Annotated in this window: 49 protein-coding genes, 1 tRNA gene, 1 other RNA gene and 3 pseudogenes (1 of these 54 only partly in view); 15 read left to right on the forward strand and 39 right to left on the reverse strand. The window is 57.7% G+C overall.

Annotated features, from left to right (window positions below; all coding sequences use genetic code 11):
- The 21 genes from DWQ09_17000 to DWQ09_17100 all read right to left on the reverse strand — a co-directional run.
- On the reverse strand, nucleotides 1–108 hold the 5' portion of the coding sequence (locus DWQ09_17000) for an NADH-quinone oxidoreductase subunit M (GenBank protein ID KAA3626379.1). Its footprint begins 1,404 nt before the window's first position; only the first 108 of its 1,512 coding nucleotides appear in the window; its start codon is at nucleotides 106–108; its stop codon lies off the left edge, out of view.
- A gap of 13 nt (nucleotides 109–121) precedes the next feature.
- A complete protein-coding gene (locus DWQ09_17005) occupies nucleotides 122–2,104 on the reverse strand; it encodes an NADH-quinone oxidoreductase subunit L (protein ID KAA3626380.1) in 1,983 nt (660 codons plus the stop codon).
- A gap of 4 nt (nucleotides 2,105–2,108) precedes the next feature.
- Nucleotides 2,109–2,414 carry an NADH-quinone oxidoreductase subunit NuoK gene (locus DWQ09_17010; protein KAA3626381.1) on the reverse strand — a complete coding sequence of 102 codons (306 nt, stop codon included), beginning with the start codon at nucleotides 2,412–2,414 and terminating at the stop codon, nucleotides 2,109–2,111.
- 77 nt (nucleotides 2,415–2,491) lie between these two features.
- Nucleotides 2,492–3,103 carry an NADH-quinone oxidoreductase subunit J gene (locus tag DWQ09_17015; protein KAA3626382.1) on the reverse strand — a complete coding sequence of 204 codons (612 nt, stop codon included), beginning with the start codon at nucleotides 3,101–3,103 and terminating at the stop codon, nucleotides 2,492–2,494.
- A 44-nt stretch (nucleotides 3,104–3,147) separates the two neighbouring features.
- Nucleotides 3,148–3,636 carry an NADH-quinone oxidoreductase subunit NuoI gene (locus tag DWQ09_17020; protein ID KAA3626383.1) on the reverse strand — a complete coding sequence of 163 codons (489 nt, stop codon included), beginning with the start codon at nucleotides 3,634–3,636 and terminating at the stop codon, nucleotides 3,148–3,150.
- Between the two features lie 10 nt (nucleotides 3,637–3,646).
- The gene (locus DWQ09_17025) at nucleotides 3,647–4,675 is read right to left on the reverse strand and encodes an NADH-quinone oxidoreductase subunit NuoH (protein KAA3626384.1); all 1,029 of its coding nucleotides are present in this window, start codon (nucleotides 4,673–4,675) and stop codon (nucleotides 3,647–3,649) included.
- Nucleotides 4,676–4,699: 24 nt separating this feature from the next.
- Nucleotides 4,700–7,063 carry an NADH-quinone oxidoreductase subunit G gene (locus DWQ09_17030; GenBank protein KAA3626385.1) on the reverse strand — a complete coding sequence of 788 codons (2,364 nt, stop codon included), beginning with the start codon at nucleotides 7,061–7,063 and terminating at the stop codon, nucleotides 4,700–4,702.
- A gap of 48 nt (nucleotides 7,064–7,111) precedes the next feature.
- On the reverse strand, nucleotides 7,112–8,386 hold the full coding sequence (nuoF, locus tag DWQ09_17035) for an NADH oxidoreductase (quinone) subunit F (GenBank protein KAA3626386.1): 1,275 nt from the start codon (nucleotides 8,384–8,386) through the stop codon (nucleotides 7,112–7,114).
- A gap of 4 nt (nucleotides 8,387–8,390) precedes the next feature.
- Entirely contained in the window at nucleotides 8,391–8,870 is a 480-nt protein-coding gene (locus DWQ09_17040; protein KAA3626434.1) for an NADH-quinone oxidoreductase subunit NuoE, read from the reverse strand.
- Nucleotides 8,871–8,899: 29 nt separating this feature from the next.
- Entirely contained in the window at nucleotides 8,900–10,153 is a 1,254-nt protein-coding gene (locus DWQ09_17045; GenBank protein ID KAA3626387.1) for an NADH-quinone oxidoreductase subunit D, read from the reverse strand.
- An 18-nt stretch (nucleotides 10,154–10,171) separates the two neighbouring features.
- Nucleotides 10,172–10,879, reverse strand: coding sequence for an NADH-quinone oxidoreductase subunit C (locus DWQ09_17050; GenBank protein ID KAA3626388.1), 708 nt, complete (start codon nucleotides 10,877–10,879; stop codon nucleotides 10,172–10,174).
- Nucleotides 10,880–10,891: 12 nt separating this feature from the next.
- Complete coding sequence (locus DWQ09_17055) at nucleotides 10,892–11,368, reverse strand: NADH-quinone oxidoreductase subunit B (protein ID KAA3626389.1); 477 nt, start codon at nucleotides 11,366–11,368, stop codon at nucleotides 10,892–10,894.
- 102 nt (nucleotides 11,369–11,470) lie between these two features.
- Nucleotides 11,471–11,827 (reverse strand): NADH-quinone oxidoreductase subunit A, encoded by a 357-nt coding sequence (locus tag DWQ09_17060; GenBank protein KAA3626390.1) that lies wholly within the window; start codon nucleotides 11,825–11,827, stop codon nucleotides 11,471–11,473.
- A 428-nt stretch (nucleotides 11,828–12,255) separates the two neighbouring features.
- Nucleotides 12,256–12,340: transfer RNA gene (locus DWQ09_17065), tRNA-Leu, on the reverse strand.
- Between the two features lie 6 nt (nucleotides 12,341–12,346).
- Nucleotides 12,347–12,730: a preprotein translocase subunit SecG gene (locus tag DWQ09_17070; GenBank protein KAA3626391.1), complete on the reverse strand. Its 384-nt coding sequence runs from the start codon at nucleotides 12,728–12,730 to the stop codon at nucleotides 12,347–12,349.
- A gap of 26 nt (nucleotides 12,731–12,756) precedes the next feature.
- Entirely contained in the window at nucleotides 12,757–13,509 is a 753-nt protein-coding gene (locus DWQ09_17075; GenBank protein KAA3626392.1) for a triose-phosphate isomerase, read from the reverse strand.
- 87 nt (nucleotides 13,510–13,596) lie between these two features.
- Entirely contained in the window at nucleotides 13,597–14,955 is a 1,359-nt protein-coding gene (locus DWQ09_17080) for a phosphoglucosamine mutase (GenBank protein ID KAA3626393.1), read from the reverse strand.
- Nucleotides 14,956–14,967: 12 nt separating this feature from the next.
- Complete coding sequence (folP, locus tag DWQ09_17085) at nucleotides 14,968–15,840, reverse strand: dihydropteroate synthase (GenBank protein KAA3626394.1); 873 nt, start codon at nucleotides 15,838–15,840, stop codon at nucleotides 14,968–14,970.
- Nucleotides 15,840–17,750 (reverse strand): ATP-dependent zinc metalloprotease FtsH, encoded by a 1,911-nt coding sequence (locus DWQ09_17090; GenBank protein KAA3626395.1) that lies wholly within the window; start codon nucleotides 17,748–17,750, stop codon nucleotides 15,840–15,842. Before DWQ09_17090 ends, folP begins: the two co-directional genes overlap by 1 nt.
- A gap of 172 nt (nucleotides 17,751–17,922) precedes the next feature.
- Nucleotides 17,923–18,549: a 23S rRNA (uridine(2552)-2'-O)-methyltransferase RlmE gene (locus DWQ09_17095; GenBank protein ID KAA3626396.1), complete on the reverse strand. Its 627-nt coding sequence runs from the start codon at nucleotides 18,547–18,549 to the stop codon at nucleotides 17,923–17,925.
- A gap of 5 nt (nucleotides 18,550–18,554) precedes the next feature.
- Nucleotides 18,555–18,833 (reverse strand): hypothetical protein, encoded by a 279-nt coding sequence (locus DWQ09_17100; GenBank protein ID KAA3626397.1) that lies wholly within the window; start codon nucleotides 18,831–18,833, stop codon nucleotides 18,555–18,557.
- Between DWQ09_17100 and yhbY the strand changes: the two genes are divergently transcribed.
- On the forward strand, nucleotides 18,832–19,146 hold the full coding sequence (gene yhbY, locus DWQ09_17105; GenBank protein KAA3626398.1) for a ribosome assembly RNA-binding protein YhbY: 315 nt from the start codon (nucleotides 18,832–18,834) through the stop codon (nucleotides 19,144–19,146). The two genes, DWQ09_17100 and yhbY, sit on opposite strands and share 2 nt — an antisense overlap.
- 10 nt (nucleotides 19,147–19,156) lie before the next feature.
- Here yhbY and DWQ09_17110 read toward each other — a convergent pair whose 3' ends face one another.
- From DWQ09_17110 to DWQ09_17145, 8 genes are all read right to left on the reverse strand, one after another.
- Nucleotides 19,157–19,633 carry a transcription elongation factor GreA gene (locus DWQ09_17110; GenBank protein KAA3626399.1) on the reverse strand — a complete coding sequence of 159 codons (477 nt, stop codon included), beginning with the start codon at nucleotides 19,631–19,633 and terminating at the stop codon, nucleotides 19,157–19,159.
- Entirely contained in the window at nucleotides 19,630–22,851 is a 3,222-nt protein-coding gene (locus DWQ09_17115) for a carbamoyl-phosphate synthase large subunit (GenBank protein ID KAA3626400.1), read from the reverse strand. The genes DWQ09_17110 and DWQ09_17115 overlap by 4 nt, the downstream gene beginning before the upstream one ends.
- 60 nt (nucleotides 22,852–22,911) lie before the next feature.
- Nucleotides 22,912–24,063, reverse strand: coding sequence for a carbamoyl-phosphate synthase small subunit (locus DWQ09_17120; GenBank protein ID KAA3626401.1), 1,152 nt, complete (start codon nucleotides 24,061–24,063; stop codon nucleotides 22,912–22,914).
- Between the two features lie 166 nt (nucleotides 24,064–24,229).
- Nucleotides 24,230–25,036: a 4-hydroxy-tetrahydrodipicolinate reductase gene (locus DWQ09_17125; protein KAA3626402.1), complete on the reverse strand. Its 807-nt coding sequence runs from the start codon at nucleotides 25,034–25,036 to the stop codon at nucleotides 24,230–24,232.
- Nucleotides 25,037–25,091: 55 nt separating this feature from the next.
- Entirely contained in the window at nucleotides 25,092–26,219 is a 1,128-nt protein-coding gene (gene dnaJ / locus DWQ09_17130) for a molecular chaperone DnaJ (GenBank protein ID KAA3626403.1), read from the reverse strand.
- A 129-nt stretch (nucleotides 26,220–26,348) separates the two neighbouring features.
- Complete coding sequence (locus tag DWQ09_17135) at nucleotides 26,349–28,277, reverse strand: molecular chaperone DnaK (protein KAA3626404.1); 1,929 nt, start codon at nucleotides 28,275–28,277, stop codon at nucleotides 26,349–26,351.
- Nucleotides 28,278–28,379: 102 nt separating this feature from the next.
- Entirely contained in the window at nucleotides 28,380–29,015 is a 636-nt protein-coding gene (locus DWQ09_17140) for a nucleotide exchange factor GrpE (protein ID KAA3626405.1), read from the reverse strand.
- 144 nt (nucleotides 29,016–29,159) lie between these two features.
- Nucleotides 29,160–30,212: a heat-inducible transcriptional repressor HrcA gene (locus tag DWQ09_17145; protein KAA3626406.1), complete on the reverse strand. Its 1,053-nt coding sequence runs from the start codon at nucleotides 30,210–30,212 to the stop codon at nucleotides 29,160–29,162.
- Between the two features lie 284 nt (nucleotides 30,213–30,496).
- Between DWQ09_17145 and DWQ09_17150 the strand changes: the two genes are divergently transcribed.
- Nucleotides 30,497–32,167, forward strand: a complete 1,671-nt coding sequence (locus DWQ09_17150; protein KAA3626407.1) for a DNA repair protein RecN — start codon at nucleotides 30,497–30,499, stop codon at nucleotides 32,165–32,167.
- A 38-nt stretch (nucleotides 32,168–32,205) separates the two neighbouring features.
- On the opposite strand, the gene DWQ09_17155 is transcribed toward DWQ09_17150, so the two are convergent.
- Nucleotides 32,206–32,634: a ferric iron uptake transcriptional regulator gene (locus DWQ09_17155; GenBank protein ID KAA3626408.1), complete on the reverse strand. Its 429-nt coding sequence runs from the start codon at nucleotides 32,632–32,634 to the stop codon at nucleotides 32,206–32,208.
- A 95-nt stretch (nucleotides 32,635–32,729) separates the two neighbouring features.
- On the opposite strand from DWQ09_17155, the gene DWQ09_17160 reads away from it, so the two are divergent.
- Nucleotides 32,730–33,071 carry an outer membrane protein assembly factor BamE gene (locus tag DWQ09_17160; protein KAA3626409.1) on the forward strand — a complete coding sequence of 114 codons (342 nt, stop codon included), beginning with the start codon at nucleotides 32,730–32,732 and terminating at the stop codon, nucleotides 33,069–33,071.
- 16 nt (nucleotides 33,072–33,087) lie between these two features.
- Here DWQ09_17160 and DWQ09_17165 read toward each other — a convergent pair whose 3' ends face one another.
- Nucleotides 33,088–33,381, reverse strand: coding sequence for an RnfH family protein (locus DWQ09_17165; GenBank protein KAA3626410.1), 294 nt, complete (start codon nucleotides 33,379–33,381; stop codon nucleotides 33,088–33,090).
- On the reverse strand, nucleotides 33,368–33,805 hold the full coding sequence (locus DWQ09_17170; GenBank protein ID KAA3626411.1) for a type II toxin-antitoxin system RatA family toxin: 438 nt from the start codon (nucleotides 33,803–33,805) through the stop codon (nucleotides 33,368–33,370). The genes DWQ09_17165 and DWQ09_17170 overlap by 14 nt, the downstream gene beginning before the upstream one ends.
- A gap of 268 nt (nucleotides 33,806–34,073) precedes the next feature.
- On the opposite strand from DWQ09_17170, the gene DWQ09_17175 reads away from it, so the two are divergent.
- The 3 genes and pseudogenes from DWQ09_17175 (at nucleotide 34,074) to DWQ09_17185 (ending at nucleotide 35,543) form a co-directional block, all read left to right on the forward strand.
- Entirely contained in the window at nucleotides 34,074–34,550 is a 477-nt protein-coding gene (locus tag DWQ09_17175; GenBank protein ID KAA3626412.1) for an SsrA-binding protein SmpB, read from the forward strand.
- A gap of 170 nt (nucleotides 34,551–34,720) precedes the next feature.
- Nucleotides 34,721–35,095, forward strand: a transfer-messenger RNA (tmRNA) gene (gene ssrA / locus DWQ09_17180).
- Between the two features lie 73 nt (nucleotides 35,096–35,168).
- Nucleotides 35,169–35,543: pseudogene (locus DWQ09_17185) on the forward strand (hypothetical protein).
- Nucleotides 35,544–35,779: 236 nt separating this feature from the next.
- On the opposite strand, the gene DWQ09_17190 reads toward DWQ09_17185, so the two are convergent.
- Both DWQ09_17190 and DWQ09_17195 read right to left on the reverse strand, forming a co-directional pair.
- Nucleotides 35,780–35,992, reverse strand: a complete 213-nt coding sequence (locus DWQ09_17190) for a hypothetical protein (protein ID KAA3626413.1) — start codon at nucleotides 35,990–35,992, stop codon at nucleotides 35,780–35,782.
- 108 nt (nucleotides 35,993–36,100) lie between these two features.
- A complete protein-coding gene (locus DWQ09_17195; GenBank protein KAA3626435.1) occupies nucleotides 36,101–36,325 on the reverse strand; it encodes a glycine zipper 2TM domain-containing protein in 225 nt (74 codons plus the stop codon).
- A 504-nt stretch (nucleotides 36,326–36,829) separates the two neighbouring features.
- Between DWQ09_17195 and DWQ09_17200 the strand changes: the two are divergent.
- Together DWQ09_17200 and DWQ09_17205 are read left to right on the forward strand one after the other, a co-directional pair.
- A pseudogene (locus tag DWQ09_17200) lies at nucleotides 36,830–37,481 on the forward strand (Crp/Fnr family transcriptional regulator).
- A gap of 46 nt (nucleotides 37,482–37,527) precedes the next feature.
- Complete coding sequence (locus tag DWQ09_17205; GenBank protein KAA3626414.1) at nucleotides 37,528–37,893, forward strand: hypothetical protein; 366 nt, start codon at nucleotides 37,528–37,530, stop codon at nucleotides 37,891–37,893.
- Here DWQ09_17205 and DWQ09_17210 read toward each other — a convergent pair.
- The 3 genes from DWQ09_17210 to DWQ09_17220 form a co-directional block, all read right to left on the reverse strand.
- Complete coding sequence (locus tag DWQ09_17210) at nucleotides 37,890–38,177, reverse strand: coiled coil domain-containing protein (GenBank protein KAA3626415.1); 288 nt, start codon at nucleotides 38,175–38,177, stop codon at nucleotides 37,890–37,892. The genes DWQ09_17205 and DWQ09_17210 overlap by 4 nt on opposite strands.
- Before the next feature lie 81 nt (nucleotides 38,178–38,258).
- Entirely contained in the window at nucleotides 38,259–38,558 is a 300-nt protein-coding gene (locus tag DWQ09_17215) for a DUF1840 domain-containing protein (GenBank protein KAA3626416.1), read from the reverse strand.
- 264 nt (nucleotides 38,559–38,822) lie between these two features.
- Entirely contained in the window at nucleotides 38,823–38,972 is a 150-nt protein-coding gene (locus tag DWQ09_17220; protein KAA3626417.1) for a lmo0937 family membrane protein, read from the reverse strand.
- A 723-nt stretch (nucleotides 38,973–39,695) separates the two neighbouring features.
- On the opposite strand from DWQ09_17220, the gene DWQ09_17225 reads away from it, so the two are divergent.
- The 6 genes and pseudogenes from DWQ09_17225 (at nucleotide 39,696) to DWQ09_17250 (ending at nucleotide 46,409) form a co-directional block, all read left to right on the forward strand.
- Nucleotides 39,696–40,256 carry a twin-arginine translocation pathway signal protein gene (locus tag DWQ09_17225; GenBank protein ID KAA3626418.1) on the forward strand — a complete coding sequence of 187 codons (561 nt, stop codon included), beginning with the start codon at nucleotides 39,696–39,698 and terminating at the stop codon, nucleotides 40,254–40,256.
- Nucleotides 40,257–40,421: 165 nt separating this feature from the next.
- On the forward strand, nucleotides 40,422–40,613 hold the full coding sequence (locus DWQ09_17230; protein ID KAA3626419.1) for a hypothetical protein: 192 nt from the start codon (nucleotides 40,422–40,424) through the stop codon (nucleotides 40,611–40,613).
- A 1,045-nt stretch (nucleotides 40,614–41,658) separates the two neighbouring features.
- On the forward strand, nucleotides 41,659–43,086 hold the full coding sequence (locus DWQ09_17235) for an AsmA family protein (protein ID KAA3626420.1): 1,428 nt from the start codon (nucleotides 41,659–41,661) through the stop codon (nucleotides 43,084–43,086).
- Nucleotides 43,087–43,563: 477 nt separating this feature from the next.
- A pseudogene (locus tag DWQ09_17240) lies at nucleotides 43,564–43,938 on the forward strand (hypothetical protein).
- A 467-nt stretch (nucleotides 43,939–44,405) separates the two neighbouring features.
- Nucleotides 44,406–45,314 (forward strand): DMT family transporter, encoded by a 909-nt coding sequence (locus DWQ09_17245; GenBank protein ID KAA3626436.1) that lies wholly within the window; start codon nucleotides 44,406–44,408, stop codon nucleotides 45,312–45,314.
- 114 nt (nucleotides 45,315–45,428) lie between these two features.
- Nucleotides 45,429–46,409: a nitronate monooxygenase gene (locus DWQ09_17250; protein KAA3626421.1), complete on the forward strand. Its 981-nt coding sequence runs from the start codon at nucleotides 45,429–45,431 to the stop codon at nucleotides 46,407–46,409.
- A 368-nt stretch (nucleotides 46,410–46,777) separates the two neighbouring features.
- On the opposite strand, the gene DWQ09_17255 is transcribed toward DWQ09_17250, so the two are convergent.
- Nucleotides 46,778–47,695 carry a glycyl-radical enzyme activating protein gene (locus DWQ09_17255; GenBank protein ID KAA3626422.1) on the reverse strand — a complete coding sequence of 306 codons (918 nt, stop codon included), beginning with the start codon at nucleotides 47,693–47,695 and terminating at the stop codon, nucleotides 46,778–46,780.
- Between the two features lie 155 nt (nucleotides 47,696–47,850).
- Nucleotides 47,851–50,274, reverse strand: a complete 2,424-nt coding sequence (locus tag DWQ09_17260) for a glycyl radical protein (protein ID KAA3626437.1) — start codon at nucleotides 50,272–50,274, stop codon at nucleotides 47,851–47,853.
- Nucleotides 50,275–51,029: 755 nt separating this feature from the next.
- Between DWQ09_17260 and DWQ09_17265 the strand changes: the two genes are divergently transcribed.
- Nucleotides 51,030–51,989: a response regulator gene (locus tag DWQ09_17265; GenBank protein KAA3626423.1), complete on the forward strand. Its 960-nt coding sequence runs from the start codon at nucleotides 51,030–51,032 to the stop codon at nucleotides 51,987–51,989.
- The last annotated feature ends 249 nt before the right edge of the window (nucleotides 51,990–52,238 follow it).

Below are 52,238 nucleotides of genomic sequence, written 5' to 3' on the forward strand. Positions count from 1 at the left end.
CGCCAGTGTCTTTGCCCGATTACCCTTGTCGCCGAGGAACGCCGTGATGAGCCCGCCCGCTATGGGGAACCAGATGAGCAGACTCAGCAGTGGAAACTCCGAATTCATGAACGACTTCCCCTCAGACGACGAACCAGGTCAGCAGCACCAGCAGGCCAATGATCATTGCAAATGCATAGTGATAGAGATATCCGGACTGGAGTTGGCGCACGACGCCGGATACCCAGCCCACCGCGCGTGCCGAGCCGTTGACCAGGACGCCATCGATCAGAATACAATCACCGAGACGCCAGAGTAGATCGCCCATCCCGCGTCCACCGCGCGCCAGGACCTTTTCATTAAAATCGTCGAATCCATATTTGTTGATAAGGATCTCGTGGAAAAAGGCAAGACGCCGGCGAATCATCTCCGGAACATCCGGCCGTTTCATGTAGAGGAACCAGGCCGTGAATACGCCGCCCACCGCGAGCCAGAAGGGTGCTGTCCCAAAAGCGTGGGTCGCCATGGCCCACCAGCCGTGGAAATGTCCGCTCAAGGTCGCCATCGCCCCGTGCTCGGGCGAAATCACAATGGCGTCACCGAAATAGCCGCCAAAGAGAAGCGGCTCGATCGTCAGCGCGCCGATAAAGACCGACGGGATCGCCAGCAGTATCAGCGGAATGGTCACCACCTTGGGTGTTTCGTGCAGATGCTCGCGGGTGTGATGGTCCATACGCTCCTCGCCCCAGAAGGTGAGGAAGTACATGCGGAAGCTGTAGAGTGCGGTAACGAATACGCCCGCCATGACCGCCCAATAAGCCAGCTCCGCACCCGCAATATTCGAAGCGTGGACAGCCTCGATGATCGAATCCTTGGAGTAGAAACCGGAAAAGAGTGGTGTACCGATCAGCGCCAGCGAACCGATCAGCGAGGTCCAGTGCGTAATCGGCATGTACTTGCGCAGGCCGCCCATCTTGCGCATGTCCTGCTCGTGATGCATCGCGATGATCACAGAACCGGCGCCAAGGAACAGCAGTGCCTTGAAGAAGGCATGCGTCATCAGGTGGAAGATCGCGACTGAGTAGGCCGAAACACCGAGTGCGACCGTCATGTAGCCGAGTTGCGAAAGTGTCGAATAAGCCACCACGCGCTTGATGTCGTTTTGCACCAGGCCCAGCAATCCCATAAAGAAGGCCGTGATCGCCCCGATCACCAGCACAAAGCTCAGCGCCGTGTCCGACAGTTCGAACAGCGGTGACATGCGCGCCACCATGAAGATACCGGCCGTTACCATGGTTGCGGCGTGGATCAGGGCCGAAATCGGTGTCGGGCCCTCCATGGAATCCGGCAGCCAGACGTGCAGCGGTACCTGTGCCGATTTACCCATTGCGCCAATGAAGAGCAGGATGCAGATCAGTGTCATCACCGACCAATCCTGGGTTCCGATCACCTGAACAGTGGCATCCCGTAACTCGGGCGCCGCCGCAAACACCTGCGCGTAGTCGAGCGTATTGAAATAGAACAGCACAGAGGCGATACCGAGCAGAAAACCGAAATCTCCCACACGATTGACCAGGAACGCCTTCATATTGGCGAAAACCGCCGAGGGGCGTACCGACCAGAACCCGATCAGCAGATAGGAGACCACGCCCACCGCCTCCCACCCGAAGAAGAGTTGGAGAAAGTTGTTGGACATGACCAGCATCAGCATCGAGAACGTGAACAATGAGATATAGCTGAAAAAGCGCTGGTAGCTGTTGCGTCCGGCGCGGCTGGTTTCCGGCCAGTTGTGCTCATCGTCGGCCATGTAGCCGATGGTGTAGATATGCACCATCAGCGAAACGAAGTTCACCACGCACATCATCAGCACGGTGAGGCTGTCGATCAGGAAACCGACCTCAAAGACGTATCCGCCGCTGGTCAGCCACGTGTAGACGGCACCATTGAAGATATTTCCGTCGAACACCACATCTTTCAGCACGATCAACGACAGCAGAAACGAAATCCCGACGCCGACCGTTGTTATCCAGTGTGCTCCCGCCCGGCCAATACGCCCGCCGAACAGGCCCGCGATGATGGCGCCGGCCAACGGAAAAAGGATAATCGCAAGGTAAACCTTCTCCATCCCCTTAACCCTTCATCATGTCCAGGTCGTTCACATTGATGGTGCGCCGATTACGGAACAGCACCACCAGAATCGCCAAGCCGATGGCGGCCTCCGCGGCGGCGACCGTCAGGATAAAGAAGACGAAGACCTGCCCGCCGGTATCACCCAGAAAATGGGAAAAAGCGATGAAGTTCATGTTGACCGCCAACAACATCAGTTCGATGGCCATCAACAGAATCAGCACGTTCTTGCGATTGAGAAAAATTCCCGCCACGCTGAGTGCGAACAGGATCGCGCCCAAGGTGAGGTAGTTTGACAAGTCAATCATTGTTGTTCCCCATACCCTGCCTCGCGGCGCAGGCGACTATGTCTTTCGCTTTCGGACTCGCGTTTCTGGTCGCGAGGCTAGCTTTCAACTTTTTTCTCCGCTTCCATCTTCACCAGGCGAACGCGATCGGCACGGCGTACCGCGATCTGCCTGGTCGGATCCTGATGGCGTGTCCCCGGGCGACGCCGCAGTGTCAAAGTAATAGCTGCAACGATGGCGATCAGCAGGATGACCGACGCGATCTCAAAGGGATAGAAATAGTCGGTGTAAAGAATCATCCCTAACTCGCGGGTATTGCTGTAATCGGCACCGTGCCGCAATGGCGCCGGCATGTGCACGCCGTCGAAGTAACGCGTGCTCACCACCATCATCATCTCGGCGACCATCACCACGGCGATGCCCGCTCCCAGCGGCAGATAACTCATGAAACCCTCGCGCAGTTGATCGATGTTGATATCGAGCATCATCACCACGAACAGGAACAACACCATCACTGCGCCGACATAGACCAGCACCAGGGTGATCGCCAGGAATTCAGCCTCGGCCAACAGCCAGATCGCCGATGAGGTCACAAAACACAAAACCAGGAACATGGCGGCGTGCACGGGATTGCGCGCCGTGATTACACGAAACGCGGCAAAGACCAGAATGGCCGCAAATAAAAAGAAGATACCCTGCTCTAGCGTCATGAGATGTTCAACTCTCGTTCGTCAGTCACCGTTTTCCATGGCCATCAGCGATAGGGCGCATCAGCCGCTCGACGCTCGGCGATTTCCACCTCATAGCGATCGCCGATGGCCAACAGTTTCTCCTTGGTCATTACCTGCTCACCGCGATTTTCAAAGTGATACTCGAAGATATGGGTCTCGACGACGGCATCCACCGGGCAGGCCTCTTCGCAGTAGCCGCAGAAGATGCACTTGAACAGATCAATGTCATAACGCGTTGTCCGGCGTTGGCCATCCTCGCGGGGCTCGGCCTCGATGGTGATCGCCAGCGCCGGGCAGACCGCTTCGCACAGTTTGCAGGCGATGCAGCGCTCCTCGCCGTTGGCGTAACGGCGTAGCGCGTGGATGCCGCGAAACCGCGGCGACATGGGCGTTTTCTCATCCGGGTACTGGACGGTGATTTTTCGGCCAAACAGATGTTTGCCGGTCACGCGCAGTCCCAGTAACAGTTCCCAGAGAAACAGACTCTTGATGTAGTTCGTCACTGTATTCATTGCCGTCACCTCAATCGAACCACGGCGGCAGATCAACCACCACACCCAATCCAACTACCAGCAGCCAGACGATCGTGATCGGGATAAACACCTTCCAGCCCAGGCGCATGATCTGATCGTAGCGATAACGCGGGAACGTGGCGCGGAACCACAAAAAGCAAAATAGGAAGAACGCGGTCTTGGAAGCCAGCCATAGGATACCCGGCACCCAGGCAAACAGCGGCTCCAACAACGGAATACCTTCGAAGGGTGACAACCAGCCCCCAAGGAAGAAGAGCGATGCCAGCACCGAGATCAGGATCATTGCCGCATATTCGGCGAGAAAGAAGACGGCAAAGGCCATGCCGCCGTATTCCACGTGGAATCCGGCGACAATCTCCGACTCACCCTCGGCCACATCGAAAGGCGCGCGATTGGTTTCGGCCACACCTGAGATGAAATAGATGACGAACAGCGGCAGCAGCGGCAACCAGAACCAGTGCAGGACGCTGCCCTGCTGCGCGCGCACGATCTCGCTCAGATTGAGACTTTGTGCCGCCAGCAGTACGCCGACCACAGCAAAACCCATGGCGATCTCGTAGGAGACCATCTGCGCCCCGGAACGCATCGCACCCAACAGCGCATACTTGGAGTTGGAGGACCAGCCGGCAATCAGCACGCCATAGGCCTCCAACGAGGTGAGGGCGAGGATGAACAGCAAACCGGCGTCGATATCGGCCAGCACCCATCCCTCATCGAAGGGGATCACCGCCCAGGCCGCCAGTACCGGAGTAATCGAAAGTACCGGCGCCAGAACGAACATGATGCGATTGGCCTCGGCCGGAAGGATGATCTCCTTGAACGCCAGCTTGGCCGCGTCCGCAATCGGCTGCAGCCACCCGCGTGGTCCAACCCGGTTGGGACCGATGCGCACCTGCATGTAGCCGATGATTTTGCGTTCGGCATAGGTGAGATAGGCCACCGCGCCCATCAACGGCAGAACGATGACCAGAATCTTGGCCAGGGTTATAACCAGATATTCGATGTCGGCAAGCTCCACGTGATCCCCCGGTGTTATCCGATCCTACCCGTGTACCAATTCGATCGGCCCCATGGCCGGGCCCAGCTCCGCCGTCTCCGCAAGACCCGCCGCCAGCCACACCACTCCATCGGGTACTCGTTCGTCAATGCTCAGCGGCAGCGTCACGCGACCCTCGCCCTGCACCGCAACCGCCAGTTCGGCTCCTTGCAATCCAAGTCGATCGGCCAGAGTGGGTGCCACAGCAATCCAGGCACGTTCGGCGTCCGCGGTCGCCTGTAACGGCTGTGAGCGCCGCACCAACGCGTCGACTGCGTAGATCGGTACATCACCAATACGTTGCAGCGCACCGTTGATCGTCGCTTGCGGCGCGGGGATGGTATCGATATTCAACGCGGAAACTGCCTGCGAACCAACCATGCCGCGAAGCTCGCTCAGCACCTGTTCACTGCTGGCGTAATCAAAACCCTCGACCTTCAGCAGATTGGCCAGCACGCGCAAAACCTTCCAGGCGGGGCGGCTGTCGCCGGGGGGCAGCGCTGCACCTTTGAAACTCTGCCAATCGCCCTGAGCGCTGATGTAGGTGCCCGAGGTTTCGGCAAACAGCGCGATGGGCAGCAACACATCGGCGACCCGCTCCAGCGCAGGGGTGCGGTAGGCGCTCAAGGCAACGACGTGTTCCGCCTGCGCCAAAGCGGCGACGGTGGCGCGCGCGTCGGCGCTGTCGCGATCGGGCTCGACTCCCAATAAAAGGTAACCCTTGCGCGGCGCAGCGACCATGGCGGCGGCATCGAGTCCCGGATCCGACCTGGCGCCCGCAGTACCGCGGCGTGGCAGCGCGCCGGCAATCCATGCCCCCGCGTTGTTGGCTGCCTCCGGGAGATAGCCGATACGGACGGCAGCGCTCTGCGCGATAAACGCAGCTAGCGCGCGCATTGTCGCGGCATTGGGATCGGTATTGGCCAAGTTGCCGACCAGCACCACGCCCCGATCGGCGCTTTTCAGGCTTGCGGCGATCGCTCGATGCTTCTCGTTAACCTCGACACCGCTCAGGGCTTGTTCCAAACCCTGCGGTATCTTTGCGTGACCAAGTTCAGCGACAGCGCTTGCTACGGCGGCCAGCTCACCCACCAGCCGGGCGGGAGCGGCGATACACTTTTCTGCAATATCGAAGTGAAAATCGAAATCGATCGGATTGACCGCATGCACCGCAGCGCCGTAAAGCGCCGCCTTGCGCACGCGATGCGCCGCCAGCGGCTGCTCCTTGCGGATGTTGCTGCCAACCAGCAATATCGCCTCCTGCTCCTCCAGCTCCGCCAGTGACATGCCCAGCGCAGGGTACAACGGCGCCGCATCGTCATCACGAAAATCCACCTGGCGCAACCGATGGTCGATGTTGCTACAGCCAAGCCCGCGCGCCAGTTTTTGAGTCAGGTAGAGTTCTTCCAGCGTCGCGCCCGGACTGGCAAGAACGCCCAGTGCATCACCACCATCGGCGGTGGTCGCGGCGATTCCCCGGGCCGCCGCCTCAAGGGCCTCCTCCCAACTCGCAGCGCGCCAGGCGCCGTCCTGTTTGATCAGGGGTGTAGTGAGGCGGTCATCGCTATCGATTCCCAGATAGCTGAAGCGGTCACGATCGGAGATCCAACATTCGTTGATCGACTCGTTGTCGCGCGGCACCACGCGCATGACCTTGCCGCGTCGTGTATGCAGGTAGATGTTGGTACCCAGCCCATCATGCGGAGCGATGCCCTCATGTTGCGTCATCTCCCAGGCACGCGCCTGAAAGCGGAACGGTTTGGAGGTAAGCGCTCCCACCGGGCAAAGATCGATGACATTGCCCGACATCTCGGAACTCACCGACTCTTCGAGGTAGGTGCCGATGGTCATGTGCTCGCCACGCCCCGTGGCGCCCAACTCACGCACACCGGCCACTTCGGCCCCGAATCGTATGCAGCGGGTACAGTGGATACAGCGCGTCAAATCGGTGGAGATCAGTGAACCGATGTTCTTGTCCTTGACGACCCGCTTCGATTCTGCGTAACGGGACACGTCACTGCCGTAGCCCATGGCGAGGTCCTGCAGTTCGCACTCACCGCCCTGATCGCAGATCGGGCAGTCGAGCGGATGATTGATGAGCAGGAATTCCATAACGCCCTTCTGCGCAGCGATGGCCTTCGGTGAATCGGTTATTACCTTCATGCCCTCAGTGACCGGAGTGGCGCACGCGGGCAGCGGTTTGGGCGCCTTTTCCACCTCCACCAGGCACATACGGCAGTTGGCCGCTATGGAAAGCTTTTTGTGATAGCAAAACCGTGGGATAGCGATCCCCGCCTGATCGGCAGCTTCGATCACCATCGAGCCTTCGCGGGCTTCGATCTCGATGCCGTTGATCTCGACCTTTACCATGTTCCGAATTCCATCATTCACTAACCGTTATCAGAGACGCCGTGCCGCTCAGGCATTACCGACCATGCAGCGTTTATGTTCGATGTGATATTCGAACTCATCGTGATAGTGTTTGAGAAAGCTCTGCACCGGCATCGCCGCAGCATCGCCGAGCGCGCAGATGGTACGGCCCATGATGTTGCCCGCAACACTGTTGAGTTTTTCCAGATCCTCGGGGCAGCCCTGGCCATGCTCGATGCGATGCACCATGCGCGCCAGCCACCCCGTCCCCTCGCGGCACGGCGTGCATTGACCGCACGACTCCTCGTAATAGAAGTGCGACAACCTCGCCAGCGTCTTGACCATGCAGGTGGTTTCATCCATTACGATGACCGAACCGGCACCCAGCATCGAACCCACTTTGGCGATGCCATCGTAGTCCATGGTGGCTTGCATCATCTGCTCGGCCGGTACAACGGGGGTCGATGATCCACCGGGTATCACCGCCTTGAGTTTACGGCCCTTCCAGACGCCGCCCGCCATCTGCAGCAAATCTGCAAAGGGCGTTCCCATGGGAATCTCGAAATTGCCGGGTCTCTCCACGTGTCCCGAGACACAAAACAGCTTCGAGCCACCGTTATTGGGTTTACCCATCTCCAGAAACCACTCGCCCCCCTCCTGCAAAATGGCAGGAACCGAGGCCAGCGATTCGGTGTTGTTGATCGTCGTGGGACGGCCATACAGGCCGTAGTTCGCCGGGAACGGCGGCTTGAAACGCGGCTGCCCCTTCTTGCCTTCGATGGATTCGAGGAGCGCGGTCTCTTCGCCGCAGATATAGGCGCCGGCGCCGAGATGGGTATGGATCTCGAAATCGAAACCGGAACCCAGGATGTCGTTGCCGAGATAACCCGCTACACGCGCCTCGTGCAGCGCCTTTTCGAAGCACTCGTAGGGCTCCCAGAACTCGCCGCGAATGTAGTTGTAACCGACACTGGCACCGATGGTGTAACCACCGATGATCATTCCCTCGATCAGCTGATGCGGGTTGTAGCGCAAGATGTCACGGTCTTTACAGGTACCCGGCTCCCCTTCATCGGAGTTACAGATCAGGTACTTCTGGCCGGGAAGGTTGCGCGGCATGAAACTCCATTTGAGCCCGGTGGGAAAACCCGCGCCACCACGGCCGCGCAATGCCGATTTTTTCAGCTCTTCGATAATCGTTTCTGCCGGTGTCTTCTCCTTGAGTATCCTCTCCAGGACAGAATAGCCACCGACGCTTTTATAGCTTTCGAGAGCCGCGGGGTTGTTCAGATGCAGGGTGCGGAAACAGGTCTCGTTGGCCATGCCCTTACTCCAAGCCGTCCAGGAAAGCATCGATGGACTCGGGAGTCAGATTCTCGTGATACTCCCTGCCCACCTGCATGACCGGCGCGTTGACACAGGCGCCCAGGCATTCGACTTCTTTCAATGTGATCTTTCCGTCTTCCGTCGTGCCGCCCATTTCGACGCCGAGACGCTGTTTCAGGTGCGCGACGATCTCCTCCGAACCGCGCAGCTGGCAGGAGATATTGGTGCACAGGCAGAGCTTGGTCTTGCCGACCGGCCGCAACTCGTACATCGAGTAGAAGGTGGCCACCTCGTAGACGGCAATGGCGGGCATCTGCAGATACTCGGCAACGGCGTCCATGAGGTCGCTGGTCAACCAGCCACCGTTCTGCTCCTGCGCGACGCGCAGCGCGGCCATCACGGCCGACTGCCGCTGCTCAGCCGGATACTTGTCAATCCACTGATCGATCTCGTTCAGCGAGGCTGGCGTCAGTAGTCCGATCCTGGGCTCTTTGCTCTTGCTCTGGGAACTCACCGGTCGATCTCTCCAAACACAATGTCCTGGGTACCGATCACTGCAACCACATCGGCCAGCATGTGACCTTTGACCATCTCGTTCATCGCGGCAAGATGCGCGAACCCGGGGGCGCGCGCCTTGAGTCGGTAGGGCTTGTTGGCGCCGTCGGAGATCAGGTAGATACCGAACTCGCCCTTGGGGTGCTCGATACCCGCGTAGACCTCCCCCTCCGGTACGCAGTAACCCTCGGTGAACAGCTTGAAGTGATGAATCAGGGATTCCATGTCCTCCTTCATCTCTTCGCGGGGCGGAGGCGCGATCTTGTGATCGTCGACCATCACGGGACCCGGGTTGGCGCGCAGCCAATCGACGCACTGTTTGATGATCCGGTTCGATTGGCGCATCTCTTCCATGCGCACCAGATAGCGGTCGTAGCAATCGCCGTTGACCCCCACGGGTATGTCGAAATCGAGGCGATCATAGACTTCGTAAGGTTGCTTCTTGCGCAAATCCCACTCGACGCCCGAACCGCGCAACATCGGTCCGGTGAAACCAAGCTGCAGCGCGCGCTCGGCTGAAACGGCGCCGATGCCCACCGTGCGTTGTTTCCATATCCGGTTATCGGTCAACAACGTTTCGTAATCGTCGACATAGGCAGGAAAACGTTGGGTAAAGTTGTCGATAAAATCGAGCAGCGAGCCCTGACGGTTGGCATTGAGCCGCTCCACATCCTTGGCGTTGTGCCACTTGGATGCCGAGTAATGCGGCATGCGGTCCGGCAGATCGCGGTAGACGCCTCCGGGCCGATAGTAGGCCGCGTGCATGCGTGCGCCCGAGACCGCCTCGTAGCAATCCATCAGATCTTCGCGCTCGCGGAATGCGTAGAGAAACATCGTCATCGCCCCGACATCCAGTGCATGGGTGCCGATCCACATCAGATGATTGAGGATGCGGGTGATCTCATCGAACATCACGCGGATGTATTGGGCACGGATAGGCACCTCGATTCCCAGCAATCGCTCGATGGCAATGACGTAAGCATGCTCGTTGCACAACATGGAGACGTAGTCGAGCCGATCCATGTAGGGAACACTCTGATTGAACGGCTTGCTTTCAGCGAGCTTTTCCGTGGCGCGATGCAGCAGTCCGATATGCGGATCGGCACGCTGAATCACCTCACCGTTCATCTCCAGCACCAGACGCAATACGCCGTGGGCCGCCGGGTGCTGCGGCCCAAAGTTGATCGTATAGTTGCGAATCTCAGCCATTGTTCATTGATCCGATAATCAAGTCTGCTCCTGATCGGGTATGCGGCCAGCACCGAGATAGCGGTGATCCTTGCGAATCACTCGCGGCACGAGAACACGCGGTTCAATCTTCACCGGTTCGTAAACCACGCGTTGCTGCGCGGGGTCATACCGCATCTCCACATGCCCGTAGAGCGGGAAATCCTTGCGGAACGGATGACCGACGAATCCATAGTCGGTAAGGATACGGCGCAGATCGGGATGACCTTCAAACAGAATGCCAAACAGATCGAACGCCTCGCGCTCGTACCAATTGGCGGAGTTCCAAACATCGACCAGTGAGTCCAGTTTCGGGAATTCATCATCGACGCAGTAAGCGCGCACGCGAATGCGTTGATTGTGGGTGACCGATAACAGGTGTGCTGCTACCGCAAATCGCCTCTTGGGCTGAAAAGCATGCTCTTCGACGATCGGCTGTGCGCGCTCCGCACCACGGCTAAAACCACCACCGGAGAAGGTGTCGGAATTCCACTCCACCTGCCCATAGGTCGAGTAATCAATCCCCGACAGATCGATCAGTTCCTCGAAAGCCAATTCAGGGGTATCGCGCAACAGCCTGCAGCTGGCCGTCCATTGTTCGGCAGGCACCTCGACCGTCACTTCGCCCACGGCTAGCGTCACCTCGACACCAGGGTCGCTCAAATTTTGGCGAACGCGCGCAGCCAGGATCTCAGCGGATTGAGCCATGATTCAGTTCTCTCAGCGTGCAATGGTGTTGGTACGGCGAATCTTGTTCTGCAATTGGATGATCCCGTACAGCAGCGCCTCGGCCGTCGGCGGGCAACCGGGTACATAGATATCCACCGGTACTATGCGATCACAACCGCGAACCACCGAATAGGAGTAGTGGTAGTATCCTCCGCCGTTGGCACAGGAACCCATGGAGATCACCCAACGCGGCTCGGCCATCTGATCGTAGACCTTGCGCAGTGCTGGGGCCATCTTGTTGCACAGTGTGCCGGCGACAATCATCACGTCGGATTGACGCGGACTGGGGCGAAAGATGATGCCGAATCGATCGAGATCGTAGCGCGCTGCGCCGGCATGCATCATCTCCACCGCGCAGCAGGCCAGGCCAAAGGTCATGGGCCACAGCGAACCGGTACGTGCCCAGTTGATGACCTTGTCGGCCGTAGTGGTGATCACACCTTTTTCGAGAATGCCTTCAATACCCATTGCAACGCTGCCTTGTAGTGACAGTATCTGGCGTCAAGCACCGATTGACCGACCGAGCAAGAGATCCCCCCGAATTCGGGGCTTGCAGCCTACGCCCCTGCTCTATTCCCACTCCAGGGCGCCCTTCTTCCACTCGTAGATGAAACCGATGACGAGGATACCCAGGAAGAGGACCATGGCCAGATAGCCGAACATGCCGATCTGATCCAGTACGATGGCCCAGGGAAAGAGGAATGCTATTTCCAGATCAAAAATGATGAAAAGAATGGCAACCAGGTAGTAGCGGATGTCGAACTTCATGCGCGAATCTTCGAATGCCTCAAAGCCGCATTCGTAGGGCGAGAGTTTTTCACTGTCGGGGCGCCGCGGACCGAGTATGGCGCCGGCCAGCATGGGGCCAACGCCAAAAGCGAGGCCAATCACTATAAAGAGCAGTATGGGTAGGTAGTTCTCTAACATGGCTGTCGCTTAGCAAGCCCCCGTTGAATCAGCCAGTGCACGGAATCCGGGTGACCTGTGCACACAATGAGCGAGTCGCTCGAACACAGGCGCCTAACTCGGTGAGGGAAGGCGACTCCAGCACCCCTTAGGGGTAGCCTGGCGAACGCTTTGCACCTGTTGCGGAACGGGCTTTTCCTAGCTCCCGTTACGGCGCCGCATCATACTATAATCACTCCTTAATAAGCACCCCTGACGCCGATTATTTGCGGGCGCTTGCGTCAATTCGGTCACTTTTCCTACCCGTACCGCATACTCGCTTGGAACGGTCAAGAAAAACACCACGGCGCACACCTCGTTCTATAACCGCGCTGAATAGAGTGAATAACCGCCCGTACTGAATCGGCCAACAAAAACGGCGCTCGTTTGCACGGAGCGCCGTCCACTGTTGGTGCCGAAGGCCGGACTTGAACCGGCACGGCTTACGCCACCGCCCCCTCAAGACGGCGTGTCTACCAATTCCACCACTTCGGCAATAACTTACTGCGTGGGTTTATCACTGGTCTGCGGTACCGCAGGTAAATCCCCCGGCTTGTCCGAGGTTGCGGGCAAGGTCGAGTCTACCGGCGCCGCTGGGACCGCGGTTTCGGTTTGAGCCGGCAGCAGTTTCTCCAACGTACTCTGAGTATCGCGGCTGCCCGATGCCAAATAGGCCAGGGAGAGGCTGGTTAGAAAAAAGAGTGCCGCCAACACCCCCGTGGTCCGGGTCAAGAACGACGCCGAACCGCGCGACCCGAATACTGTCGACGAAGCTCCGCTGCCAAAGGCAGCGCCAGCATCGGCACCCTTGCCGTGTTGAATCAACACCAGGCCGATAACACCCATCGCCAGCAACACGTGCACAACCAAAAAAATTGTCTTCATTCAAACCTTCTCGTAGACCTGCCGACTCACCGGGCAGCGCGGCAGATCGCTAGAAATTCCTCGGACTGCAGGGCAGCTCCGCCGATCAGACCACCGTCGATATCGGGCATCCCAAACAGTTCGACGGCATTGGCCGCCTTGACACTGCCGCCATAGAGGATGCGCAGAGCGGCGGCAATTGTAGCATCAAGCTCCGCCACACGGCCACGAATGAACGCATGCACATCCTGGGCTTGCTGCGGTGATGCGGTCTTACCGGTGCCGATAGCCCACACCGGTTCGTAGGCGACTACGGCATCGGCGAGCGCACCGACACCCGAGTGTTCGAGCACCGCATCCAACTGCCTGCCGATCACCTGTTCGGTGATCCCCTGGTCGCGCTCTTCCAGCAATTCTCCCACACAAAGTATCGGTCGCAGCCCTGCCTGTTGGGCGGCAGCAAACTTTTTGGCCACCGTGGTGTCGCCCTCGCCGTAGAGGGAACGGCGCTCGGAATGGCCGACAATAACGTAGCGACAAGCGAAATCCCTGAGCATAGCCGGGGCCACCTCGCCGGTGTAGGCACCCGCATCGAACTCCGAGACGGTCTGCGCGCCCCACTGCACGCCAGACCCCTGCAGCGATTCCGCCACTTGGCCCAAATAGACGAAAGGGGGGCACACGACGATTTCCGTGCTGAGTTGCGGATTCAATCCCTGCTTGATCCCGGTCAGCAATGCATCGACGCTTTCCCGCGAGCCATTCATCTTCCAGTTACCGGCAACCAGCGGTTGGCGCATAGTGTTCCCCTCCATCGCAAAGGCGCGATAGCTTACCGACGCACTCTCGATAAATCAATTGACCGGAAAGGTGGAGCCGACCACCCCTTAGGGGGTGCTTGCGAGCTCCGCAACCACGACGCTGACTCGATCCGCCAATTGGCTCGCAAGCAATTCCACCTGTTTTCCATCTTCCCCCTCAACCATCACCCGCACCACGGGCTCGGTACCCGAGGGACGCAGCAAGACGCGACCGCGACCGTTGAGTTCGTTTTCCACATCGTTGACGGCCTGCACAACGCCGGGAGCGTTCATCACCTCCACGCAACCGGGCAGCGGCACATTGATCATCCTCTGGGGGTAGAGCTGCATACCGGATACGGCCTCGCGCAGAGTGCAACCCTGATGGCAAAGTGCCTCAAGCACCTGCAGGGCCGAAACGATGCCGTCGCCGGTGGTCGTACGGTCGAGGCAGATGATATGCCCCGATGATTCCCCGCCCAGGTTCCATCCTTCCCGGTTGAGGGCCTCGAGGATATAGCGATCACCCACCTGGGTGCGCTCCAAACCGATCCCACACGCCTCGAGCGCCTTCTCCATGCCGAGATTGGTCATCTGCGTACCGACGACGCGCCCGGCAAGAGCGCCGGCGCGATGCCGTGCCAGCGCAATGATATAGAGCAATTGGTCGCCGTCGATCACCGTGCCCTGGTCATCGACCATCACTACGCGGTCGCCATCGCCATCGAAGGCAATGCCCAGATCCGCATCGCGATTGACCACCGCCTGCGACAGCGTCTCGGGATGCGTGGATCCGCATCCGGCGTTGATGTTCAATCCGTCCGGCTGACAGCCGATGGTGCTGACCTCGGCACCGAGCTCGGTGAAGACACTCGGAGCTATCTGATAGGTGGCGCCGTGGGCGCAATCGATCACCACGCGCAGGCCGCTCAAGCGCAGCCCGATGGTCACCGTGCTTTTACAGAACTCGATGTAGCGCCCCACCGCGTCGCCAATACGTCTGGCGCGGCCCAGGTTTGCGGAATCCACCGTCTCCATGGGCCGATCCAGTTCCTGCTCGATGGCCAGCTCGACCCCGTCAGGCAACTTCGCGCCGTCGGCAGAGAAGAACTTGACCCCGTTGTCCTGAAACGGGTTGTGCGAGGCGCTGATGACGATACCGGCCTGGGCGCGCAGGGTGCGCGTAAGATAGGCAACGCCCGGTGTGGGCATCGGACCCAGCAGCTCGATATCCACCCCCGCCGCAGAGAGCCCCGCTTCCAGGGCCGACTCGAACATGTACCCCGACAGTCGGGTGTCCTTGCCGATGAGGACCTTACCGCGACCATGGCGAGCCAGAACCCGCCCCGCCGCCCACCCCAGGCGCAACATGAAGGATGCGGTGATCGGGTCGGTACCAACGCGACCACGGATCCCGTCGGTCCCAAAATAGCTGCGTGCTGACATCCTTGACCTCCGCTAAACGCCCTGTACCGCCGCGACGACCTTTATGGCGTCCACCGTCTCCCGAACGTCGTGGACGCGGATCACTGCCGCACCCAACCACGCCGCGAGACTGGCAAGCGCAATGCTGCCAATCAACCGTTCGTCGACCGGCCTGCCAAGTATCGCGCCAATCATCGATTTGCGCGACAACCCCACCAGTATGGGCAGGCCCATCTCATGAAATGCCGGCAACCCTTTCAACAACCGCAGGTTGTGGACGAGACTTTTACCGAAACCGAATCCCGGATCGATGAGGATGCGATCTCTTGGAATACCAGCAGCAACACAGGCCGCCACCCGTTTGGCCAGGAAATCGCGCACCTCCATCACAACGTCATGATAATGCGGCGCCTGCTGCATGGTGCGGGGCTCACCCCGCATGTGCATCAGGCAAACCGGCACCCCGCACTCTGCCGCCATTGCCATGGCTTCAGGCTCGGCGAGGGCCCGTACATCGTTGATCATACCGGCTCCCGCGGCCACCGCCGCTTTCATGACGTCCGGCTTGCTGGTATCGATGGAAATCGGGACATCGCATTGACCTTGAAGCGCTTCGATGAGCGGCACGACACGATCGATCTCTTCCGCTGCATCGACCCCGGTCGCCCCCGGGCGGGTCGATTCACCGCCAATATCAAGGATCGCCGCACCCGCCTCCACCAACGCCAGCGCCTGCGCAACCGCCGCTTGGGGATCATAGAACCGTCCACCGTCTGAAAAGGAATCGAGGGTCACGTTGACCACGCCCATGACCCGTGGCCGGTTCAGATCCAGCGATCGACCCGCACAGTCCAGAACGGAAAAGGCGCCGGCAATGCCGGCGCCTGTCGCTGTTTCCTGGTTCATTAGTGCTGGCTGGCCGGCCCTCCGATCGGGCCCTCTGGTTTCTCTTTGCGATCAGCGGCTTCGGCACCTGCATCCGGCGGTGGTTCATTGGGCTCCTGCAGATCCTTGGGCGGCCGTGGAGCCTTACCCGCCATGACATCGTTGATCTGATCGGAATCAATGGTCTCATACTTGATCAGCGCTTCCGCCATCGCATGCAGCTTATCCAGATTTTCAGTGAGGATGCGGTTGGCGCGCTCGTAGTTACGGTCGATGACCGAGCGGATCTCCTCGTCGATGGCATGCGAGGTCTCATCCGACACCTCTTTATGCTTGGTTACCGAGTGACCCAGAAACACCTCACCCTCCTCATCGCTGTAGGTCAGCGGGCCGAGGCGCTCCGAAAGTCCCCATTTGGTGACCATGCTACGGGCAATCTCGGTAGCGCGCTGGATATCATTCTGGGCACCCGTCGTGACGTTTTCGAAGCCAAAAACCAACTCCTCGGCCACGCGGCCGCCGAACAGGCTGGAGATCTGACTCTCCAGGCGCTGCTTGCTCAGGCTATAGCGATCCTCCTCGGGGAGAAACATGGTGACGCCCAGGGCCCGGCCGCGGGGAATGATGGTGACCTTGTGCACCGGATCATGATCAGGCACCAGGCGGCCGACGATGGCGTGACCGGACTCGTGATACGCAGTGAGCCGCTTCTCCTTCTCGCTCATCACCATGGAGCGCCGTTCAGCACCCATCATGATCTTGTCCTTGGCCTTCTCGAAATCATCCATCTCCACCAGCCGCTTGTTGCCACGCGCGGCAAACAGGGCGGCCTCGTTGATGATATTGGCCAAATCGGCACCCGAGAAACCGGGTGTACCGCGGGCGATGACGCTGGTATTGACGTCGTCGGCGACCGGCACCTTGCGCATGTGAACCTTCAGGATCTGCTCACGGCCACGTACGTCAGGCAACGGCACCACGACCTGGCGGTCAAAACGACCCGGCCGCAACAGCGCCGGATCCAGGACATCGGGGCGGTTGGTTGCCGCAATGACGATGACCCCTTCATTGCCTTCGAAACCATCCATCTCCACCAGCAACTGATTAAGGGTCTGTTCGCGCTCATCGTGGCCGCCGCCCAGGCCCGCTCCGCGGTGACGTCCGACCGCGTCAATCTCATCGATGAAGATGATGCACGGCGCATGCTTTTTTGCCTGTTCGAACATATCGCGTACGCGCGAGGCGCCGACACCCACGAACATCTCCACAAAGTCGGATCCCGAAATGGTAAAGAACGGCACTTTGGCCTCACCGGCTATAGCCCTGGCCAACAGCGTCTTGCCCGTACCCGGTGCTCCCACCATCAGTATGCCGCGGGGGATTTTACCACCCAGCGCCTGAAACTTGCTCGGGTCGCGAAGGAAATCCACCAACTCGCTGACCTCCTCCTTGGCCTCTTCGACACCCGCAACGTCGTTGAAGTTGACCTTTACCTGATCTTCGCTCAGCATGCGCGCCCGGCTCTTGCCGAACGACATCGCACCCCGTCCGCCGGCACCGCCCTGCATCTGTCGCATGAAGAATATCCAGACACCAATCAGCAGCAGCATGGGGAACCAGGAGATGAAAATCTGCATCAAGATGCCCTGTTGCTGGGGCTCGCGCACATCGATCTGAACACCCGCATTGAGCAGGTCACCGATCAGACCGTCGTCGCTGGGACTGTAAGAGGTGAACTTGCCTCCTGAACGGAATACACCGTGGATGATTTTGTCTTCGATCACCACTTTTTCAACGTTGCCTTGACGTACTTCGGCGAGGAACTCCGAATAGGCGATGGAGTTGGTGGCCGTCGGGCGGTTGCCAAAATTATTGAAGACCGACATCAGCACGATGGCGATGATCACCCAAAGAATCAGATTTTTTGCCATGTCGTTCAAGGTTCCGTTACCTCCAACCTCGGCCTCGGTGTGAGGAGAGACTGCCGGCTTAAGCCGGTGTTGATTTATCAGCTGCTCAGGATTAGGTGCACCACACCACTGTTAGTTCCTGAGTGAAACCGGAGGAATTAGCACCAGACTACCAGCGATCCTCCGCGCCCGTTCACTTCTTTATAATATAGTTCCTCGCCAAAACATAGACCTCTGCACTGCGTGAACGAGAGGCTTGTGGTTTGCGAATCAATACCTTAGCGAAGTTTTTTCGCAAATCACGTAAAAACTGCTCCGAACCCTCCCCCTGGAATAGCTTCACCAGAAGATCACCCCCGGGTCGCAGTACCTGCCGCGCCAGGGCCAATGCCAGTTCGATCAGATGCATCGCGCGCGCCTGGTCCGTTACCTTCACCCCACTTAGATTGGGGGCCATATCGGAAAGTACAAGGTCTACAGGGCGATTTCCCAGAGTTTCGAGCAGCAGGGTGAGCGTTTCGTCATCCCGAAAATCCCCCTGCAGCACGGTCACGTCGGCTATCGAGTTCATCGGCAGGATGTCCAGCGCTATCACCTTCCCGCTCTCCCCCACTCGCCGTGCAGCATACTCGGACCATCCTCCGGGTGCCGCCCCCAGATCGACGACCGTCATCCCGGGCTTCAGCAAGCGATTACGAGTATCGATCTCCTCCAATTTATAGATGGCCCGCGAACGCGCGCCTTCCTTCTGCGCGCGCTTGACGAAGGTGTCGGAGAAATGTTCATCCAGCCACCGTCGGCTCTTTTTGCGCTGAGTCACTCCGTTCAGCCTCGGGATAGCGCATCGGCAGACTCCGCGACCACACGCCGCGCACGCAGTGCCAGCCATATCCCCGAAACCGCGCCGTAGCCGGCCAGCACCAGTACCTGTGTCCAACCCGTGGTCAGCAGAATCTCGACCAACACATAGAGAGGTACAGCGATTGCCAGTACACCGGCCAGTTCAAGTTTGACCCGATTGAGCGGACTCTGGATCACGGTGAAACGTATGGGCGGTTGCGGTACACTCGCGCACTCTTCGGATTTTGCAGGCAGCTCGGACATGGCGTTAGCGGAGCATCAGAAACGGCATCTGCGGCAATTGGGTCATCATCTCAAACCCGTAGTCATGGTAGGACAGTCCGGATTGTCCGATTCGGTGTTGGCAGAAGCGGATGGCGCCCTGAATCATCACGAACTGATCAAGATGCGTCTCAACGCCGCGGATCGTCAAGAACGTCGCGCCATGATTGAGCGAATCGCCGAACAACTCGATTGTGAACTGGTTCACGCGATCGGCCACACAGCGCTGTTCTTCCGCCGCCACCCCAGCAAGCCCAAGATCATTCTGCCCGGCCCGGGCAAAGCTGTCCGCTGATTCGACCCGGTTACTCGTAACGAACCCCGATGATCTCGAATTCCTTCACTCCTGAAGGCGCTTTCACAGCGGCAATGTCGCCCTCGTGTTTACCGATCAGGGCCCGCGCAATGGGGGAACTGATCGAAATGCGATTGTGTTTGATATCTGCCTCCAGATCGCCGACGATCTGGTAGCTGATTTGCTCGCCGGTATCTTCGTCAACCAGATCCACGGTCGCCCCAAAAACCACCTTGCCATTGGCGTTCAGATGAGCTACGTCGATGATCTGCGCATGCGACAGTGACGATTCCAGCTCACGGATTCGCCCCTCGATAAAACCCTGCTGTTCGCGCGCGGCATGATACTCGGCGTTCTCTTTAAGATCGCCATGCGCGCGCGCATCGGCAATGGCCCTGATCACTGTCGGGCGATCCTCGCTCTTGCGCCGTCGCAACTCTTCTCGAAGACGTTCCGCGCCCTTGGCGGTCAGAGGAATCTTGTTCATTCCATAACTCCCTGGTGCAGATCCTGCAGTCTGTATACTTTCGACAGGTTCGACTCGCGTAGCGCCTGCACCGTGGCGCGCGCTCCTGCGAGCGTCGTGGTGTAACTAATCTTGAAATGCAACACAACCCGCCGGATCTCCGAGGAATCGGCAATCGCCTGCTTGCCATCGGTCGTGTTGATGATGAAATCGATCTCGCCGTTTTTGATCATATCCACGATATGCGGCCGTCCCTCTTTGACTTTGTTTACCCGTTGACAATCCAGTCCTGCCTGTTGAATCGCGGTGCAGGTGCCGCCTGTGGCAACCAGCCCGAATCCCAGTTCCGCAAGTTCGCGCGCGACCCGAACAGCACCCGGCTTGTCGGCATCGCGCACACTGATCAGCGCGCGACCGCTATGCGGCAATCCCATCCCGCCGCCTAGTAGAGCCTTGGCGAATGCTTCGCCGAAACTTTTCCCAACGCCCATCACCTCACCGGTGGATTTCATCTCCGGGCCAAGCAGGGGATCGACCTTGAGGAACTTGTTGAAGGGAAAAACCGCCTCCTTGACAGAATAGTAGCTGGGGATGCGCTCCTTGGTTGCACCTTGTTCGGCAAGTGTACGCCCCGCCATGCAGCGTGCGGCGATCTTGGCCAGCGGTAAACCGCAAGCCTTGGAGACGAATGGTACGGTTCGCGATGCGCGGGGATTGACCTCCAGCACGTAGATCGCGTCGTCTTGAATCGCAAACTGGACGTTCATCAGGCCTACCACACCGAGTTCGCGGGCCATCTGGGCGGTTTGCTCGCGCAGGCGATCCTGAATCGCCTGGCTCAAGGTATACGGCGGCAACGAACAGGCCGAATCGCCCGAATGAACGCCCGCCTGTTCGATATGTTCCATGATTCCGCCGATGAGCACATGCTGACCGTCGCAGATTGCATCCACATCCACCTCAATGGCGTCATCAAGAAAGCGATCGAGCAATACCGGCGAATCGTTGGAGACTTTGACCGCTTCGCGCATGTAGCGGCGCAGATCCTCTTCGCTGTAAACGATCTCCATCGCCCGCCCTCCCAGGACGTACGAGGGACGCACCACCAGCGGGTAGCCGATCTCGCGCGCCAGAAGTACTGCCTGCTCGGGATCACGCGCCGTGCGGTTGGGTGGTTGACGCAAACCCAGCTTTTCGATCAGCTGCTGGAATCGTTCGCGATCCTCGGCCAGATCGATAGAGTCAGGCGTGGTGCCGATGATCGGAGCGCCCGCCTTCTCCAGTTCGCGCGCCAGTTTAAGAGGCGTCTGGCCACCGTATTGAACAATGACGCCCATGGGCTGTTCGACATGGATGATCTCCAGAACATCCTCAAGGGTCAGCGGCTCGAAGTAGAGGCGGTCCGAGGTATCGTAATCCGTCGAGACGGTCTCCGGATTGCAGTTGATCATAATGGTTTCATAACCATCCTCGGCCATCGCGAACGCGGCATGCACGCAGCAGTAATCGAACTCGATGCCCTGGCCGATGCGATTCGGTCCACCACCCAACACCATGATCTTCTTGCTCTGCGTCGGTTCGGCCTCGCACTCCTCCTCATAGGTGGAATACAGGTACGCGGTCGCGGTGGCGAACTCGGCGGCGCATGAATCGACTCGCTTGAAAACCGGGCGTACGTTCATGGCATGACGCCACTCGCGTACCGCAAACTCGGTGCTCCCCATCAGCCTGGCCAGGCGCCGGTCGGAAAAACCCTTGCGCTTGAGGCGGAACAGCTCCCGCTCTTTGATCGAGGTGAGCGAACGACCCTTCAACTTCGTCTCGAGGGCTATCAGAGCTTCGATTTGCACCAGAAACCAGGGATCGATCTTACTCAGCGTAAAGATTTCTTCACGGCTCATGCCGTGGCGGAAAGCATCCCCAAGGTAGCGGATGCGATCAGGACCTGGTTGTCCCAACTCCTGTCGGATGCGCGCCATGACATCCTCGACCTCGTCGTCGATGATCTCATCCAGTCCATCGATGCCGGTTTCCAGTCCCCGCAGCGCCTTCTGCAGCGACTCCTGGAACGTGCGGCCGATGGCCATCACCTCCCCGACCGATTTCATCTGGGTTGTGAGGCGTGGATCGGCCTGTGGGAACTTCTCGAAGGCAAAGCGCGGGATTTTGGTTACCACGTAATCAATGGTGGGTTCGAACGATGCGGGTGTCGCACCTTCGGTAATCTCGTTGCGCAACTCGTCGAGCGTGTAACCGACTGCCAGCTTGGCGGCGACCCGCGCAATGGGGAACCCGGTGGCCTTCGAGGCGAGCGCCGAGGAGCGCGAAACGCGCGGGTTCATTTCGATGATGACGATATGCCCGTCGTCGGGATTGATGGCGAACTGAACATTGGAGCCGCCGGTATCGACTCCGATTTCACGAAGCACTGCAATTGAAGCATCACGCAGGCGCTGATACTCCTTGTCGGTCAGTGTTTGTGCCGGTGCCACGGTGATGGAATCTCCCGTATGCACGCCCATCGGATCGAAATTCTCGATGGAGCAGACGATGATGCAGTTGTCTGCGCGATCGCGCACCACTTCCATCTCGAATTCCTTCCACCCCAGGACCGATTCCTCGATCAGCAACTCGTTGGTCGGCGAAAGGTCGAGTCCGCGCTCGCAAATCTCCACGAATTCCTCACGATTGTACGCGATGCCACCGCCACTGCCGCCCAGTGTGAACGAAGGACGAATGATGGTGGGAAAACCGATCTGCGCCTGTACCTGCAGCGCTACCTCGATGCTGTGGGCGATCGCCGAGCGCGGGGTATCCAATCCGATGCTGCGCATCGCCTCGCGAAACCGCTCGCGATCCTCCGCTTTGTCGATGGCGTCGCGATCCGCGCCAATCATCTCGACGCCATACTTTTCCAGCACCCCTTCGCGCGCCAGATCGAGCGCGCAATTCAACGCCGTCTGCCCACCCATGGTCGGCAACAACGCATCGGGACGTTCCTTTTCGATAACCGCCGCAACCGTCTGCCAGGTTATCGGCTCGATGTAGGTGGCGTCGGCCATGTTCGGGTCGGTCATGATTGTGGCCGGATTGGAGTTCACCAGGATGACGCGGTAGCCCTCCTCCCGCAGCGCCTTGCACGCCTGCGCCCCGGAGTAGTCGAACTCGCAGGCCTGGCCGATGACGATGGGGCCGGCACCGATGATCAGGATGCACTTGATGTCTGTACGTTTAGGCATGGATTAGCTGCGAGCTTCAGGGTTGTGCTTGGAATGTCGAAATCGGGTGGCAACTTGAACTCATCGCGTCCCGGTGGCCTGGACCTTGTGATTCATCAGGGCGATAAAGTGCTCGAACAGGTGCGCGACGTCATGCGGTCCCGGGCTCGCCTCGGGATGACCCTGAAAACCGAAAGCGGGACGATCGGTACGTTCGACACCCTGCAGCGAATTATCGAACAGGGAACGATGAGTGGCGCATAGATTGGCCGGCAGGCTCTGCTCGTCGACGGCGAAGCCGTGATTCTGGCTGCTGATCATAACGCGCCCGCTGGCGTTCTCGAGCACCGGGTGATTGACGCCATGGTGGCCGAATTTCATCTTCAGGGTACGCGCCTCGCTGGCCAGCGCCAGCAACTGATGACCCAGGCAGATGCCAAAAACGGGAATACGCGCCTCAACGATATCGCGGATGGCGGTGATCGCGTAGTCGCAAGGCTCCGGATCGCCGGGCCCATTGGAGAGGAATACCCCGTCCGGCTTCATCGCCAGCACATCGGCTGCCGGCGTGGTGGCGGGCACCACTGTGACCCGGCACCCGTGATCGACCAGGATCCGCAGAATGTTGTGCTTGACGCCGAAATCGTAGGCAATCACGCGATAGCGTGGCAGATCACCGTACTCACGCGGCGTACCCGCATCCAGATCCCAGGTACCCTCCGCCCACTCGTAGGTTTCGCGGGTGGTCACCTCTCGGGCAAGATCCATCCCTTTGAGGCCAGGAAAACTGCGTGCCGCCTCCAGAGCAATGCTTTCATCAATATCCCCACCCGCGATGATACAGCCGCTGAGCGCCCCCTTTTCGCGCAGCAGGCGAGTCAAACGTCGCGTGTCGATATCAGCGATACCGATTAGATTATGCGCTTTCAGATATTCATCGAGCGATTGTTCGTTGCGCCAGCTGCTGGCCAGGGGTGGCAGATCGCGAATCACCAAACCGGCGGCATGCACGGCGTCGGATTCCGCATCGGCACTGTTGGTACCCACATTTCCGATGTGGGGATAGGTCAGAGTGACTATCTGCCGGCTGTAGGAGGGATCGGTGAGGATCTCCTGGTAACCCGTGATAGCGGTATTGAAGACCACCTCACCGGTGGTTTGCCCTGTGACACCAATCGATTGGCCGCGAAAGAGGCTCCCATCTTCCAAAGCCAACAGGGCAGGCTCGCTCAAAGGTGATCTCCTTAAACTTTCAGGCGCAGAAAACGGGACGGGGCGTTGGCCCCCTCCCGTTCCTTTAAAAACTCGAAGAATGACGCTCGGTAAACCGCGGGGATTTTACCGGAAGTGTGCAGCGAGTGTCCACGACGGCTGGCCACTCTCCCTCCGTGAGAGGTGCTCAGTCACGCAATCCCAGCACATCCTGCATATCGTACAGGCCGTGCGGCTGTTGCATGATCCAACCAGCCGCTCTTATGGCGCCTTTTGCAAAAGTCATACGGCTCGAGGCCTTGTGCGTAATCTCGACGCGCTCACCAACGCCAGCGAAAAGCACAGTGTGATCGCCAACGATGTCGCCGGCGCGAATCGTCTCGAAGCCGATCGTCTTGCGTTCGCGTTCGCCGGAACGCCCCTCGCGACCGTAAACCGCGCACTGCTCCAGATCGCGACCTAGAGCTTGGGCGACAATCTCGCCCATGCGCAGTGCGGTGCCCGAGGGGGCATCCACTTTGTGGCGATGGTGCGCCTCGATAATCTCGATATCCACCTCTTCACCCAGCACCCTTGCCGCGAGATCGAGGAGCTTGAAGCAGAGATTGACACCGACGCTCATGTTCGGGGCAAACACGATTCCGATTGAATCGGCCGCCTGCTCGAGTTCGGCCCGCTGGCTGGTATTGAGTCCGGTGGTCCCGATCACCATCTGCCGCCCGGCGCGGCGGCACACGGCGAGGTGAGTGCTGGTCGCTTCGGGGAGCGTGAAATCAATCAGTACATCGAAGCGGTCGACGACATCTTCAAGTCGATCGGTCACTTCGATGCCCAACGCCTCGCCGCCGGCGAGCACCCCGGCATCGACGCCGAGGGCAGCGGACCCGGGCCGTTCGAGGGCCGCTCCCAGCTCCAGGCCAGCGGTTTGACGACACGCCTCGATTAGACTGCGCCCCATACGCCCGGCGGCACCAGCGATAGCGATTCTGGTCACGTTTGCTTGTCCTTATGCCCTGCGATCGTTGCGTGCAAACAACATTAAATAAACATCAAAACCCTATGTTTTCAATAAACTTTTTAACTCCATCCAGCCAGGATGTTGCGCGTGGACTGTGGCGGTCTACATTCTCGCCCACGGACTTCTCGAACTCCTCCAGCAACTCCTTTTGGCGTGCGGTCAGATGGACCGGGGTCTCAATCTGCACTCTGCAAAGCAGGTCGCCAACCGCACCACCACGAACCGGTTTAACTCCCTTGCCACGCAACCGGAACAGTTTACCCGTCTGCGTTTCCGCCGGAATCTTCAGAACCACCTTGCCGTCCAGCGTGGGCACATCCAGCTCACCGCCCAGTACCGCCGTACTGAAACTGATCGGCACCTCGCAGTAGAGATGATTGTCCTCGCGGGTAAATATCGGGTGTTCCTTGACCACGACATGGACATAGAGATCACCGGGAGGCCCTCCGTTCTCGCCCGCTTCGCCCTCGCCGCCGAGGCGAATGCGGTCGCCCGTATCGACGCCCGCCGGTACACGAACCGAGAGGGTTTTCTGCTCCTGCTTGCGTCCCTGGCCATGGCACGATGTGCAGGGATCGCTGATGATGGTGCCCCGCCCCCTGCACCGTGGACAGGTTTGTTGAACAGCGAAAAACCCTTGTTGCATTCGCACCTGACCGTGCCCGCCGCAGGTGGTACAGGTCGTCGGGCTGCTGCCTTTCTTCGCGCCGCTGCCGCCGCAGCTATCACAATGCACCAGGGTAGGCACCCGGATCTTTACCGTGGTACCGCGGACAGCGTCCTCCAGCGTCAGTTCCAGGTTGTAGCGTAGATCGGCCCCGCGATAGACACGTTGGCCACCGCCACCCCCCCGACCGCCGCCGAAGATATCGCCAAACACATCGCCGAAGATATCGCTGAAGTTCGGCCCGCCACCATGGCCGCCCGCGGCAGGATCGACACCGGCGTGCCCGAACTGGTCATAAGCGGCGCGCTTCTGGGCATCGCAGAGCACCTCATACGCCTCTTTCGCCTCCTTGAAGCTCTCCTCCGCCACATTGTCATTGGGATTGCGGTCAGGATGGTGCTTCATCGCCAGGCGGCGGTAGGCTTTTTTCAGCTCGGCTTCGCTGGCATTGCGGTTAACCCCCAGCACTTCGTAGTAGTCGCGTTTCGACATCACTCTCTGGTTCTTGATGGAGAACTTACGGTCATGCGTACCGTCCGCACTCTTTAAACGACTAAAGCGTGCAGGCGGTTGCGCCTGCACGCTTTCACTTTATTGTTTCAAGGGTCGAGCGATTACAATCTATTTTCGGTCGTCCTCGACTTCTTCAAACTCAGCATCTACCACATCGTCCTTGCCGGCGGAACCACTCTGCCCTTCCGCCGAAGATCCACTGTCTGTGGCCTCCTCGGCCTGGTCGGCATAGAGGCGCTCGGCGAGTTTGCCCGAAATAGCGGCCAATGCCTGCGTCTTATCCTCGATGGCCTGTTTATCGTCGCCCTTCATGATCTCCTTGAGTTCATCGACAGCCTTCTCGATATCTGCCTTCTCGGCAGCTTCGACCTTGTCGCCCAGTTCCTTCAGCGATTTATTGGTGGTGTGAATCATGTTGTCCGCCTGATTGCGGGCATCCACCAGCTCGCGCGCCTTCTTGTCCTCAGCGGCGTGCGCCTCGGCATCCTTGATCATGCGCTCGACCTCGTCATCGTTGAGACCGCTGGAGGCCTTGATGACGATGGACTGTTGCTTGCCAGTGGCTTTGTCCTTGGCCGACACGTTGAGAATACCGTTAGCGTCGATATCGAACGTGACCTCGATCTGCGGCACGCCACGCGGCGCCAGCGGGATGTCGGCAAGGTCGAAGCGGCCCAGCGATTTGTTGCCCGAAGCGATCTCGCGCTCACCCTGCAGGACATGGACGGTTACCGCCGTTTGGTTGTCGTCCGCTGTCGAGAAGACCTGATTGGCCTTGGTCGGGATGGTGGTGTTCTTCTCGATCAGCTTGGTCATGACACCGCCCAGCGTCTCAATACCGAGCGACAGCGGCGTCACATCCAGCAGCAGCACATCCTTGACGTCGCCCGACAGCACACCGCCCTGGATCGCCGCGCCGACCGCTACCGCCTCATCGGGGTTAACGTCCTTGCGCGGCTCTTTACCAAAGAAGTTCTTGACGGCCTCCTGGACCTTGGGCATACGGGTCTGCCCGCCGACGAGGATGACATCGTCGATTCCCGAGGCCGACAGGCCTGCGTCTTTGAGCGCGATCTTGCACGGTTCGATGGTACGGGTGATCAGATCCTCAACCAGCGACTCCAACTTGGCACGTGTCATCTTGATGTTGAGATGCTTGGGCCCGGTCTGATCCGCCGTGATGTAGGGCAGATTGATCTCGGTCTGTTGGCTGGAGGAGAGCTCGATCTTGGCTTTTTCTGCAGCCTCCTTGAGACGTTGCAGCGCGAGCGGATCATTGTGCAGATCGATACCCTGGTCTTTCTTAAATTCGTCGGACAGGTAGTCGATGATACGCAGATCAAAATCCTCACCGCCGAGGAAGGTATCACCGTTGGTGGAGAGCACCTCGAACTGGTGCTCGCCATCCACTTCGGCGATCTCGATGATCGAGATGTCAAACGTGCCGCCACCGAGGTCGTAGACCGCGATCTTGGTATCGCCGCGCTTCTTGTCCATGCCGTAGGCCAGGGCTGCGGCGGTGGGCTCGTTGATGATGCGCTTCACCTCCAGACCCGCGATCTTGCCGGCGTCTTTGGTGGCTTGACGCTGGGAGTCGTTAAAGTAGGCAGGGACAGTGATTACCGCCTCGGTGACGGGCTCGCCGAGATAGTCCTCGGCGGTTTTCTTCATTTTCATCAGCACGCGCGCAGAGATCTCCGGCGGCGCCATCTTCTTGTCGTTGACAGCGACCCAGGCGTCACCATTGTCGGCGCCGATGATCTTGTAGGGCACCATTTTGATATCGCGCTGCACGACGTCATCTTTGAAGCGACGCCCGATCAGGCGCTTGATGGCAAACAGGGTGTGCTTGGGGTTGGTCACCGCCTGGCGTTTTGCAGACTGGCCGACCAGGATCTCACCATCATCGGTGTAGGCCACGATGGAGGGCGTGGTGCGATCACCCTCGCTGTTTTCGATAACGCGTGGCTTGTTGCCCTCCATGATAGCCACGCAGGAGTTGGTGGTCCCGAGGTCTATACCGATAATCTTACCCATGACTGCTCTCTCCGCTCGTCTCTCCCGCAGGGCGGGGTTGGATGTTTAAAATCGCCGGCAAATCCGGCACATGTTGCGTAGATGGGGGCGCTGTCGGCTATTTCAAGCGCGTTCGTCCACCTTGGATCCTGGCTCCTGGGCCGCGCCCGAGGAGACTAAAACCAGCGCGGGACGTAGCAACCGGTCATTGAGCAGATACCCTTTCTGAAAAACCGTCAGCACCGTGTTGGGTTCGACATGATTGGCTGGCTGCGTGGTCATCGCCTGATGAAAATCCGGATTGAAACGTTCTCCTTCCGGATCGACCGCCTGAATGCCGAATTTCTCCAGCGCATTGAACAGCATTTTCAGTGTCAATTCAGTACCTTCGACAATCTTTTCGACGGAGGCACCCTCCGCTTTTGCCGCGCCCAGACCCGCCTCCAGGCTATCGATTACCGGCAATATCTCCTGTGCCATCCGATCGAGGGCGTATTTATGGGCACTCTCCAGCTCGCGCTCCGTGCGGCGGCGCAGATTGTCCATTTCGGCCTTGGTGCGCAAGAGCTGATCCCAGTTCTCGCTCGCTTTGGCCTCCGCGGCACTCAACTGGCTGCGCAGGAGCTGCAGTTCATCCCCTCCCGATGTCGGGTTCATGTTGCCGGTCGCCTCTACCGACTCAGCCTGCGGACCTGTCCCCGCATCCTGCGCGGCCTTGATCTCCGGCGCTTCTTCTACTCGCGTCGATTTATCTGCCATCTGTAACCCAAGCTCCGCTGTTAACTTGCTGTTTAAGAAAAATATTCAGGCCCGGGCGAGAGCACTCGCACCCGACCTTTGCGCCGGCGCAATCCCGCTGCGGGATCAGCCAGCCGGCTGACCCTCTCGGTCAAATGGGGGTGTTCAACGCTGATTCAAGGCTGCTGTAAGCAATCGAGCCGTAACATCGACCATAGGGATTACACGGTGGTAGGCCATGCGCGTCGGGCCGATTATACCCAGGACTCCCACAGTCTCCCCGCTTACCCGATAAGGGGCAGTGACGACACTGCATTGATCGAGAACGCTGTACCCTGACTCTTCACCGATGAAGATCTGTACACCCTTGGCCTCCAGGCACTGGTCGAACAGGTGCAGCAGATCACGCTTCTGCCCGAAGGCGTCGAACAGACTGCGCAGGCGATCGACACTTGAAAGCTCCGCAAATCCCATCAGGTTGGTCTGACCGCTCATGACATAGTCGGCTTGCTCGTCATCCCCGGACGTGAAGGTCTTCTCAGCCATCTCAACCACCGCCTGCATCTCCAGGGTGACGCTCTGCCGCAGTGCATCCATCTCGTTGACCAGCCGGTTGCGCAGCACCTCCAGTTCCAGGCCTTTACCGTGCTGGCTGATGTAATTGGCGGCCTGCTCGAGCTGTGAGCGGGTGTAGGAGCGATTGGTCTGGATTACCCGGTTCTGCACCTCGCCATCCTTGGAGACCAGGATCACCAACACCCGGTTGCCGGACAGCGAGAGGAACTCCACTTGGCGCAACACCATATGATCGCGTCGCGGCAGGGTTACAACACCCGCCATTTTCGTCAGTTCCGATAGAACACTCGAGGCGTGCCCCAACAACTCCTGGGGTTCGGTGTTCAGGCGCAACTCGGTGCGCAACTTCTGGATTTCCTTGCGTCTCAACGGGCTTACAGTGAGCAGGGTGTCGATGAACATCCGGTAACCCTTTACCGTGGGCACACGGCCCGCTGATGTGTGCGGGGAGGCGACCAAACCCAGATCCTCGAGATCAGCGATCACATTGCGGATGGTGGCAGGACTGAGTTCGAGGCCACTGTCGCGGGCCAGGGTTCTCGACCCCACGGGTTCGCCATCGGCGATAAATCGCTCGACCAACACCTTTAGAAGGTGCTGTCCACGCTCGGGTAGGGTTTGCTGGCTATCGGTTTCCGCCATGAATCACATCGGATGATCTGCTGCGAGACAATTTTGTTTCCTCTGGCACTCTATGTTACAGAGTGCTAATCGTCAAGGTTGCTTGGCGCCGCCAATCGGGCGTGATAACGTGAGCGCCGATCCGCACCGGTCATCGACTACTCCACCCCCAAGCTGTTGGAATTTCAGGAAAACGCGGCGCAAGAAAGGCACGTAACGATACCTGCGAGAGGGCAAATCAAGTGCACGCAATCTATTGCTCTTAGCAATTAACATGGACCAGGTCACAACAACACCAACGATAGATGCTCACACACCTACAGATTCGCGATTTCGTCATCGTTGATCGCCTGGAGCTCGATTTTCAGTCCGGCATGAGCGTCATTACCGGGGAGACCGGCGCGGGCAAATCAATCGTCATCGATGCCTTGGGTCTGGTCCTGGGAGAGCGCGCGGACACGAGTGTAATCAGCCCCACCAGCGAACAGGCGGAAGTGATCGGCAGCTTCGACCTCATGCTGGCGCACGATGCACAGCGGTGGCTGGCAGAGGAGGAACTCGCCGAGAACGACGAGTGCCACATTCGGCGCGTCATCTCCACTCAAGGTCGTTCCAAGGCCTGGATCAACGGTCGTCCCGTAACGCTCCTGCAGCTCAAGGCGCTGGGTGATCGGCTGGTAGACATTCATGGGCAGCACGAGCACCAGTCGCTATTGCAGCGTACCCTGCAGCGGGAACTCCTGGATGCCTACGCGGGTAACGGCGAATTACGCGCGCAAGTGGCCACAATTGCCCACTCCTGGGGAAGAGTGCGTGACGAGCTTGACGCCCTGGAACGCTCCGACGCCGACCGGGCTGCGCGAAGGGATCTGCTGGCCTACCAGATCCGCGAATTGGAAGAGCTCGCTCTCAACGACGGCGAACTCGCGGAGCTGGAAGCCGAGCACGGCCGTCTGGCCAACGCGGAGGGGCTGCTGAGTGCCTGTGGACGGGCGCAGGAGATGCTTTTCGAGGCCGATGAGCAGAATATCGTTTCCGCCCTCAATCAAACGCTGCACAGTCTGGAGCCCTACAGCGCGTTGCACCCTCTTCTGCAGGAAACCTACGGCCTGCTGAGTGACTGCGCCATTCAGGTTCAGGAAGCGGTGCGCAACCTGCGCGATACCGTCAGTCACATCGAACTCGATCCGGAGCGGCTGAACTGGATCGATGAACGTTTGGCGAAAATTTCTGAACTGTCGCGCAAGCACCGCATCAAGGCGGAAGCACTCCCCGGCCTCCTCGAGAACCTGCTGACCGAGCAACAGGGCCTGAACCAGGCCGATAGCCGTCGTTCAGAGCTGCATCGGGAACTGGAACAGGCGAGCGCCGCCTATCGCGAAGCCGCCCTGGCGCTGCGCGACTCCCGCCGGCGCTCGGCCGTGGAGCTGGCAGCCGCTGTCAGCGACTACATGCAGGGGCTGGCGATGTCGGGTGGGCAGTTTGACATCGCGCTTGAGCCGATCAATGAGGGAACACCCTCGCCACAAGGCTGGGATCAGGTCGAATTCCTGGTCAGCGCCAATCCAGGTCAGCCACTGCGCCCCCTCAACAAGGTGGCATCAGGCGGTGAATTGTCGCGCATCAGCCTGGCTGTACAGGTGGTTACCACGCGCAATGCCCTGATTCCCACGTTGATATTCGACGAGGTCGACGTCGGTATCGGTGGCAGTGTCGCCGAAACGGTGGGTGCATTGATGCGTCAACTGGGTGACAGCCGCCAGATCCTCTGTATTACTCATCTTCCACAGGTCGCGGCGCAGGGCCATCACCACTACGCCGTCAGCAAGAGAATCGACGGAAACAGCACCAGAACCGCGATCCGGCTGTTGGCAGACGACGAACGGGTGCAGGAGTTGGCGCGCATGATGGGAGGCGCGGAGATCACAGCTCAGACGCAAGCCCATGCCCGCGAAATGATGGAACGCTGGCAGTAGTCCGGGGAATCACCCGCTTCCGGCGGCCACGCCGGATTTCATTTCGCACTGGTTTCCTTCTGCCTGCACGGGGAGCAAAGCCCGTAGATATAGAGCACGTGGTCGGTGATCTCGTACCCGGCCTTCTCGGCAATGGAACGCTGCAGCTTCTCGATCTCGTCGTTGCGAAACTCGTCAACGCGACCACAGCGAACGCAAACGATATGGTCGTGGTGCTTGCTCTGGGTCAGTTCGTAGACGGCATGGCCACTCTCAAAGTGGTGGCGGGTCAACAGCCCTGCCGCCTCGAACTGGGTCAGCACCCGATAAACGGTCGCCAATCCGATGTCGTGCCCATCCTCCAGCAGGTTGCGATAGACCTCTTCGGCACCCATATGGCGTGCCGGGCTGGATTCGAACATATCCAGGATCCGCAGACGGGGCTGCGTCACCTTCAAGCCGGCATTGCGGATGTCTTCGCCTTCCAACGCACCATCCTCTTCGTTAAATGCCCGTATTCAACGCACAGCAAGTTCGTTATTATCCTGCACCCTAAAGGTATTCCATCCTCAGGCAACCTTAAATGAAAATCGTTTCCCCTTCCACAATCGCAGCGGTGATCCTTGGATTGATGCTGGCCGGCTGCGAATCCTGGGTGCATCGGATCGATGTCCAGCAGGGGAACATCATCGAGGAAGCGGCGGTGGAGAAGCTTCAAGTGGGCATGGACAAACGCCAGGTCCGGTTTCTGCTCGGCAGCCCTGCCATCACCGACACCTTCCATGCCAATCGCTGGGATTACGTCTATTACCTGAAACCCGGGCGGGGCGAAACGAAGCTGGAGAGTCTTTCCATCTACTTCACGGGCGACCGGGTTGACCGGTTGGAGCGCCGCCCCTTCCAGGGGTCAACGCCCAAAAGTTGAGGTAATCGCGTCCGGGTCACACCTCGCCGGCGTTGGTCTTTTTCTTGCGCGCCGATTTGGGATCGGCAATCAGCGGCCGGTAGATCTCGATTCGGTCCCCATTGCGCAGTTTGTGATCGAGCTTGCAGACCTTGCCGTAAATCCCGACCTTGTTCTCCTGCAGATCTATTTCCGGCACGCGCCCGATAATACCGCTCGCTTCGATGGCCTGCTGCACCGTCGATTCATCCGGCAACTTGACGGGCAGAATGATGGAATTGTCAGGCGACGCGTAAACCACTTCCACCGTAATGAACTCATGCGTTGTCATAAACCTCGTGCGCCCTCTTGCAAAAAGCGTCGACCAGTGAGTTGGCCATTTGATGAAAGACCGGTCCAAACGCGAATTGGATGAGCCGGGTGGAGAACTCAAACTCCAGATCCAACGATATCCGCGTTCGCCGCTCCGCCAGGCCGTCAAAACGCCAGAATCCCTCCAGAAGTCGGAATGGACCCTCGACGAGCCGGATTTCGATCATCTTGCCATGCTGAATCCGGTTACAGGTGGTAAATGTCTTGCGGATGCCCCCGCGGGCCAGGTCTACCGATGCCCGAATCTCGTCACCGTGTCGGCTCAGTATCCGGCTCCCCGTACACCACGGCAAGAACAGGGCATAGGAGTCAACATCGTTGACCAGATCGAACATTTGCTCCGCACTATAGGGAACCAAAGAACTGCGTCGTACCACCGGCACTCGTTGCACGCCTCCAATCGCTGAAGCTCTCTCACACCCCTCCCTTGCTCGGAGCACTGCCCCGCGAGACTCTTCCCACGGGATTCCGAACGACCACGGTAAATCGCATCAGAGGGTCGCGTTATCCAAATATTCAAGCTCATCGGCTGACACGCATACCCACCCGTCAACGACGGCTGCTGGCATGATACGTTGCCGATCCACTCTTTCGTTCGACGCAAACCTTAAATTCACCAGCGCCGCTCGGCAAATTTTTTATAATAGCCCAATGACCATTAAAAAAAATAAGCCCTCTGGAAGCGCCACCATCGCCCTCAACAAAAAGGCCCGTCATGACTTCTTCATCGAGGAGCGGTTCGAGGCCGGTCTGGCTCTGGAAGGCTGGGAGGTCAAGAGCCTGCGCGCCGGCCGGGTTCAGCTGAAAGAGAGCTATGTCCTGGTGCGTGACAACGAGGCGTGGCTCTTTGGTTCGCACATCTCACCCCTGCCGACGGCGTCCACACACATCCATCCCGACCCGCTGCGAACCCGCAAAATACTCCTTCATCGCAACGAGCTCGACACCCTCATCGGTGCGGTGGAGCGCAAGGGCTACACCCTGGTCCCGCTGGCCCTCTACTGGAAGCGTGGGCGCGCCAAGCTCGAAATCGGGCTCGCCAAGGGCAAGAAACAGCACGACAAACGCGCTACGGAGAAAGATCGCGACTGGCAGCGCGAAAAACGGCGTCTGCTCAAGAGTCACTAGAACCTACCTAAATCCCCCGCGAGCTGTGCCGGTCGCTCGTGGCTCCAGCGCGAGGCGCCTCGCGGCGAAACACCACAGGAACGCTGAATGCGTCAATATCATCTTGAAAGAGTACAACCGTGGTAGGGAACTTCTCGGTGGGTTAGACTCTCTATCCTGTATAGAACTTTGGGGGCGACCTGGTTTCGACGTGGGTTGCAAAACCTTAGGTGCATGCCGAGGCGCAGACAACCTCGTTAATCCAGCTGCAAACCTTATAGTTGCCAACAACGACAACTACGCACTCGCCGCTTAAACCCCGGTAGAGTGCCGTCTGACCGGGGCCGTGCTTGTGCGTCCGGAGTCCTTCGGGACACTCAGGCGTCGATTCTCACAAGATCGCGGTGAAGCTTGTCCCGAGCCGATCCGCTAAAACCTTAGGGACTCGCCGTCAGTTTTCCCTGCCCATCGGGTAGCTGGCGGTTAAATCAATAGATTGGGATAAGCATGTAGAGCCGAAGGCGGAGAGCTTGCGGACGCGGGTTCGATTCCCGCCGCCTCCACCAGTACAAACCCCTGGCTTCCTGTCAGGGGTTTTTTTATTCCCGTGCAAGGTATACGGAATCACCGGACCCCACCGTGGACGTGAAGCCGTTAAGCCCACCGGAAACGGCTTATACCGCCGGCCTCATCGACGAAAAGCCACCATCTCACTCACTCGCAAACACCGCAATGAAAACCGTCAGCTGGCCGTCTCCATCAGTAATACGGAGAAGGGCCTGCTGGATTTTGTGTTGCCTACCGTAGGGGCCGGAAATGTCACTGGAACGCACATTGTCCGTCCACGGCACACTCCCGGTTTCACCCGCACCCCCTGCAATCGGCAGGCGCTCAACCTTCCAACCCAGATCTCAATACCTGCGCACCGACAAGAGCGAATATACGGCCCTCATACTCCGCGACTACCTCCCCCTCACCCCGCGCAACGGTAAATCTACAGCGCAACAGCGACAACGGAATCCGGGCCACTGTCCTGGCCACACAACCTGCTGGTGCCCTGAACCTAAACAGGGACACCAGGAATTGGCAGACCAAGGCAATCTGCAAGACACTGGGTGAGACCTTCTAGTGCGGCCGGGTGGTGGGGGGTGGTACGACCAAGGCCAACGGCCGCGTCAAGCTATCTTCCTGCACGATGACCAATGCATTAGATTGGTGTCTAGAATTGGGTCACCGCGGTGCACCGCCGCCTAATTGTTGCTGGGCGTCGTCGCGTCGCGGATGCTATCGCCGGCTTTTTCTATCTTCTCACCGGCCTTTTCCACTACGTTGTCGATCTTCTCACCGGCCGCTTCCGCTGGGCCCTGCTGCTCGCAGCCTGACAGGGTTGCCAGCATTGCCCCTGCCAACAGCGCACTCGTGACCACGACGGCACTGACCGTCCCGATAAACTTCTTGATCATGACAATCGTCTCCAGGTGATTTGCATTTTACAGGTATGGCCTAACCTGCTCGGTAGCAGGTGACTGCGATGCAACAACCTGGCAGGCCATTGCATCGCACGGCGTTCGTCATTCGTCGTCGTCGTTGACTTTGCGGCCGATGATGCCGCCCACGGCTGCACCGCCGACGGTGCCGAGCGTGCTGCCCCCGGTAAGCACAGAGCCTCCGACGGCACCGACGCCGGCGCCGATCGCGGTGTTCTTGTCCTGTGTCGACATGCCGGAACAACCACCCAAGCCGAATAGCAGTGCTATTGCAACCGCACTGAACGCAGTCCGCTGTATCGCCTGCATGGGGTAGAACCTTTTCATCATAATTCTCCAGTTGTGATGGGCCTGCCGACGGCAGTCCGCAGTCCGCAGTCCGCGCGTCGGACCAACGCTGTTTGCGCCGGCTGCGTAGGCACCGCCTTCGAACAGTGACTTCCGTTACCTGTGGAAGCGGTGCGCTCGGTCGGGTCCGTTGGTGTGAAACTACGCGCAGCCCTTGTCCCCGTCTGTCTGTTGCCGCACATTGCCGGCCCTACCACAGCGTCACGCGTCGATGCGCCCGAATCGCAACCCTTTGGCGGTGCTGCCGGAGGCGGGTAGAATTCTATTAATGGCTACACGACAGCCGCATGAACGGTGCGCTGGTGGCACCTGCCGTCGACCCTGATCGAGAGTTGTCAACTATAGGGAGATTGCCCATGCCCGGTCTTCATGCCCTGTCAGCCGATCCCCGTCAGAATCATCTGCCCGCTGTCCTGCCCGCGGAGCAAAGCGCAAGCCTGTTCCCCCCTTCTGGAACTGGTTCCGATGCCGCCGTGCGAATCGGTAAGCGAACCTGGCATGCCGATGCGCCACGTCTATTTCCCCACCACCTGCATCGTGTCTCTGCTCCACGTAATGGAGGACGGGGCATCGGCCGAGATCGCCATGGTCGGTAACAAGGGTATCGTCGGCATCTCGGTGTTCATGGGCGGTGAAACGACGAGCAGCCGGGCTATGGTGCAGAGTGCCGGGCACGCCTATCGCCTCAAAGGACAATTACTGAAGGACGCCTTCTATCACGCAGGCTCGATCCAGCGTTGTTGCTGCGCTACACCCAGGCACTGCTGACCCAGATGGCTCAGACGGCGGTGTGAAAACCGGCACTACAGCGTGGATCAGCAGCTGTGCCGCTGGCTGTTGCTCAGCCTGGATCGACAGCCCTCGAACGAGTTGACCATGACCCAGGAGTTGATCGCCAACAAGCTCGGGGTACATCGCAAGGGTGTCACCGAGGCCGCTGGCCAATTGCAGCACGACGGGTTGATTCACTACAAACGGGGCAAGATCCACCGTGCTCGACCGTCCCGGTCTGGAGTCCTCGGCGATGAAGGCATCATCGGGAGTTCCCTCATACCCGGGGTGGATGTGTCACCGCTACGCCCCGTGGTGCAGGGTGCTGGCCAGGCGCTGCGCATGAACGCTGCGCCGTTTCGGCGCTAACTCGAACAGAAACTTGCGTTGAAATGGGAGCTGAACGTTACCTCTATGTGATGCAGAGCCAACTCGCGCAAAACGCCGCCTGCACGCACTTCCATGTCGTGGAGGCACGTCTCGCCCGTTGGCTGCTGATGACGCAGAACCGGGCACACTCGGATGCGTTTCATGTCATGCACGAACTTCTGGACTACATGCTGGGCGTACGCCGCGTCGGTGTTACCAAGTCCGCCACTGCGCTGCAAAATCGCAAACTGATCCGCTATAGCCGCGGGGATATCAGGATTCTCGACCACGACAGCCTGGAGACCGCGTCCTGCGGGTGCTACGCGGCCGACAAAGCGAGCTACGCCCGGATGATGGGTAAGGGTAAGCGGATATCAGGCGGCTGCTAGTCCTTGAATTTCGCGGTAGCTTCACTAACCGCAGACTTCAACGAATCCCAGGCAGATTCCACGCCCTCCCTGATTGACTCCCAGGCGTCTTCGCTGGCCCCGGAAAGTTCCGATACCTTCACCTTGCCTTCCGCGATCTTACTGTCAAGCTCCTTAATCTGCTCGTTCATCTTCAGTTGCGTGTCTGCACTGGCCCTCGACACCCTGGCCCTGAGCTTATCGACGTCTGCCTTCCACTCATCCAGATGGGCCTGCATCTTCCGCTGGTACAACTCTTTATCCATCTTGTCATTGTCCTTCCATTGTTCGGCAGCCGGGAACTGGAATAACTGTCACACGCGGCGGCCGGATTATTTGCTGCTGTTCTACATCACGTTGCACTCGGCTTTCGCCGCCGCCTTGAGCAATTTGATCAGCGGCAAGGCGCGGTGACCCAGACTAACCGCGGGTTCTTCGTCTTCTGCTTGAGGGGTTTCTAGCGGTGCAGGCGACTGCCCCGCTGCCGCGACCGCGGCCTCAAGCCGTTCGAGTGCCGTCGGCACAATCGCGGCCACAAGCGCGCTGGGTACCGTCCCGCTGTGCCCCATCATCTTAAGCAGCTGGACCGCCACGTCACCGAACATCGTGATGCCCGCGTAGGCAGGACACGAAAAGGTTACCAGCATGATCACTCCCTCTCTAGATTCGTTTTTGGTATAGGCAGTAACAAAGCTCGCTGTTACGTCCTGGGCCAACCAAAAAACTTATTTTGCAGAGGATTCCGTGCGCCAAAATCGGTACGCCAAGCACGATCACTATGTACTTACGCGATATTGATGCGCCTCGCGTTCTTACAGCACGCCAATTGGTCGCAACGATACACACATCCGGTTTCACGGCAGCAACCTCATCTTGTCAGTCGGCGCCCACTAAGCACAGAACCCGTTAGATTAGACGAGCCGGCGCCCCTGAATGAGACGAAGCACTACGATAACAACGGCGAGCACCAGAAGAATATGAATAAATCCACCCATCGTATACGAGGAAACCAAACCCAGTAGCCAAAGGATAAGCAAGACAATTGCGATAGTTTCAAGCATGGCCAAAGTCCTCTAAGTCCACAATGCAATCAGCGGACAGCGATTAACAATCTTCGAATCGGGCCGTGCTGCCCGCCGCTCGATCGATCCTGATGCGACCGATGGGGTTTGACGGCAGTATGCATTGCCTGAACTCACACACGATTTTCATGATGGTCACGAAGCGATGTTTCGTCTGTGCGTTTGCGAACATACGATTACCGAGGATCTGCCAAGGTATTGGAACGCCGGCCGGCCATCCCTCGGAGGAAAGCCCAACACCTCAGATTCGACATATATTCGGATCTACAGCGTACGAATTTTTCGACATTCACCGCCGCGGCTCAAGTTCCCGATCCGACGGACCCTGGAATATCTCCGTCATAATCGTTTGAAATCCGCTGGAGTATGCTTACTTGATCATCCGCCGCCCCAAAACCGCGATCGGCCCTCCGCTTGTTGCGACACGTGAAGCTATATGCGGTTGAGCAACGTACGATCGCGGCATGGCAGCATGTTCGAGCGCCGCTTACCGTCTTGCTATGTACGAAAGCGTACAGATCAGGGTTGGCAATTCGATTAGCCTCAAATTGCAGCGCGATATAACTCGCATTCAAACGACGACCGCTTTTGTTGAGCGTGTTGAATGTATAGCTAAGCCCAGACCGCAGAATTCGGGATGCTCGACCAGGTACTCCGCCGCTCACTATCCGAACGATGCCCCAAACCAGAGGAAGTATTGAAATGCACAGTAAACGAACCAATCTGCTCGCGCTTGTGCTCGCAACGGCATCCATCGCCGCGATGAGTGTAATGAATCCGGCAATCGCGGCGACCGCGGAGGACCTGGATAAGGATTCGCACCAGGCCTTGCAGACCCTCTATAAAGCCGAGCCTGTTGCCGAGACCTTGTCGCGCACTGCCAAGGCCGTACTTGTGTTTCCGAATATGGTTAAAGCCGGCCTCGTATTCGGCGGCAGTTACGGTGAAGGCGTGTTGATAAAGAACTCGAAAGTCATCGACTACTACAACTCAGTCACTGGATCCTGGGGCTTGCAAATCGGCGCCCAATCGTACGGGTATGCCGTATTCCTGATGTCGGACAAGGCCGTTAAATATATCGAAGAGACAAAGGGCTGGGAAATTGGCGTCGGCCCAACCATTGTCGTGGTCGATAAAGGCGTCGCGAAGAATCTTTCGACATCCGCGCTGAAGGATGACGCTTATGCCTTTGTCTTCAGCCAGCAAGGCTTAATGGCCGGCCTCAGCATTGAAGGAACGAAAATTTCCCGAATCAAACGATAAACCCGATCGGGACCGGCACCTCACGTGTCGGTGACAATTCATCTGTTGACCTATCGCACAAAGGGTGCAATAGCGGCCGCGTTAGAAAATGAAATACCAACTCATGCCTAAGTAATTTAGTCATGCGCGCTGCCCGTGACTCAACGCACTTGGTGGAGGATCTCCATGCCCCTGATTAACTTGGTTGTCGTTTTGATCGTCGTTGGCCTACTGCTTTGGCTCGTCAACACCTATATCCCCATGGATCGGAAAATCAAGAATATACTGAATATCGTTGTGGTCATTGTCGTCGTCGTATGGTTGTTGCAGGCCTTCGGCGTACTGGGGTCGCTGGGCAGTATTCGTATCGGCCGCTAGCAATGTCGACGATACGGGAGGTGTGGTGGCAAACGATAACAGCGATGACCTGCAATAGAACAACCGATGATGCGAAGCCGGAGGTCGATTCGACAAGAACCTCGTCTCTGCCGCGCTGTTATTCACGACAGAATGCTCCACAGTGGTCGACCGACAATAGATTCAAAACGGTGTTTTACCGGGTCCAGCAACGTACCAGATGATGAGACCGGTCAGGGGAAAGAAAAATACCACCAGGGCCTAAGTCAACTTTTCGACGCTCTGCGCCGAACTTTGCAAATTCATCACAATGGCATAGAAATCCGCGATCAGGATGATGAATCCGCCGATTCCTGTGATTTCCCCTGTTTCCTCCCGGATGGGTTCAGAAGTGAACATCGTAAATTATACAACGTGATTAAGTGCTACCCGGATCAAACCACTTGCCTAGAGGCGTCCTGACTCCGGCTCAGTAAACCGGGCTAATCTTCAATGCAAAATTTGGGTCACATTTCGCTGCAAATCAACATGCTGAAAACTACTGGCCCGCGGTATATTGGTTCCCAATGGCTCGTGAGGGGGTATTTGTGGGGACACATGGCGAACATGCGCTTATGGCATGTTGTTTCTATTGATATTGAAGAAGACCCGGCCCCCACCACTTCCAGGATCCCGGTATACCAACCGGGACCCACCCTAACCGAAGCCAGTCAGCCACTTAGTCGGATTTGGACTGAGCCAGCCGTTATCAGGCGGATTGTGTGAAGGGGGTAATCACGATGCCGTCGGCTAGCCCCGCCGTACGGCTGCGGTTATACGCGCAGAAACCAGTTTCACGCGGCAAGCTTCTGTTCGTAGTTGGCTGGCAGAGTCGAAGGATGCGCCATCACTTACAACCGACCCCGGCAGTCGTTGTGGCGGCGGGGGGGAGCCACTTCCGGCTTTGCCTGGTTGCTCAATGACGCGCACACCTGAGCAAGATTCGTCGTGCACAAACACGTCGGATCAAATTGTTATAAGCCAGTGAAGGAGGCCGGCAAATCTAGCGCGAGATTGGATCAGGGCAATGTCAAAATCACTTACGATCATCAGCTTTACGATCAGCGTGTTCGTCGGACTGCTTGTCCTCATCGCGATCGTGCTGCTATTTTTCTTGGATATCAACGCTTATAAGCCCCGGTTTGAAGCAACGATCTCGGACACACTCGGGATGAAAGTCAACATTGATGGCCGTTTGGAAATCGGCCTCTTCCCGAACCTATTTGTCACGCTCAAGGACGTGCACATCCGCAACCGGGGGACGGAGGTTGCCAACGCAAGAGAGGCCAGGGTTGGAATCGACGTCTTCCCTCTGTTTCAAAAGGAGGTTCGGATCAAGAAGATCGTGGTGGAACACCCGAGCATATCCATCGAGAAGGCCCGGGACGGTAAGTACAACTTTGAGAAATCAGAGGAGGCCGAAGGACCATTACCCAATCTGATCCTGGCAAAAGTATCTTTTTCAAACGGGACGCTCCGCTACGTGGGCAAGCAATCCGGGGATGGATTCGAGGCAGGTGATTGCAACCTGGATATGAGTCGCCTTCAACTTTCGGTCAAGGAACACCCGGGAATCATGAGAAACCTTTCCTTCGCAGCGGAACTCGCCTGCGGGGAGGTTCGGACAAAGGACTACACTGCATCCGACTTGAAGCTTTCGGTTACCGGGCAGCGCGGGGTCTTCGAACTTAAACCACTGACGATGCGGGTCTTTGCCGGGCAAGGTTCAGGGAGTATGCGGGCGGATTTTACGGGGGCTGTTCCCCTTTATGATGTTCGCTATTCGCTTTCACAGTTCCGTATTGAGGAGTTCCTCAAGAACCTGTCGACACAGAAAACCGCAGAAGGGCCGATGGACTTCTCCGCAGACCTGTCGCTACAGGGAGAAACCGTGAACAAACTGAGGCGGAGTATGCGGGGGCGGATCACGCTGCGTGGCAAGAACCTCATCCTCTATGGCCGCGACCTCGATCAGGAGTTCGCTCGGTTTGAATCCAGCCAGACCTTCAACCTCGTGGACCTGGGCGCCCTGTTCTTTGCTGGGCCTGTCGGCCTGACGGTCACCAAAGGGTACAATTTTGCGAGCATCCTTCAAGGATCGGAGGGCCGCAGTGAAATCAGGACGCTCGTTTCAGACTGGAAAGTCGAGGGCGGCGCAGCACAGTCGCAGGACGTGGCTATGGCAACGGACAAGAACCGGGTCGCCCTGCAGGGTGGGCTCGATTTCGTCAGCGAGCGGTTCGATGCCGTGACTGTGGCATTGATCGACTCCCAGGGCTGTATCAGGGCGCAGCAAACAATACATGGCGCCTTCAAGGAACCGGTGGTTGAAAAGCCAAGCACCCTCAAGTCGCTCACCGGACCGGTGGTCAAGTTGCTCAAGCAGGTAGGGCGGCTCTTCCCGGGTGGGGAATGCGAAGTGTTTTACGCTGGTTCGGTAGAGTCGCCGAATTAAGGGGGTTTATACGGAACCGACAGGGCAATTTTTTTGTAGGACTACAGCAGCATCGAATGACCTGTTGAGTTCACTGCGCTTACCCGACCTACGCATGTGATCGACAGCTCTCCTGCGTCACCCGCCCGAGCGGGTAAAAGATATTGACCGGAGAATAATGGGTGGCGAGGCCGCTCGATCTCCGCGACAGATTGCCCGGATGGGCGTAAGACTGAATGAGTGATGTTGATCGGTCAGCAGCAATTAGCCAAGCTCGTGCCGCTACCGTCGTTTGCGTCCACGAACCTGTATTACTCGATCAATTCCTAACAGCCTTCCATGGGAGTATTCGCGAGGGTATTGCAGGCTTGTTATCTACCATCCTGTTGATATTAAAGGAGATGAAAAGGACGCCGCCTCCACCAGTACAAACCCCTGGCTTCCTGTCAGGGGTTTTTTTATTCCCGTGCAAGGTATACGGAATCACCGGACCCCACCGTGGACGTGAAGCCGTTAAGCCCACCGGAAACGGCTTATACCGCCGGCCTCATCGACGAAAAGCCACCATCTCACTCACTCGCAAACACCGCAATGAAAACCGTCAGCTGGCCGTCTCCATCAGTAATACGGAGAAGGGCCTGCTGGATTTTGTGTTGCCTACCGTAGGGGCCGGAAATGTCACTGGAACGCACATTGTCCGTCCACGGCACACTCCCGGTTTCACCCGCACCCCCTGCAATCGGCAGGCGCTCAACCTTCCAACCCAGATCTCAATACCTGCGCACCGACAAGAGCGAATATACGGCCCTCATACTCCGCGACTACCTCCCCCTCACCCCGCGCAACGGTAAATCTACAGCGCAACAGCGACAACGGAATCCGGGCCACTGTCCTGGCCACACAACCTGCTGGTGCCCTGAACCTAAACAGGGACACCAGGAATTGGCAGACCAAGGCAATCGGCAGGACACTGGGTGAGACCTTCTAGTGCGGCCGGGGGTGAGGGGTTGTACGACCAAGGCCAACGGCCGCGTCAAACTATCTTCCTGCACGATGACCAATGCATTAGATTGGTGTCCATAATTGGGTCCAAGAAAAACCGGTAAGGCTCGGGGCAGATCGTCGAAGATGGTATCGCTCAGCTTAAGGACATCGAGATCGACCTGCACCGTAGTGAAGAGACGGAGGTCATCCCGCTCATGGTGCATTACCGGTTGTCCGCCTACGATGCCTGTTACCTCTGGTTGGCCGTCGAAATCAATGCCCCGCTGGCCAAATTCGATGACAAGCTTGCGGGCGCTGCCAGGACCCGTTCGACTGGGCTGGGCCGACGCCAAACGATGAACGTTGGTACCCGCGCACTCACGGTCGGCGCATTCGCCACTCTGATGCTGATTGCCCTGATGATGGGCGCCAACCATGTCGCGGCACGGATCGCGTTCAACAATGGCGTCGATGTGGCCACCGCCGTGGTGTTCCGCAGCGTCGTCACCACTCTGGTGATCGCTCTGTTGCTGGTCCTGCAGCGGGTGCCGATCGCCTTTAATGCACGCCATCGCCGGTTTCTTCCGGTCATCGGCTTGCTGGTGGGCGTGCAAAGCCTTTGCCTTTATTCGGCGGTGGCGCGATTGCCTGTCGCGCTGGCGCTGCTGGCCTTCAATACGTATCCGTTGTGGACGGCGCTATGGGCGTCGCTGCTCTACCGCAAGCCGCCCGAGCGTGCAGTGCTGTTGGCGATGCCGGTGATCCTGCTGGGCCTGGCGCTGGCACTCGATGTGCTCGGTGCGGCATCCGGGCTGGGCGCCGCCGCCCAGTGGAGCCGCATCGGCGTTGGGGTGTTGTTCGCACTGGCCGCTGCGGCTACTTTTGGTGCGGCGCTGGTATTCACTCAGTATGAAGCGGCCGATATCGATGGCCGGGTACGCACCGCCACAACGCTTGGGCTGGCCAGTGTGATCGCACTGGCCAGCGTGGCCGTGCAGGGTGGCTTTCACTTCCCGCAGGCCCCTGCCGGCTGGTGGGGGCTGGCCGCCCTGACGTTCCTGTATGGCACCGCATTCACCATCATGTTCACCGTATTGCCGCGCCTGGGTGTCGTCGGCAACTCGGCCATCATGAACGTGGAGCCGGTGTTCGCGCTGGTGCTGGGGTGGACGTTGCTGGGGCAGGCCATCGCGCCGGTACAGGTCGCGGGGGCCTTGCTGGTCGTCGGCGCAGTGATGATGCTCGGCCTGCGCCGGCGGGTCTGACCATGAATGGGATTGCGTCAGAATCGCGGTTTGCGCGGTCCATGGAATCTGGCCGGCGCTCGCGGCCTGGCCGTGTGATATATACAGGCGGACGCAGGCCAGCAGGAGCAGATCATGACTACGCTTTCGAACCGACTTACCCGAACCCTGGATCTGCGGCATCCAATCGTCTCGGCGCCGATGGCCTTCGCCGGCGGCGGCGCGCTCGCGGCGGCGGTCAGCCGTGCCGGCGGCCTGGGATTGATAGGCGGCGGATACGGCGACCCCACCTGGCTCGGGGAGCAGTTCGAAGCGGCGCGCGGCGCAAGAGTAGGCGTCGGCTTCATCACCTGGTCACTGCGCAAGTCGCCGTCGCTGTTGACCGACGTGCTGAAGCATCGTCCGGCCGCGGTGATGCTGTCCTTCGGCGATCCCCGGCCGTTCGTAGACGAAATCCGCGCGGCCGGCGCGGTCCTGATCTGTCAGTGTCAGGGGCTGGCGCATGTCGAGGACGCTGTGGATGTACGCGCCGATGTGGTCGTCGCACAGGGGGCCGAGGCCGGCGGACATGGTGCCTTGCGCGGTACGCTGAGCTTCGTGCCGGAGGCCGCGGATTTTCTTGCCCGGAATTCCCCGGACGCGCTGCTGCTCGCGGCGGGCGGCATCGCCGACGGGCGCAGTCTGGCTGGCGCGTTGATGCTCGGCGCCGACGGCGTGCTGGTGGGCACGCGCCTGTGGGCGTCGCAGGAGGCCTTGGTGAAACAAGGCCACCACGATGCGATCGTCGAAACCGGCGGCGACGGCACCTTGCGCACACGGGTGGCCGACATCGCGCGGCAGCTGCCCTGGCCGCGCGGGTTTACCGCGCGCATCCGCCGCAACGCCTTCACCGATCGCTGGCATGGCCGCGAGGAGCTGCTGGAGAAGAGCCTCGCCGTGGAGGGACCGCGCTATCGCCAGGCTTTTGCTGACGGCGATCCGGAAAACACCGGCGTGTGGTTCGGCGAAGCCGCGGGCCTCATCCACGCGATCGAGCCTGCGGCCGACATCGTCGAGCGCATGGTGGCAGAGGCGGTTGGGCGCCTTGCCGCTTATGGCGGCGCGTCGCTAAGCTGAATTACGCGAATCTGCAGTCGGCCAGGCTGCGGCGGCGTAGAGGCAGCACAAACCGCCTTTTCAACAGTCGGTGGTCGCTATGCATTGGTTGCGGTACTTGCGCGATCTCCAGTCACTCCACTTCGCGGGCACTGCTGAATGTCATCGGGGCTGTTAAATCCAGCTCGGCAACGGGATTGCAGGTACGGGTTTTGTGGCCAGTCATCAGACCCACCGCCGAGGAAAGTGCGAAAAATTCTGGACACTACCAACGCTGACTGGCTTACTCACGGGCCTGAAGTGTGTCTCACACGAGATGGCATGCGAGTCCAAATTGACGAACACATTTGGCGGTAAAAACACCATAGCAACAGCGGGCAACATTCTTTTCACGCGACGGGGCGCCAATTGACGAGACTCGGTTGGCGGGGACAATCGACAAGCTTTCTTAGATTATTCATTTCTTCGTCATCGAGCACTCTGATATGCTCAAGCTTGTAATCTAGACCTATCGCTGCATACTTTTCTTTTCCCAAAGTATGGTAAGACATGAATTCGATGCCTTTCGCGCCCCTTAAGTTTCTGCGCGCAAACTCGACGGTCGCAGTTATGTTTTCAACACTGTCATTCAAGGACGGGATCACCGGAATTCTAATGATCAAGGGGACGTGCTCAGCCGCGATGTTAATGGCGTTCTGAAGGATAGTCTCGTTAGATACTCCTGTCAGTTCCCGATGGCGGACCGGGTCCATGTGTTTTATATCCAGGTACACTAGGTCTGCTCGTTTAATAACGTCTTTGCACTTCCTCCAATTAAAATGGCCGCAAGTTTCAATTGCCGTATTTAACCCCAGGGCCTCGCACTTCTTTAATAGAATTTCAAGAAAGTCCGGTTGGCACAACGGCTCTCCACCCGAAAACGTTACTCCTCCTCCGGATCTTCTGTAGAAAGCCATGTCACGCTGCACGGTTTTCATCACTTCGCCGGCTGCGACTTCTTCACCCATCCATTCTCGAGCGCCAGATACACAAGCTTCCACGCATTTCCCACACCGACTACAAAGGCCTCTATCCGTGAATCCACCTTCGCTAGACGGCCTGGCGACCTGATCTGGACAGGTCGCTGCACAACGCCCGCAACCTATACAGTTCTGTGGGAAAATGGCAATTTCTGGGGCCTTACATTGAGATTCGGGATTGCAGCACCATTGACACTGCAGAGGACAACCTTTCAGGAAAACTACCGTCCGTGCTCCGGGACCATCGTGGATGGACCATCTCTGGAGGTCGAGAACAACGCCGCTCATTGAATCTCATTCATTGCGTCGCCCTTCACGCCAAGGCTCATGATTTGATGCTTGCTCCCATGGGCCTCAAGGCGAAGTCGGGCAGCTATCCGCACAAGGACGCACATTCCATGGACCTCAATCCAGAGGGCAGGCAATTGGTAGTCAAGAGATGTCTACATATTGTAGTTCGTAGTCCGCCGAATTATCTCTTCCTGCACTTCTTGCGACAAAGAGACGAACCTTGCGCTATACCCAGCCACTCTCACAACCAGATCACGGTATCTTTCCGGGTTGTTTTGCGCATCACGCAAGGTCTCGACGTCAATTACGTTGAACTGACAGTGGTATCCGCCGAGGTCAAAAAATCCTCTGATTAAATTAGCAAGATCGCTTATGCCCTTTTCGCCCTGGAGAACCGCGGGAGTGAATTTAAGATTTAATAAAGTACCTCCCGGCTGGTTCTCATGATTTATCTTTGCATATGACCTCATGCATGCCGTCGGCCCATTCACATCTGTGCCAGGATGAGGGGAGCAGCCCTCGGCTAGAGGAACCGTCGCTTTTCTTCCACTGGGCAGGGCGCCCAAAACTTTTCCTGTTGGCAAGTTATTGGTAAGGCCCATGATGGCATTGTGGAAGGGATTCCCGAGTTTATCTTTATGTTTTCTGAACTCCCGGTCCACGAAGTCCGCCATCTCTACGGCAAACTTATCGACGTATTGATTATCATTGCCATATTTCGGGCATTTAAGAAGTAGTTGACGGATCTCTTCATGCCCATCGAAATTGCTATCAAGCGCCGTGCACAATGCGTTCATCGTTAGCGATTCATCGTCGTAGACGAGCTTCTTGATGGCAGCTAACGAATTAGCTGTATCTGCTAAACCTACGAGCACCCATCCCGGCCCAACGTTAAATTTTGCGCCACCCTGAGCGATATCCTTACCGCTCTCCATGCAGCCATCGACAATGGCTGAAACGAACGGTCGAGGCATGTTATCCCAGTGGATGTCCTGCTCAACGGTCGTCGAGATGACGGCATGCTTCAAGATGTTCCTTAGTTGCAGGGTGAAGGCATCCTTGAATTCTTCGAACGTTTTAAACTTAACGGGGTCTCCGGTTTGTAGCCCCATCCGTTCCCCAGTCAACCGGCTCCGTCCGTCATTGAGTGTGAACTCTATGGCTGCAGCCATATTGTAAGCCCCGGCGTCAGTCCATTCGCCTATCTTCCTATGGTGGGGCACGACACAACCCAGCAAATTCCAGTCCCTGGCCTCTTCGGGCGGCAGGCCGGCATACATCATCATTGAAGTGCCAACTCGATCGTTGTGAAAAGCCGGAAAACCCATTCCCAGCCTCGATAGCTTACAAGCAGCTCGCAAAAACTCTTCTGGTGTGTCGTTATGTATCCGAGCGCTCAACGCAGGCTGAGGTAGCTTGACCTCTTCAGTAGCCTTCAGGCACAGGTAAGAAAGTTCATTGGTTGCGTCGCTGCCATCTTTTTTTGTGCCGCCAATAGTCAGATTTTGGAAGGAATTATAGCCTCCATAGTACTTCGCGCCGTTTTCCGGCAGAAGCCAAACCCACTCCGCCAGCTTAACCCAAAAGCATTCGAGAAGTTCCAATGCGTCTTCTTCGATGATGACACCTTTTTCCGTGTCTTCCTCATAGTACGGGTGCATGTACTGATCGAAGCGTCCTAGATTAAAGGCTGGACCGCTCTCCGATAAAACGCAGCCAATCTGGACGAACCAAACCATTTGAAGGGCTTCCCGAAAACTGCGGGGTGGATTTTCTGGTACCGCGCGACAAACCTCGCTGATGCCTTCCAATTCGATCCGTCTAATTTCATCCTGTTCAGTCTGGGCCATCTCTGCTGCTTTATCGGCGTATCGGTGACCCAGGGCTATAATGCCTTGGCACACCTCCACCATCGCCTCATAGAACTGAATTTTTTTCAAATTCTCGGGGCAAGTCGGCTCTAAAGCCTCTAGGCAACTTTCCGCCTCTGCCCTTACGCCCTTGAAACCATATCTGAAGATCATGTCTTCGTATTCAGGCGTGATCTCGGCGACACCGCCCCTCCATTTTATTTCCGAATCGAGAATGCCGGTGTCCACACCAATCTTCTTAGTTTCATCAGGCAACCGCGACAAGACAAGTTCTTCCAGTGATTTCCCCCGCCAATACGGAAAAACCTCTTCCTTCAATAACTTCTTCTGCTGCTCTGTCATCTCGTAAGGATCACCGGCACGTGTACCGATCGTGTCTAGCTCCCCCTCCAACCAATTACATGAAATCTCGGGGCAGAGAGAACCGGGACGCTGCATTGCACCGGGTGTTCCAACAATGAGTTCGTGCTCGAAAATCGTCACCGGGATAGTTTCGCATACCTCACGAAAGCTTTTTGCCCGTCTTAGGATCAGAGCTTGCCCTTCCGTCTTTTTGTGAGATCTGGTGAAGGCAAGAGCGCGCTCTATGCATATGCTGGGAGCCGCTTCGTTGTATTGTTGCAGCAGCTTCTGCAATCGGCTAACGCGGTTGATATGGCTTAGATCCGGGATTTTTTTAGTGGCTAATTGTGTTGATCCATGCATTGCCTTGCCCCCAATAATCTTGGTTATGCCGGTGTGTTCCTCTTTTTTTTGTCCCTCCTCCAAACCAACAGGCAGCCGTTGTTCATCCCAAGAGTAAACAGTCGATAGGTTGCCAATTTGGCTCAGTGCTAATGGAGAATATGCGCCTAATTGGCGCTGGAGATAAGAAACAGAAACATAGTTTTTTCTTCGAAATCTGTGCTGGTCATAAAAACGGAGATTTTTCGTTGGAGTAGTTTTCCCACAGCCCTTATCGCAACGGTGCGGGACGAAACACACAGCATAGATCCTGTCAATGCACTGAAATACATAGAAAAATAGCTGTTACCGCCGCTCTGAAATAGTCAGTAATAATCCCATATTTGGCTATTGCCTGACTTGGGACGTAGAGGCAGCACAAACCGCCTTTTCAACAGTCGGTGGTCGCTATGCATTGGTTGCGGTACTTGCGCGATCTCCAGTCACTCCACTTCGCGGGCTCTGCTGAATAGCATGCGTTTTATTCTGCTGACGACCATCCTCTTTATTCGCACAATCTACTCAAGTTTTATCCCTATCTACCGAAGTAAAGACCTGAATCTACATAGAACCCATCTCAAAATCCCACGCGAGCTGTGCCGGTCGTTCGTGGTTTCAGCGCCAGGCGCGGTGATCGCGGTTGGATCACTCCCAAAGAGTGAGCCGCAACATCGCATGGGAGGGAGATTTCGAGATAGGTTCTGGTATCAATATATCCGGTTTATGAGGATTCCAATATGTCAGTAGAAACCATTCATAAAGTCATACTTCATCCGTTTATTAAAGAATCGATTGCCAGCTTATCGACCATGACAAGCCTTCAAGGCAAGGCTGGTGATGCCTTCGAAGATAATGTTGAAGGCTTTCGCTTCAAAGGATATGCCATTTGTTCACAAATGCAGGGTGAACTCGAAGGAGTTATCTTGATGCATCACTATGAAGAGACGGCATTAGAGATTGGTGCACAGGTCTTTACTGGGCTTGCCGGGGAGAAGGCAGCCGATACCGGCAAAATGAATCAGGATTTATCCAGCGCATTGGCTGAATGGGGTAACACGATTATCGGACGGGCTACCGATAAGCTGGCAAAACATAATCTTAGTTTTAGATTCTCTGCACCCGAAATGGTTTTGAATCTTGATGACATGGAAAAGTTTTTAAAGGATGTCGTTACTATTATCACCGTGCCGGTTCACATTGATAATGTTGGCCGTTATTTCTTTAATTTGCTAATTCGAAAAGCCAACGCTGATACTGCAATTGAATCATTGATGTCAACGGATGAGGCTGCACTACCCAAGATTAAATCACTGGCCACTCCTTTAGCAAAAGAAGAGAACATACTATTAGCGGATGATTCTCCGCTTATTCGTAAAGCATTACGCCGTTACCTTGGAAAAATGGGGTATAACAACATTAGTGAGGCGGGAGATGGCGATGAGGCAGTAGAAAAAATTACCGCTGACTCACCGGCCTTTGTGTTTATGGATATCGTCATGAATAAAATGAATGGTGATGACGCTCTCGCTAAAATCAGAGAAACAAATAAAGAAGTCCCTATCGTCATGCTGACCTCTGTTACGGATAGTGCTGTCATTGATAAATGCACGGCGTTGGGTATACAAGGGTTTGTATTAAAACCCCTTAATGCAGACACCGCATCAGATGTTTTGTCACACTGTCTTGGTTTGAAATAACGAAGTCAGCTCTGGTGTATCCTTAGGGAACGTCTGAATAAGTGATGCAAACCAGCACGGCCGATTCAATATGTTTGTGTTTTTCATCATAAGGAGCGTTTGCAGGCAGTATTCGGCTCAATATGGGCCGTTTTCTAGCCGTTTTGTGCGCCGTTGCGGTTTATCAGGCGCACCAATCCTATGTCGGGCATCGCAATCGTCGCCGCGCCAGGTACAGATTGGTCAATGCACTCAGTACAAACAAGGCAT

This window comes from Pseudomonadota bacterium (assembly GCA_008501635.1).
Classification (GTDB): domain Bacteria; phylum Pseudomonadota; class Gammaproteobacteria; order QQUJ01; family QQUJ01; genus QQUJ01.

What these genes read in the sequence shown, in the direction of transcription:
- DWQ09_17005 (KAA3626380.1), bottom strand. Translation starts at nt 2,104, where the DNA reads ATGGAGAAGGTTTACCTTGCGATTATCCTTTTTCCGTTGGCCGGCGCC.
- DWQ09_17010 (KAA3626381.1), bottom strand. Translation starts at nt 2,414, where the DNA reads ATGATTGACTTGTCAAACTACCTCACCTTGGGCGCGATCCTGTTCGCA.
- DWQ09_17015 (KAA3626382.1), bottom strand. Translation starts at nt 3,103, where the DNA reads ATGACGCTAGAGCAGGGTATCTTCTTTTTATTTGCGGCCATTCTGGTC.
- DWQ09_17020 (KAA3626383.1), bottom strand. Translation starts at nt 3,636, where the DNA reads ATGAATACAGTGACGAACTACATCAAGAGTCTGTTTCTCTGGGAACTG.
- DWQ09_17030 (KAA3626385.1), bottom strand. Translation starts at nt 7,063, where the DNA reads ATGGTAAAGGTCGAGATCAACGGCATCGAGATCGAAGCCCGCGAAGGC.
- nuoF (KAA3626386.1), bottom strand. Translation starts at nt 8,386, where the DNA reads ATGGCCAACGAGACCTGTTTCCGCACCCTGCATCTGAACAACCCCGCG.
- DWQ09_17045 (KAA3626387.1), bottom strand. Translation starts at nt 10,153, where the DNA reads ATGGCTGAGATTCGCAACTATACGATCAACTTTGGGCCGCAGCACCCG.
- DWQ09_17050 (KAA3626388.1), bottom strand. Translation starts at nt 10,879, where the DNA reads ATGGCTCAATCCGCTGAGATCCTGGCTGCGCGCGTTCGCCAAAATTTG.
- DWQ09_17055 (KAA3626389.1), bottom strand. Translation starts at nt 11,368, where the DNA reads ATGGGTATTGAAGGCATTCTCGAAAAAGGTGTGATCACCACTACGGCC.
- DWQ09_17060 (KAA3626390.1), bottom strand. Translation starts at nt 11,827, where the DNA reads ATGTTAGAGAACTACCTACCCATACTGCTCTTTATAGTGATTGGCCTC.
- DWQ09_17070 (KAA3626391.1), bottom strand. Translation starts at nt 12,730, where the DNA reads ATGAAGACAATTTTTTTGGTTGTGCACGTGTTGCTGGCGATGGGTGTT.
- DWQ09_17075 (KAA3626392.1), bottom strand. Translation starts at nt 13,509, where the DNA reads ATGCGCCAACCGCTGGTTGCCGGTAACTGGAAGATGAATGGCTCGCGG.
- DWQ09_17080 (KAA3626393.1), bottom strand. Translation starts at nt 14,955, where the DNA reads ATGTCAGCACGCAGCTATTTTGGGACCGACGGGATCCGTGGTCGCGTT.
- folP (KAA3626394.1), bottom strand. Translation starts at nt 15,840, where the DNA reads ATGAACCAGGAAACAGCGACAGGCGCCGGCATTGCCGGCGCCTTTTCC.
- DWQ09_17090 (KAA3626395.1), bottom strand. Translation starts at nt 17,750, where the DNA reads ATGGCAAAAAATCTGATTCTTTGGGTGATCATCGCCATCGTGCTGATG.
- yhbY (KAA3626398.1), top strand. Translation starts at nt 18,832, where the DNA reads ATGGCGTTAGCGGAGCATCAGAAACGGCATCTGCGGCAATTGGGTCAT.
- DWQ09_17100 (KAA3626397.1), bottom strand. Translation starts at nt 18,833, where the DNA reads ATGTCCGAGCTGCCTGCAAAATCCGAAGAGTGCGCGAGTGTACCGCAA.
- DWQ09_17110 (KAA3626399.1), bottom strand. Translation starts at nt 19,633, where the DNA reads ATGAACAAGATTCCTCTGACCGCCAAGGGCGCGGAACGTCTTCGAGAA.
- DWQ09_17115 (KAA3626400.1), bottom strand. Translation starts at nt 22,851, where the DNA reads ATGCCTAAACGTACAGACATCAAGTGCATCCTGATCATCGGTGCCGGC.
- dnaJ (KAA3626403.1), bottom strand. Translation starts at nt 26,219, where the DNA reads ATGTCGAAACGCGACTACTACGAAGTGCTGGGGGTTAACCGCAATGCC.
- DWQ09_17135 (KAA3626404.1), bottom strand. Translation starts at nt 28,277, where the DNA reads ATGGGTAAGATTATCGGTATAGACCTCGGGACCACCAACTCCTGCGTG.
- DWQ09_17140 (KAA3626405.1), bottom strand. Translation starts at nt 29,015, where the DNA reads ATGGCAGATAAATCGACGCGAGTAGAAGAAGCGCCGGAGATCAAGGCC.
- DWQ09_17145 (KAA3626406.1), bottom strand. Translation starts at nt 30,212, where the DNA reads ATGGCGGAAACCGATAGCCAGCAAACCCTACCCGAGCGTGGACAGCAC.
- DWQ09_17150 (KAA3626407.1), top strand. Translation starts at nt 30,497, where the DNA reads ATGCTCACACACCTACAGATTCGCGATTTCGTCATCGTTGATCGCCTG.
- DWQ09_17160 (KAA3626409.1), top strand. Translation starts at nt 32,730, where the DNA reads ATGAAAATCGTTTCCCCTTCCACAATCGCAGCGGTGATCCTTGGATTG.
- DWQ09_17165 (KAA3626410.1), bottom strand. Translation starts at nt 33,381, where the DNA reads ATGACAACGCATGAGTTCATTACGGTGGAAGTGGTTTACGCGTCGCCT.
- DWQ09_17175 (KAA3626412.1), top strand. Translation starts at nt 34,074, where the DNA reads ATGACCATTAAAAAAAATAAGCCCTCTGGAAGCGCCACCATCGCCCTC.
- DWQ09_17190 (KAA3626413.1), bottom strand. Translation starts at nt 35,992, where the DNA reads ATGATCAAGAAGTTTATCGGGACGGTCAGTGCCGTCGTGGTCACGAGT.
- DWQ09_17195 (KAA3626435.1), bottom strand. Translation starts at nt 36,325, where the DNA reads ATGCAGGCGATACAGCGGACTGCGTTCAGTGCGGTTGCAATAGCACTG.
- DWQ09_17205 (KAA3626414.1), top strand. Translation starts at nt 37,528, where the DNA reads ATGGGAGCTGAACGTTACCTCTATGTGATGCAGAGCCAACTCGCGCAA.
- DWQ09_17210 (KAA3626415.1), bottom strand. Translation starts at nt 38,177, where the DNA reads ATGGATAAAGAGTTGTACCAGCGGAAGATGCAGGCCCATCTGGATGAG.
- DWQ09_17215 (KAA3626416.1), bottom strand. Translation starts at nt 38,558, where the DNA reads ATGCTGGTAACCTTTTCGTGTCCTGCCTACGCGGGCATCACGATGTTC.
- DWQ09_17220 (KAA3626417.1), bottom strand. Translation starts at nt 38,972, where the DNA reads ATGCTTGAAACTATCGCAATTGTCTTGCTTATCCTTTGGCTACTGGGT.
- DWQ09_17225 (KAA3626418.1), top strand. Translation starts at nt 39,696, where the DNA reads ATGCACAGTAAACGAACCAATCTGCTCGCGCTTGTGCTCGCAACGGCA.
- DWQ09_17230 (KAA3626419.1), top strand. Translation starts at nt 40,422, where the DNA reads ATGCCCCTGATTAACTTGGTTGTCGTTTTGATCGTCGTTGGCCTACTG.
- DWQ09_17235 (KAA3626420.1), top strand. Translation starts at nt 41,659, where the DNA reads ATGTCAAAATCACTTACGATCATCAGCTTTACGATCAGCGTGTTCGTC.
- DWQ09_17245 (KAA3626436.1), top strand. Translation starts at nt 44,406, where the DNA reads ATGAACGTTGGTACCCGCGCACTCACGGTCGGCGCATTCGCCACTCTG.
- DWQ09_17250 (KAA3626421.1), top strand. Translation starts at nt 45,429, where the DNA reads ATGACTACGCTTTCGAACCGACTTACCCGAACCCTGGATCTGCGGCAT.
- DWQ09_17255 (KAA3626422.1), bottom strand. Translation starts at nt 47,695, where the DNA reads ATGAGCGGCGTTGTTCTCGACCTCCAGAGATGGTCCATCCACGATGGT.
- DWQ09_17260 (KAA3626437.1), bottom strand. Translation starts at nt 50,274, where the DNA reads ATGCATGGATCAACACAATTAGCCACTAAAAAAATCCCGGATCTAAGC.
- DWQ09_17265 (KAA3626423.1), top strand. Translation starts at nt 51,030, where the DNA reads ATGTCAGTAGAAACCATTCATAAAGTCATACTTCATCCGTTTATTAAA.